General features: G+C 70.0%; 55 protein-coding genes and 1 tRNA gene (2 of these 56 running past the window's edge). 35 read left to right on the forward strand and 21 right to left on the reverse strand.

The genetic code is table 11. The features are described 5' to 3' along the window. The 3 genes from G515_RS0107290 to ettA all read left to right on the forward strand — a co-directional run. A protein-coding gene (locus tag G515_RS0107290; protein WP_051217984.1) for a YfjP family GTPase crosses the window boundary here: on the forward strand, positions 1-985 show its 3' portion. It extends 668 nt beyond the left edge of the window; 985 of the gene's 1653 nt are visible here — the last part of the coding sequence; its start codon lies beyond the left edge, outside the window; the stop codon is at positions 983-985. Positions 986-1327: 342 nt separating this feature from the next. After that, positions 1328-1780 (forward strand): single-stranded DNA-binding protein, encoded by a 453-nt coding sequence (locus G515_RS20035; protein ID WP_051217985.1) that lies wholly within the window; start codon positions 1328-1330, stop codon positions 1778-1780. Positions 1781-1854: 74 nt separating this feature from the next. Further along, entirely contained in the window at positions 1855-3537 is a 1683-nt protein-coding gene (gene ettA / locus G515_RS0107300; protein WP_028659626.1) for an energy-dependent translational throttle protein EttA, read from the forward strand. 108 nt (positions 3538-3645) lie between these two features. Here the strand turns inward: ettA and G515_RS0107305 are convergent, their stop codons facing one another. Together G515_RS0107305 and G515_RS0107310 are read right to left on the reverse strand one after the other, a co-directional pair. Then, the gene (locus G515_RS0107305; RefSeq protein WP_028659627.1) at positions 3646-4143 is read right to left on the reverse strand and encodes a MarR family winged helix-turn-helix transcriptional regulator; all 498 of its coding nucleotides are present in this window, start codon (positions 4141-4143) and stop codon (positions 3646-3648) included. 25 nt (positions 4144-4168) lie between these two features. Further along, positions 4169-5383, reverse strand: a complete 1215-nt coding sequence (locus tag G515_RS0107310) for an acetyl-CoA C-acetyltransferase (RefSeq protein WP_028659628.1) — start codon at positions 5381-5383, stop codon at positions 4169-4171. A 197-nt stretch (positions 5384-5580) separates the two neighbouring features. Here G515_RS0107310 and G515_RS0107315 point away from each other — a divergent pair, with 197 nt between their 5' ends. Continuing rightward, a complete protein-coding gene (locus G515_RS0107315) occupies positions 5581-6447 on the forward strand; it encodes an acyl-CoA thioesterase (protein ID WP_028659629.1) in 867 nt (288 codons plus the stop codon). Between the two features lie 33 nt (positions 6448-6480). On the opposite strand, the gene G515_RS0107320 is transcribed toward G515_RS0107315, so the two are convergent. Together G515_RS0107320 and G515_RS0107325 are read right to left on the reverse strand one after the other, a co-directional pair. Then, on the reverse strand, positions 6481-7038 hold the full coding sequence (locus tag G515_RS0107320; protein ID WP_028659630.1) for an RNA polymerase sigma factor: 558 nt from the start codon (positions 7036-7038) through the stop codon (positions 6481-6483). Between the two features lie 976 nt (positions 7039-8014). Next, the gene (locus G515_RS0107325; RefSeq protein WP_028659631.1) at positions 8015-8386 is read right to left on the reverse strand and encodes a globin; all 372 of its coding nucleotides are present in this window, start codon (positions 8384-8386) and stop codon (positions 8015-8017) included. Positions 8387-8477: 91 nt separating this feature from the next. Between G515_RS0107325 and G515_RS0107330 the strand changes: the two genes are divergently transcribed. Continuing rightward, complete coding sequence (locus G515_RS0107330; protein WP_028659632.1) at positions 8478-8903, forward strand: OsmC family protein; 426 nt, start codon at positions 8478-8480, stop codon at positions 8901-8903. 145 nt (positions 8904-9048) lie between these two features. On the opposite strand, the gene G515_RS20040 is transcribed toward G515_RS0107330, so the two are convergent. Next, positions 9049-10143 carry a mechanosensitive ion channel family protein gene (locus G515_RS20040; RefSeq protein WP_084653262.1) on the reverse strand — a complete coding sequence of 365 codons (1095 nt, stop codon included), beginning with the start codon at positions 10141-10143 and terminating at the stop codon, positions 9049-9051. Between the two features lie 112 nt (positions 10144-10255). Here G515_RS20040 and G515_RS0107340 point away from each other — a divergent pair, with 112 nt between their 5' ends. The 5 genes from G515_RS0107340 to G515_RS0107360 all read left to right on the forward strand — a co-directional run bounded on the left by G515_RS0107340 (position 10256) and on the right by G515_RS0107360 (position 12659). Further along, entirely contained in the window at positions 10256-10600 is a 345-nt protein-coding gene (locus tag G515_RS0107340) for a hypothetical protein (protein WP_028659633.1), read from the forward strand. A 5-nt stretch (positions 10601-10605) separates the two neighbouring features. Next, positions 10606-10980 (forward strand): DUF5130 family protein, encoded by a 375-nt coding sequence (locus G515_RS0107345; RefSeq protein WP_028659634.1) that lies wholly within the window; start codon positions 10606-10608, stop codon positions 10978-10980. Positions 10981-11051: 71 nt separating this feature from the next. Next, a tRNA-Ala gene (locus G515_RS0107350) sits at positions 11052-11124 on the forward strand. A 221-nt stretch (positions 11125-11345) separates the two neighbouring features. Beyond that, complete coding sequence (locus G515_RS22570; RefSeq protein ID WP_051217986.1) at positions 11346-12290, forward strand: LLM class flavin-dependent oxidoreductase; 945 nt, start codon at positions 11346-11348, stop codon at positions 12288-12290. Between the two features lie 9 nt (positions 12291-12299). Next, positions 12300-12659, forward strand: a complete 360-nt coding sequence (locus G515_RS0107360) for a hypothetical protein (protein WP_157571039.1) — start codon at positions 12300-12302, stop codon at positions 12657-12659. Positions 12660-12692: 33 nt separating this feature from the next. On the opposite strand, the gene G515_RS0107365 is transcribed toward G515_RS0107360, so the two are convergent. Further along, positions 12693-13292 carry a class I SAM-dependent methyltransferase gene (locus G515_RS0107365; protein WP_028659636.1) on the reverse strand — a complete coding sequence of 200 codons (600 nt, stop codon included), beginning with the start codon at positions 13290-13292 and terminating at the stop codon, positions 12693-12695. A 103-nt stretch (positions 13293-13395) separates the two neighbouring features. Further along, on the reverse strand, positions 13396-15954 hold the full coding sequence (gene pepN / locus G515_RS0107370) for an aminopeptidase N (RefSeq protein ID WP_028659637.1): 2559 nt from the start codon (positions 15952-15954) through the stop codon (positions 13396-13398). 134 nt (positions 15955-16088) lie between these two features. Between pepN and G515_RS0107375 the strand changes: the two genes are divergently transcribed. The 5 genes from G515_RS0107375 to G515_RS20055 all read left to right on the forward strand — a co-directional run bounded on the left by G515_RS0107375 (position 16089) and on the right by G515_RS20055 (position 22412). Then, complete coding sequence (locus G515_RS0107375) at positions 16089-17774, forward strand: CHAP domain-containing protein (protein ID WP_169570473.1); 1686 nt, start codon at positions 16089-16091, stop codon at positions 17772-17774. Between the two features lie 77 nt (positions 17775-17851). Further along, positions 17852-18466: a DsbA family protein gene (locus G515_RS0107380; protein WP_028659639.1), complete on the forward strand. Its 615-nt coding sequence runs from the start codon at positions 17852-17854 to the stop codon at positions 18464-18466. 79 nt (positions 18467-18545) lie between these two features. Then, positions 18546-19784 carry a peptidoglycan recognition protein family protein gene (locus G515_RS22575; protein ID WP_051217987.1) on the forward strand — a complete coding sequence of 413 codons (1239 nt, stop codon included), beginning with the start codon at positions 18546-18548 and terminating at the stop codon, positions 19782-19784. Between the two features lie 81 nt (positions 19785-19865). Beyond that, complete coding sequence (gene metG / locus G515_RS0107390) at positions 19866-21668, forward strand: methionine--tRNA ligase (RefSeq protein ID WP_028659640.1); 1803 nt, start codon at positions 19866-19868, stop codon at positions 21666-21668. A gap of 60 nt (positions 21669-21728) precedes the next feature. After that, entirely contained in the window at positions 21729-22412 is a 684-nt protein-coding gene (locus tag G515_RS20055; RefSeq protein WP_051217988.1) for a Clp protease N-terminal domain-containing protein, read from the forward strand. Between the two features lie 66 nt (positions 22413-22478). Here the strand turns inward: G515_RS20055 and G515_RS0107400 are convergent, their stop codons facing one another. From G515_RS0107400 to G515_RS0107415, 4 genes are all read right to left on the reverse strand, one after another. Further along, entirely contained in the window at positions 22479-24161 is a 1683-nt protein-coding gene (locus G515_RS0107400; protein ID WP_028659641.1) for a DUF885 domain-containing protein, read from the reverse strand. A gap of 35 nt (positions 24162-24196) precedes the next feature. Beyond that, on the reverse strand, positions 24197-24622 hold the full coding sequence (locus G515_RS0107405; protein ID WP_028659642.1) for a VOC family protein: 426 nt from the start codon (positions 24620-24622) through the stop codon (positions 24197-24199). A 206-nt stretch (positions 24623-24828) separates the two neighbouring features. Further along, positions 24829-25071 carry an acyl-CoA carboxylase subunit epsilon gene (locus G515_RS0107410; protein ID WP_051217989.1) on the reverse strand — a complete coding sequence of 81 codons (243 nt, stop codon included), beginning with the start codon at positions 25069-25071 and terminating at the stop codon, positions 24829-24831. Next, positions 25068-26681, reverse strand: a complete 1614-nt coding sequence (locus G515_RS0107415) for an acyl-CoA carboxylase subunit beta (protein ID WP_028659644.1) — start codon at positions 26679-26681, stop codon at positions 25068-25070. Before G515_RS0107415 ends, G515_RS0107410 begins: the two co-directional genes overlap by 4 nt. An 89-nt stretch (positions 26682-26770) precedes the next feature. On the opposite strand from G515_RS0107415, the gene G515_RS0107420 reads away from it, so the two are divergent. The 7 genes from G515_RS0107420 (at position 26771) to G515_RS20065 (ending at position 32751) form a co-directional block, all read left to right on the forward strand. Next, entirely contained in the window at positions 26771-27568 is a 798-nt protein-coding gene (locus G515_RS0107420; RefSeq protein ID WP_245565284.1) for a biotin--[acetyl-CoA-carboxylase] ligase, read from the forward strand. Positions 27569-27658: 90 nt separating this feature from the next. Continuing rightward, positions 27659-28156, forward strand: a complete 498-nt coding sequence (locus G515_RS0107425) for a PH domain-containing protein (RefSeq protein ID WP_028659646.1) — start codon at positions 27659-27661, stop codon at positions 28154-28156. Between the two features lie 43 nt (positions 28157-28199). Next, the gene (locus G515_RS0107430) at positions 28200-29132 is read left to right on the forward strand and encodes an adenylate/guanylate cyclase domain-containing protein (protein ID WP_028659647.1); all 933 of its coding nucleotides are present in this window, start codon (positions 28200-28202) and stop codon (positions 29130-29132) included. 111 nt (positions 29133-29243) lie between these two features. Next, positions 29244-29555, forward strand: a complete 312-nt coding sequence (locus G515_RS20060) for a winged helix-turn-helix domain-containing protein (RefSeq protein WP_036554869.1) — start codon at positions 29244-29246, stop codon at positions 29553-29555. 69 nt (positions 29556-29624) lie between these two features. Continuing rightward, the gene (locus tag G515_RS0107440; protein ID WP_084653270.1) at positions 29625-30839 is read left to right on the forward strand and encodes a 5-(carboxyamino)imidazole ribonucleotide synthase; all 1215 of its coding nucleotides are present in this window, start codon (positions 29625-29627) and stop codon (positions 30837-30839) included. A 136-nt stretch (positions 30840-30975) separates the two neighbouring features. After that, positions 30976-31473 carry a 5-(carboxyamino)imidazole ribonucleotide mutase gene (gene purE / locus G515_RS0107445; RefSeq protein WP_028659649.1) on the forward strand — a complete coding sequence of 166 codons (498 nt, stop codon included), beginning with the start codon at positions 30976-30978 and terminating at the stop codon, positions 31471-31473. A gap of 54 nt (positions 31474-31527) precedes the next feature. Further along, entirely contained in the window at positions 31528-32751 is a 1224-nt protein-coding gene (locus G515_RS20065) for a heparan-alpha-glucosaminide N-acetyltransferase domain-containing protein (protein WP_051217990.1), read from the forward strand. On the opposite strand, the gene G515_RS20070 is transcribed toward G515_RS20065, so the two are convergent. Then, positions 32684-33265 carry an Lrp/AsnC family transcriptional regulator gene (locus G515_RS20070; RefSeq protein ID WP_084653272.1) on the reverse strand — a complete coding sequence of 194 codons (582 nt, stop codon included), beginning with the start codon at positions 33263-33265 and terminating at the stop codon, positions 32684-32686. The genes G515_RS20065 and G515_RS20070 overlap by 68 nt on opposite strands. Before the next feature lie 200 nt (positions 33266-33465). On the opposite strand from G515_RS20070, the gene hppD reads away from it, so the two are divergent. Further along, positions 33466-34671, forward strand: coding sequence for a 4-hydroxyphenylpyruvate dioxygenase (hppD, locus tag G515_RS0107460; protein WP_028659650.1), 1206 nt, complete (start codon positions 33466-33468; stop codon positions 34669-34671). A 169-nt stretch (positions 34672-34840) separates the two neighbouring features. Here the strand turns inward: hppD and G515_RS0107465 are convergent, their stop codons facing one another. The 5 genes from G515_RS0107465 to G515_RS0107485 form a co-directional block, all read right to left on the reverse strand. Then, positions 34841-35281 (reverse strand): CoA-binding protein, encoded by a 441-nt coding sequence (locus G515_RS0107465; protein ID WP_028659651.1) that lies wholly within the window; start codon positions 35279-35281, stop codon positions 34841-34843. Between the two features lie 209 nt (positions 35282-35490). Beyond that, entirely contained in the window at positions 35491-37092 is a 1602-nt protein-coding gene (locus G515_RS0107470; protein ID WP_036554752.1) for a CocE/NonD family hydrolase, read from the reverse strand. Then, complete coding sequence (locus G515_RS0107475; RefSeq protein ID WP_028659653.1) at positions 37092-37436, reverse strand: AtuA-related protein; 345 nt, start codon at positions 37434-37436, stop codon at positions 37092-37094. The genes G515_RS0107470 and G515_RS0107475 overlap by 1 nt, the downstream gene beginning before the upstream one ends. Next, positions 37433-38794, reverse strand: coding sequence for an acyclic terpene utilization AtuA family protein (locus G515_RS0107480; RefSeq protein WP_028659654.1), 1362 nt, complete (start codon positions 38792-38794; stop codon positions 37433-37435). The genes G515_RS0107475 and G515_RS0107480 overlap by 4 nt, the downstream gene beginning before the upstream one ends. Further along, entirely contained in the window at positions 38791-40197 is a 1407-nt protein-coding gene (locus G515_RS0107485; RefSeq protein ID WP_281168291.1) for a CitMHS family transporter, read from the reverse strand. The genes G515_RS0107480 and G515_RS0107485 overlap by 4 nt, the downstream gene beginning before the upstream one ends. A gap of 53 nt (positions 40198-40250) precedes the next feature. Between G515_RS0107485 and G515_RS0107490 the strand changes: the two genes are divergently transcribed. Then, positions 40251-41231 carry a LysR family transcriptional regulator gene (locus tag G515_RS0107490; protein ID WP_281168292.1) on the forward strand — a complete coding sequence of 327 codons (981 nt, stop codon included), beginning with the start codon at positions 40251-40253 and terminating at the stop codon, positions 41229-41231. Here the strand turns inward: G515_RS0107490 and G515_RS0107495 are convergent. Continuing rightward, positions 41197-41877 carry a TetR/AcrR family transcriptional regulator gene (locus G515_RS0107495; protein WP_028659657.1) on the reverse strand — a complete coding sequence of 227 codons (681 nt, stop codon included), beginning with the start codon at positions 41875-41877 and terminating at the stop codon, positions 41197-41199. The two genes, G515_RS0107490 and G515_RS0107495, sit on opposite strands and share 35 nt — an antisense overlap. A gap of 111 nt (positions 41878-41988) precedes the next feature. On the opposite strand from G515_RS0107495, the gene G515_RS0107500 reads away from it, so the two are divergent. From G515_RS0107500 to G515_RS0107510, 3 genes are all read left to right on the forward strand, one after another. Next, positions 41989-43158, forward strand: a complete 1170-nt coding sequence (locus G515_RS0107500) for an acyl-CoA dehydrogenase family protein (RefSeq protein WP_028659658.1) — start codon at positions 41989-41991, stop codon at positions 43156-43158. A 76-nt stretch (positions 43159-43234) separates the two neighbouring features. After that, positions 43235-43801, forward strand: coding sequence for a DinB family protein (locus G515_RS0107505; RefSeq protein ID WP_028659659.1), 567 nt, complete (start codon positions 43235-43237; stop codon positions 43799-43801). A 60-nt stretch (positions 43802-43861) separates the two neighbouring features. Then, positions 43862-44617: a dienelactone hydrolase family protein gene (locus G515_RS0107510; protein WP_036554754.1), complete on the forward strand. Its 756-nt coding sequence runs from the start codon at positions 43862-43864 to the stop codon at positions 44615-44617. A gap of 64 nt (positions 44618-44681) precedes the next feature. On the opposite strand, the gene G515_RS0107515 is transcribed toward G515_RS0107510, so the two are convergent. Beyond that, positions 44682-45566: a crotonase/enoyl-CoA hydratase family protein gene (locus G515_RS0107515; protein ID WP_028659661.1), complete on the reverse strand. Its 885-nt coding sequence runs from the start codon at positions 45564-45566 to the stop codon at positions 44682-44684. Then, complete coding sequence (locus tag G515_RS0107520) at positions 45563-46882, reverse strand: LCP family protein (protein ID WP_028659662.1); 1320 nt, start codon at positions 46880-46882, stop codon at positions 45563-45565. Before G515_RS0107520 ends, G515_RS0107515 begins: the two co-directional genes overlap by 4 nt. A gap of 129 nt (positions 46883-47011) precedes the next feature. On the opposite strand from G515_RS0107520, the gene G515_RS0107525 reads away from it, so the two are divergent. Beyond that, on the forward strand, positions 47012-47536 hold the full coding sequence (locus G515_RS0107525) for an acyl-CoA thioesterase (RefSeq protein ID WP_028659663.1): 525 nt from the start codon (positions 47012-47014) through the stop codon (positions 47534-47536). Between the two features lie 152 nt (positions 47537-47688). Then, positions 47689-49209, forward strand: coding sequence for an LCP family protein (locus G515_RS0107530; protein ID WP_245565285.1), 1521 nt, complete (start codon positions 47689-47691; stop codon positions 49207-49209). Positions 49210-49336: 127 nt separating this feature from the next. On the opposite strand, the gene G515_RS0107535 is transcribed toward G515_RS0107530, so the two are convergent. Then, on the reverse strand, positions 49337-50308 hold the full coding sequence (locus tag G515_RS0107535) for an Lrp/AsnC family transcriptional regulator (RefSeq protein WP_028659665.1): 972 nt from the start codon (positions 50306-50308) through the stop codon (positions 49337-49339). A gap of 126 nt (positions 50309-50434) precedes the next feature. Between G515_RS0107535 and G515_RS0107540 the strand changes: the two genes are divergently transcribed. From G515_RS0107540 to G515_RS20075, 6 genes are all read left to right on the forward strand, one after another. Then, positions 50435-51658, forward strand: a complete 1224-nt coding sequence (locus G515_RS0107540) for a metal-dependent hydrolase family protein (protein ID WP_028659666.1) — start codon at positions 50435-50437, stop codon at positions 51656-51658. Then, positions 51655-53073, forward strand: a complete 1419-nt coding sequence (locus G515_RS0107545) for a sodium:solute symporter family protein (RefSeq protein ID WP_036554758.1) — start codon at positions 51655-51657, stop codon at positions 53071-53073. The genes G515_RS0107540 and G515_RS0107545 overlap by 4 nt, the downstream gene beginning before the upstream one ends. 194 nt (positions 53074-53267) lie before the next feature. Next, positions 53268-54239, forward strand: a complete 972-nt coding sequence (locus tag G515_RS0107550; protein ID WP_028659668.1) for a glycosyltransferase — start codon at positions 53268-53270, stop codon at positions 54237-54239. Continuing rightward, a complete protein-coding gene (locus G515_RS0107555) occupies positions 54236-55150 on the forward strand; it encodes a glycosyltransferase family 2 protein (protein WP_028659669.1) in 915 nt (304 codons plus the stop codon). The genes G515_RS0107550 and G515_RS0107555 overlap by 4 nt, the downstream gene beginning before the upstream one ends. Positions 55151-55156: 6 nt before the next feature. Next, positions 55157-56359, forward strand: a complete 1203-nt coding sequence (gene glf / locus G515_RS0107560) for a UDP-galactopyranose mutase (RefSeq protein WP_028659670.1) — start codon at positions 55157-55159, stop codon at positions 56357-56359. Beyond that, on the forward strand, positions 56356-57671 hold the 5' portion of the coding sequence (locus G515_RS20075; RefSeq protein WP_245565286.1) for a glycosyltransferase. It continues 742 nt past the right edge of the window; the window shows 1316 of its 2058 coding nt (coding positions 1-1316); its start codon is at positions 56356-56358; its stop codon lies beyond the right edge, outside the window. The genes glf and G515_RS20075 overlap by 4 nt, the downstream gene beginning before the upstream one ends.

Genomic DNA, 57671 nt, shown 5'->3' on the forward strand with positions numbered 1-57671 from the left:
GCGGTTGCTCGACCAGGACGGCCTCGCCCAGGTGCCCGTGATCGCGGTGAGCGCGCGGGAGAAGTGGGGGATCGCCGAGCTGAAGCAGGAGATCGCCCGCCGGGTCGAGAAGAAGAAGGCCACCCGGGCCCGGCTCGAAGCCGACGTCAAGGCCGCCGCGGCCAGGATCAGCGAGGCATCGGGCACGGGCTCGAACGGTCGACTGGCCCCCGAGCGGATCGAGGCGATGGACGACGCGATCGCCGAGGCGGCCGGCGTGCCGACCGTGGTCGACGCGGTCGAGCGTGCCACCCGCGTCCGTGCCCACCGGGCCACCGGCTGGCCGTTGGTCTCCTGGGTGTCCCGGTTCCGGCCGGACCCCCTCAAACGTCTCCACCTCGACCTGGGTGCCGCCGGCAAGGAACTGGCCGGCACGCCCCGCACGTCCGTGCCCGAGGCGACCGCCGTCCAGCGGGCCCGGGTCGACACCGAGGTCCGCGCGCTGGCCGAGGACGCCGGCGCCGGACTCGGCGCCCCCTGGCAGGAGTCCATCCGTCGCGCCTCCGTCACCCGGATCGACGATCTCGGCGACCGGCTCGACGCCGCCCTCGGCTCCACAGACCTCGGCGTCGAGCGGCTGCCCATGTGGGCCCACCTGGTGCGGGTGCTGCAGTGGCTGCTGATCCTGGTCGCCGTCGGCGGACTGGTCTGGTCGGTGGCCGCCCTCCTCTCGGGCAGCCTGGGCGACGGCGACCGCACGCCGCAGATCGGCGGCATCGCCGTACCCCTGATCCTGCTGGGCGGCGGCGTGCTGCTGGGCATCGTGCTGGCCCTGGGATGTCGATTGTTGGTGGCCGGCACCGCCCGCTCCCGTGCGGCTCGCGCGGATGCGCGGCTGCGGGCCAGGGTGCACGACGTCTCCCAGGAGCTGGTGATCACGCCCGTGCAGGAGGAGCTCGCGGCCTACGCCGAGGTTCGGCGAGGCCTCGACGCGGCGCTGGCCTGACCGCTGGCCGGGCACGACCGCTCGCTGGGTCGGACTGTTGGCGCCCTGAGCGCTGGCTGGGCCCCACCGCTCGTCGGGCCGGCTGTCGGCGCGGCCTGAGCGCTGGCTGGGTCCGACCGGGCTGAAGGGTCGACCGCGTCCGACCGGCTGAACGGCCGACAGGGTCCGGCTCGGGCAGCGCCCCACGCGGGCCGGTCGGCACCCACAATGGCTCCGTCGATCACCCCTGTCCCCAGCACGCTGCGTCCCGGGAGCGCTCGGTGCCGAGAGCACGGAAGCTTGACCTCGACAGCGATGGTGCAGCGCCGCCGGGTAGCCCGCGCGGAGCGGAGGGGAGAGCTGATGAACGAGACGATCGTGACGGTGCGAGGGTACGTCGGAGCCGAGGTGTCCCTGCGGGCCGCGGGTGAGGTCGACGTGGCCAGTTTCCGGGTGGCCGCTACGCCGCGCCGCTACAGCCGGCGCACGGAGAGCTGGTCCGATGCGCCGACCCAGTGGTTCACGGTGAGCGCGTGGCGGGGGCTCGCGGGCAACGTGGCGACCTCGCTGCACACCGGCGATGCGGTGATCGTGCAGGGCCGGCTGTCCCTGCACAGCTGGACCGACAGCGAGGGCGTCGAGCAGACCAGCTACGAGATCGACGCCGACCTGGTGGGGCACGACCTCAGCAAAGGCACAGCGGTGTTCACCAAACCGGTGCGCGAGCCCCGAGCCGCCCCTGAGGAGGAGGCCGTCCAGCCCGCCGATCCGGTCTCGGACTGGCGGGTGCCCGGGGGTGACAGCACGGCTGCGTGAGCGCGACCATGCCAGGCCGTCCCGGGGAGGCCGCCGACGCGTTCACCTTGGGTGATGTGCCCTAGCCTTGGGGCATGGCGGAATACATCCTCAGCCTGCGCAACGTGCGCAAGGCGCATGGTGACAAGGTCGTTCTCGACAATGTCACGCTCTCCTTCCTGCACGGCGCCAAGATCGGTGTGGTCGGCCCCAACGGCATGGGCAAGTCCTCGCTGCTCAAGCTGATGGCGGGTCTCGACCAGCCCAACAACGGCGACGTGATCCGTGACCCCGACGGCACGGTCGGCATGCTCCAGCAGGAGCCGCCGCTCTCCGAGGGCAGGACGGTGCTGGAGAACGTCGAGGAGGCCGTTGCCGAGATCAAGGGCAAGCTCGACCGCTACAACGCGATCTCCGAGCAGATGGCAGACCCCGACGCCGACTTCGACACCCTCCTCGCCGAGATGGGCGACCTGCAGACCGACCTGGACCACGCCAACGCGTGGGATCTGGACTCCCGGCTCGAGCAGGCGATGGATGCGCTGCGCTGCCCGCCGCCCGAGTCACTGGTCGACAACCTCTCCGGTGGAGAGCGCCGCCGGGTCGCCCTGTGCAAGCTGCTGCTCCAGCAGCCCGACCTGCTCCTGCTCGACGAGCCCACCAACCACCTCGACGCCGAGTCCGTGCAGTGGCTGGAGGGCCACCTGAAGGCCTACCCGGGCGCCGTCCTCGCCGTCACCCACGACCGGTACTTCCTCGACAACGTCGCGGAGTGGATCGCCGAGGTCGACCGTGGCCAGATCCACGGCTACGAGGGCAATTACTCCACCTACCTGGAGACCAAGAAGGAGCGCCTCAAGATCGAGGGGCAGAAGGACGCCAAGCGGGCCAGGATGCTGGAGAAGGAGCTGGAGTGGGTCCGCTCCAACGCCAAGGCCCGGCAGACCAAGAGCAAGTCCCGTCTGGCCCGCTATGAGGAGATGGCGGCGGAGGCCGAGCGCACCCGCAAGATCGACACCGCGGAGATCAACATCCCGGCCGGTCCTCGGCTGGGGGACGTCGTCTTGGAGGCCAAGGGGCTGGTCAAGGGCTTCGAGGGCCGCACCCTGTGGAACGACATCAGCTTCAGTCTGCCCCGCGCCGGCATCGTCGGCGTGGTCGGCCCCAACGGCGTGGGCAAGACGACCCTCTACCGGATGATCATGGGGTCCGAGCAGCCCGATTCGGGTGAACTCAACGTCGGGCAGACCGTCAAGATCTCCTACGTCGACCAGAGCCGTGGCGGCATCGACCCCCAGAAGAACGTCTGGGAGGTCGTCTCCGACGGACTCGACTTCATCAAGGTCGCCAACTTCGAGATGAACTCGCGGGCCTACGTCGCCTCGTTCGGGTTCAAGGGGCCCGATCAGCAGAAGAAGTCCGGGGTGCTCTCCGGCGGTGAGCGCAACCGGCTCAACCTCGCCCTCACCCTCAAGATGGGCGGCAACATGCTGCTGCTCGACGAGCCCACCAACGACCTGGACGTGGAGACGCTCTCCTCGCTGGAGGACGCACTGCTCGACTTCCCCGGCTGCGCCGTGGTGACCTCGCACGACCGCTGGTTCCTGGACCGGGTGGCCACCCACATCCTGGCCTGGGAGGGCACCGAGGAGAGCGAGGGCGAGTGGTTCTGGTTCGAGGGCAACTTCGCCTCCTATGAGGAGAACAAGATCGAGCGTCTCGGTGTGGAGGCCGCCCGGCCGCACCGGGTCACGCACCGCCGCCTGACTCGCGACTGACCAGCGACTGAGCAGAGCCACCGCTCGGCCGGCCGACGACGAAGCCCCCACCCGGATCATCCGCGGTGGGGGCTTCGTGTCCCTCGGCTGAGGTGACGGTCGGAGAACTCAGGGGGCCGGCGCGGGCTGACGGATCTCCATGTGCGGGTGGAGGGCGATGAGGTTGTCGGCCACCACGTTCATCACCCGCCCGAGGGCCTCGTAGTCCTCGGTGCCGACCAGGTCGACCAGGTAGGACCGCACGCTCTCCACATGCGAGGGGGCCGCCTGCCGGAGCATGCGCATGCCTTCCTCGGTGATCTGAGCGACCACTCCGCGTCCGTCCTCGGCTGTCTGGGTGCGACGGACCCAACCGGACTTCTCCATCCGAGTGATCGTGTGGGTGACACGGCTACGGCTGTGGGCCAGCGAGTCCGCCAGGTGAGCCATCCGCATCTGGCCGTCGCGCTCGGAGAGCCGCACCAGCACCTCGTACTCGCCCAGCGAGATGTCGAAGTCGCGGCGCAGGTCATCGTCGAGACGGTCCAGCAGGAGTGTCATACCGATCAGCAGCGCCCGCCAGGAGCGCTGCTGATCGGCTTCGAGCCAGCGTGTCGAGTCGTTCACGCTCTCAGTTTAGGGCTGACAGCGGTCAGATCCGCTCAAGGATCAGCGCCATGCCCTGACCGCCACCGACGCACATCGTGATCAGGCCGGTGCTCTTGTCGTGCCAGTCCAGTGAGTTGAGCATGGTGTTCTGGAGTCGGGCGCCGGTCATGCCGAACGGGTGCCCGACCGCGATCGCGCCACCGTTCACGTTGAGCCGGTCGAGGTCGATCCCGAGTTCCTGGTACGACGGGATCACCTGGGCGGCGAACGCCTCGTTGATCTCGACCAGGTCGATGTCGTTGATGCTCATGCCGGCGTGCCGGAGCGCCTGCTTGGTGGCTTCGACCGGGCCCAGGCCCATGATCTCGGGGGAGAGGCCGCTCACCCCCGTGGACACGATCCGCGCCAACGGGGTGACCCCGAGTTCGGCGGCCTTGGTGTCGGACATGATCACCACGGCAGCGGCGCCGTCGTTGAGCGCGCAGCAGTTGCCGGCGGTGATCCGGCCGTCCTCGCGGAAGACCGGCTTGAGTCCGCTGATGGCCTCCAGGGTGACGCCCGAGCGAGGACCGTCGTCGGCGGAGACGACGGTGCCGTCGGACAGCGTGACCGGGGTGATCTCGCGGGCCCAGAAGCCGTCCGCGATCGCCTTCTCGGCGAGGTTCTGGCTGCGGACGCCGAACTCGTCCATCTCCTGCCGGGAGATGCCCTTGAGCTGGGCGACGTTCTCGGCGGTCTCACCCATCGCGATGTAGACGTCGGGGAGCAGGCCGTCCTTGCGCGGGTCGTGCCACGGGGTGTTCGCCGCAGAGGATGCCTTCGTACGTTCCTTCGCGTCGGCGAAGAGCGGGTTCTGGGTGTCGGGCAGGTGGTCGGAGGTGCCCTTGGCGAAGCGGGAGACGGTCTCGACGCCGGCGGAGATGAACACGTCGCCCTCGCCCGCCTTGATCGCGTGGAAGGCCATCCGGGTCGTCTGCACCGAGGAGGAACAGTAACGAGTGACGGTCGCGCCCGGCACGGTGTCCCAGCCGTTCAGCACGCTGACCACGCGTCCCATGTTGCTGCCGGACTCGCCACCGGGCAGCCCGCAGCCGAGGAGCAGGTCGTCGACGGCGTCCGGTTCCAGGCCAGGCACCTTCTCAACGGCCGTCCTGGTGATGAAGGCGGCGAGGTCGTCGGGACGGAAGTCCTTGAGCGACCCCTTGTTCGCGCGGCCGATGGGGGTGCGTGCCGCGGAAACGATGACTGCCTCGGGCATGGGTTCTCTCCGTACGAGTCAGGGATTGGGACCTTGGTCACCCTAGGCCATCCCGGGTCATCCGGACCGGGCTGAAAGGTGACCTGCCCCACACGTTCGAGGGGGTGCGGAGCCCGGACTGGTTGGCCGGCACAACCGGCGGGTGCGCTACGCCACGACATGCTCCGTCGTACGCCGGGATCTGGCACCATCAGCCCGTGCGCCACCTCTACCAGTGCCCGATGCGTTGGGCCGACATGGATCAGCTGGGTCACGTCAACAACGTGGTCTACGTGGACTACCTGCAGGAGGCGCGGGTGGACATGCTGCGTGTCCACGCCCGTGGTCCCCAGACCGACGGGCTCGCCGAGGGCACGGTGGTCGCCGAGCACCAGGTCACCTATGTCGCCCCAGCCACCTTCGGCTTCCGGCCGATCAGCATCGAGACCTGGGTGACCGAGATCCACGCGGCGTCCTTCACGATGGCCTACGAGGTCTTCCACGAGGACGCCGACGGGCTGCGGACCGTCTACCTACGGGCGACGAGCGTTCTGGCGCCGTACATCTTCAGCACCGAGCTGCCGCGCCGCCTCACCCACGGGGAGAGGGAGTCGCTGGCGGTCTACCTGGAGCCAACGCCCCGGCCGCGGGTGCAGATCGGGGAGACGCGACGTAGCGAGGCGGGTCACTATCCGCTGCGTGTCCGCTTCTCCGACGTCGACGCCTACGGCCACGTCAACAACGTCAAGTACTTCGAATACTTCCAGGAGGCCAGGATCAAGGCGCTCGCGATCGCGGCCGGCGGCGCCGACGTCCCGCGGCCGGCGATGGTGGTGGCGCAGACCGATGTCGTCTATCGGCGTCCGATCCTGTTCCGCGCCGACGCCTACGACACCTGGACCTGGGTCCATCGGGTGGGCACCAGGTCACTGGAACTGCACGCCGAGATCCGTGACCCGCAGGTCGAGGGCCGCGCCGGAGCACTTGCCCGAGGGCGCTTCGTGATGGTGCTCTTCGACCCGACGACCGGGCGGAGCATCGAGCCCACCCCCGAGACCCGCGCCTTCCTCGAGCGGCTCGGCTGATCCTGGTCGTCCGACCGGGCAGCGGGGCGAGGGTCAGGTCAGCTGGGGGAGCGGTTCTGGGGTGGTGGCGCGAAGACGCTTGAGGGCTCGGTGACGTGTGACCCGCACGGAGACCGTGCTGGTGCCGAGGGCCGCAGCGGTCGCGGCTACGTCGAGCCCGACGACCTCCAGGCACGAGATCACGTCGCGCTCGCGCGACGGCAGGGAAGCGAGCGTGGCGCGCACCCAGTCCTGACCGGACACGACCGAGTCGGGGCCGGGCACGCTGCCGCCCAGTTCCACCAGATCCGCGTGCTCGCTCGGCGAGGTCCGCCGACGTCCACTCTTGCGTCGGGAGTTGGCCGCGAGGTGGCGGGCGATCCCGAAGAGCCAGCCGGCGAAGTCGGAGGAGGTGCCGTGGAAGGTGCGCAGTTTCGAGGCGGCGGTCAGCCAGGCCTCCGAGGCGAGATCCTCGGCGCTCTCGATGCTGTCGGTGGAGCCGCGGGTCTCCAGCCAGACGAGAAGACGCCCGGCGTGGGCTCGATAGAGCGCTCGCCAGGCATCCGGGTCGCCGTTCTTCGCGTCGGCGATGAGGTCATCGTCAGTGGCCACGGTCCCTCACTGAATCATGGGACCCAGCGGAGGGATAGTCCGACCCTCGTCGATCGGTGTCGCGCCATCGCCATTCCCAGGCATGCCGCGAGCCGGGATCTCGATCCCGGCTCTGTTCGTCCGATCCGTCGGAGTGGTTGTCCCCTCGGTGGTCATCGTGGTCCGAATCCTGATCGGGCCAGTTCCAGTTCCAGCCCGAGCCCCAGTGATCCTGGTCTCGGGCACCCTCGTCGCTGTGGCGATCACCGCTCGATCGCGGGGGATCGGGTTTCTGCCCCGGAAGTTCGATGGTCGAGTTCCCCCGCGAGCCGGTGGACCCGTGGCGGGATTCACCGGACTTGCTGGACTTGCCTGACTTGCCGGGGTCGGTGGCTGCCTCCGGTCCGCCCCCCTTGGTCGCGGGTGGGTCCGGTGGCGTCGCAGGCGCTTCCTGGTGCTGTGAGGGCGCGTCCTGCCCCGGCCGCTCGGCGTCGTCGGTGTGGGGATCCGACGACGCCTCGGGTGCGGCCGGGGCTGAACGCGAGATGCCGGCGCCGGGGTCTACCGTCGTGGGGTCGGTAGACTCCGGCGCCCGCTGGATGGCGCCGCGAGGGGATGAGGCGTCGCCATCCGGACTCGAGGGCGGGAGGGACGGGCCCATGGAGGGGCCACCCGCGGGTTCAAGTGGGGACTCGATCCCAGGTGTGGCTCCGAGGAGCCACGAGACCGAGGCGACCGCGGCAACAGCCGTGGCCGCGAGTAGAACCCGGATTCCCGCCGTACGAGCCGGTCGAGGGGCGGAGCTGAGCTCCACCAACTGAGCGAGCAGCACCGGATCGGGCTCCAGCGCCGGGATATGGGCGCGGAGCTCGGTGAGGGGCGGCTGACTCGTCATCGCTCAATCGGGTCGGGATGCGCGGTGCGCACCGGTGAACAGGCTTTCCATCCTCTACCTGTCGCGGGCTGGCGGGAGCGTTACGTCGGGATCGAAGTTTTTTCAGACCGGCGTGTTCACCATGAACTGGGCCGCGTGGGTGACGTACTCCCAGAACCGCTGATCCTGCTCAGGAGTGAGATCCGCGGCGTCGAGACCGGCCCGGAAGTGGTGCAGCCAGTGGTCGGCTGCGTCCGGGGTCACCGGGAACGGCGAGTGCCGCATCCGCAGACGTGGGTGGCCGCGGGTCTCGGAGTAGGTCGTCGGACCGCCCCAGTACTGGCACAGGAACAGGAAGAAACGCTCCTCGGCAGGGCCGAGATCCTCCTCGGGGTACATCGGCCGGAGGAGTTCGTCCCCCGCGACGCCCTCGTAGAACCTCGCGACGATGGTGCGGATCGTGTCGGCGCCGCCGATCTCGTCGTAGAAGGTCACCCGCCCATTGTGCCGAGCACCCGGTTGCCCGACATATTCGCCGTGGAAGACTCTGGGTGTCTGCTCACCGATCATCGAGGGAGAAACATCCATGCCCACCATCCGCAACGCCACGACCGTCTGGGAGGGCACCCTGTTCGAGGGTGCCGGCAAGGTGACCCTGGACTCCTCAGGTCTGGGCACCTACGACGTCTCCTGGCCCTCGCGGGCTGAGGAGGCCAACGGCAAGACCAGCCCCGAGGAGCTCATCGCGGCCGCGCACTCCTCCTGCTTCTCGATGGCCTTCTCCAACGCGCTGGCCAAGAACGACACCCCGGCGACCAGCCTGACCACCACCGCGGCGGTCGAGCTCACCCCCGGCACCGGGATCACCGGCATCAAGCTCACCGTTCGCGGCACCGTGCCCGGCATCGACAACGCGACCTTCGTCGAGCTGGCTGAGGGCGCCAAGGCCGGCTGCCCCGTCTCCCAGGCGCTCGCCGGCACCACCATCACCCTGGATGCCGCCCTGAGCTGAGCCTCGTCGCCGGTGCGTGCCACGGACCTGGGGCACCAGGTCCGTCGTCCCGCCGGTGGGGTACGACGAGGGGCCGCAGCCCTGCCGGCTGCGGCCCCTCGTCGTACCCGCTCTCAGTCGTACCCGCTCTCAGTCGTTCCTGCTCTCAGTCGTTCCCATCGGGGGAGTCGCCGTCGTGGAGCGGCGCCCGGCCGCGGTCGATCCCGCCGCTGCCGTGCCGCGTGGCCTGGCCGGCCATCGCCCGGTCGGACTCGGAGGGCAGGCCGTACTTGGTGTCCGGCTCCTCGCGATGCCACACCACCCGCTGGGGGAGCGGGATCTCGATCCCCTCGTAGTCGAAGCGGGTCTTGATCCGCTGGCGCAGCTCGCGGGCGATCTCCCACTGCTCGAGCGGGGCCGTCTTGACCAACAGGCGCACTGTCACGAAGTCGGGTCCGAGCACCTCGACGCCGGTCACCGTGGGCTCCTCGACGACGATGCCCCGGTACTCCTCGTCGCTCCACAGGTCGTGCGAGATCTCCTGGAGCAACTGCTTTACGCGGGCGAGATCCGAGTGGTAGCCGACGTTGATGTCGACCACGGCGCAGGACCAGTTCTGGCTCATGTTGCCCACCCGGCGGATCTCGCCGTTCGGGACGTACCAGACCGTGCCGTCCAGGGCTCGTAGCCGGGTCACGCGGAGCGTGACCGCCTCCACCGTTCCGATCGCCTCGCCGAGGTCGATGACGTCGCCCACGCCGTACTGGTCCTCGAAGACCATGAACATGCCCGACACGTAGTCCTTGACCAGCGACTGGGCACCGAAGCCGACGGCCAGACCCACGATTCCGGCACTGGCGATGATCGGCGCGATGTTGATCCCGATCGCGGACAGGATCATCGTCCCGAAGATCGCGGCGATGATGACGGTGATGACGCTCTTGAGGACGTTCCCCATCGTCTTGGCGCGTTGGATCCGGCGGCCCTGATAGGCGGGGTCCTCCTCCGCACCGCGCAGCCGGCCGAATCCCTTCGCGCCCTTGTCGGAGGAGTTCCTGGGGGCGGTGGCCTGCTTGACCACCCGGTCGACGACCTTGAACAGGAGCCACCGGACCACGACCGCGGAGACGATCAGGATCAGCACGGTGAGCGGCTTGCCGAGCAGGATCTCCGCGAGTTGGCCGACGGTCTGGTTGCCGGTCCAGTCCTGCACCGTGCTGCAGATACTGTCCGGCGTACAGGGTTCGAGCTGCTCCAACATGGCGCCCAGTATCCCCACCGAGCAAGCCAGAGCCGAGTCCTCGACGGCCCGCGGTGGCCGGGAGGGGCGGCCGGCGGTGAGTTCTGCGAGGCGAACCGATATCCTGCCTCGCGTGAGCACGCCGCACTCCTTCCTCCGCCGCGCCGTCGTCGCCCTTGGATCGGGCCTCGTTCTGGTCGCGGCCCTCGCCGCCCCCGCCTCCGCCGATGTGCCGGAGGGCTGGAGCAACCCGGACGAGATGAGCTGGCTGGCGCTGCTCGGGATCGTGCTGGGCCTGCCCATCCTCATCGCTCTGGTGATCAGCGCGATCGTGATGGTGCCCTCGCTGCTGCGCGGTGAGGGCTTCAGGGTCGACACCGAGTCGGTCACCTGGGTCGGTGGCCCCAGCAGCGGCACCGCGGAGTTGGCCGAGGGCGGCAAGCACGCCGACTCCGGCGGCGCGAGCGCGCGTTTCTGATTCCTGTGCCCATCGCCGATCGCCGTTCCGGTGCCCTGACCTCGCCGGAGCGTTTTCGCCTCGAGGAGGCCGTCCGCAAGGCCGAGCTCACCTCCAGGGTCGAGTTCAGTGTCTTCCTCGGGGCCGCGGACGGTCCGCCCCGCGCGTACGCCGTTCGCCTGCATGAGACCTTGAAGACCCCCTCGCGCACCGTCCTGGTCTTCGTCGACCCGGTGGCCGGTGCCCTCGAGGTGGTGACCGGCGGCGACGTACGCCGCACGCTGACCGACCAGGAGGTCGGTCTCGCGGTCCAGGAGATGCTCGGCTCCTTCGCCGAGCAGGACCTGGTAGGTGGTCTGATCCGCGGGATCGGCCTGCTCGCCGAGCACGCCCGCTCCTGACTCCACCCCGGTGTGCGGGTGGCTGGAGCGGTCTGGAATACTTCGACACGTCGGTGCGCAAGCGCCGTCCCGGGGCTGTGGCGCAGCTGGTAGCGCATCTGCATGGCATGCAGAGGGTCAGGGGTTCGAGTCCCCTCAGCTCCACCGGATCGAAGCAGAGAGCCGGACCTACGGGTCCGGCTCTCTGCGTTTCCTCGGCACGACGGCCCGGAGCCTCGGCGGAGGCCGTCCACTCGCCGGCGGAACGGGTCGCTGGACTGACGTGAGTCCTCGAGGCCCGGGTCGACGACCTCAGCCAGGTGCGCGGGAAGCAGGGGCGGTTTCGGGTGGCCTCGGGTGGCCTCGGGCGGCGTAGGGTGCGGAGGATGAGGTTCGGGGCGCACCTGCCGCTGCTCGATCTCGACCCGGCCGCGGCGCGGCCGCTGAGCCACTACCTCGAAGCGGCCCGCGCGGCCGGCTTCGACTCGGTCTCGGCCAACGACCATCTGCTCTTCCGCAGGCCGTGGCTCGACGGGATCGTGGCGTTGGCCAGTCTGGCCGAGCGGAGTGCAGACCTCACCCTGGCCACCACCGTGGCGCTGCCGGTCATCCGCGGGCCGATCGCGCTGGCCAAGGCGGCCGCGGCTCTGGCTGACCTGTCCGGAGGACGGTTCGTGCTCGGGGTCGGGGCCGGATCCTCACCCGAGGATCACGCCGCCGTCGGACTGCGGTTCGAGGAGCGCTGGCAGCGATTCGACGAGGCGGTCGTGGTGCTGCGCGCGCTGTTGGCCGGGGGCCCGGCGCCGGTCGCTCCGCGCTTCTACGAGTTGCCGGAGGGGTTCGCGCCTCGGCCGGACCGGCCGGTCGCGGTGTGGATCGGCTCGTGGGGCTCGGCTGCCGGACTGCGCCGGGTCGCTCGGCTGGGGGACGGGTGGTTGGCCTCGGCGTACAACACCACCCCGCAGCGCCTTGCGGCCGGGCGCGCCGAGCTGCGGACGGCGCTCCGGGCCGAGGGCCGGTCCGACGACTCGGTTCCGGTCGCCCTCGCCACGACATGGACCTACCTCACCGAGAGCCGTGGTACGGCGCAGACGATGCTGGCCGGGCTGGCGGCGATGCTGAACCGCGACCCGGTCGCCCTGGCCGAGCAGGTCCTGGTGGGACCTGCGGGGGAGTGCGCAGAGAAGCTCGCGAGGTACGCCGAGGCGGGCGTCGGGACCGTGTACGTCTGGCCGGTCGAGGACGCCGTCGCGCAGGTGCGGCGGTTCGGCGCCGAGGTGATCCCGCGGCTGTCGGGTGAGCTGGCGGAGCCCTGGGGCGGCGTTCACTAGGCTGTGGTGATGGCTGACCTGGATGCGGTCGAGGCCGAGATCTGGCGGCTGCTCGACCGATACCGCGACGAACTGGAAGAGGCGACGATCTACGGCATGCCGTCGCTGCGGTGGCCCGGGTCCGGGGCCCACGACTACTTCGCGGCCGTGCAACGGAGCGCGCGGAAGGTGAGCGTGTACGCCATCGGGGTGGACACCTGGCCGGAGACGCTCGACGGGTCCTCGGCGGCGTTCAGGAAGCGACGCACCGGCAAGGCGACGTTCTCCTTCCCCACCATGGACGAGGACACCGCTGCCGAACTGGAGGCCTTCCTGGCCCGGCTCTACCGTCCCTATCGGGAGCACCACGCCGGACGCTCCGCGCTCTAGGGGACCGTCGAGGAGTCCGCGACGCGGTGCGAGTCAGCGCAGCAGGGCGACCAGGAAACCGCTCTCCGGGGTCCAGCCGACCAGGTCCCAGGTGGAGAGCCTGAGGTCGACGCTCCAGCCGGTCGCCTCCGCGTCCGCGAAGAACTCATCGAACGGGTAGCCGCGCTCCGCACCGAACCCGATCGCGGCCCGGCCCTCGGGCCGCAGGACGGCGCGCAGGCTGGTGAGGACGGCCCGGCGGGTGCTGGGAGCGACGAAGGTCATCACGTTGCCCGCACACACCAGCGCGTCGAAGGGCTCGGTCACACCGGCCGCGGGCAGGTCGAGCTCGGCGAGGTCCTGGACCAGCCAGGTCGGCCCGGGATGGTCCTGTTCGGCCGCCTCGATCAGGGCCGGGTCGACGTCCACGCCCACCACAGTGTGGCCGCGGTCGGCCAGCGCAGCGCCCACCCGGCCCGGACCGCAGCCGGCGTCGAGCACCCGGGATCCTCGCGGCACCATCGCGTCCACCAAGCGGGCCTCGCCGTCGAGATCCTGGCCCTGCTCAGCGAGGTCGCGGAACCGCTGGATGTACCACGCCGAGTGGCCCGGTTGTGCTTCCACCTGACGCATCCACAGACTCTTCTCGGCCATGACCGCATTGTGCCGGACCGATGCTCGACGCCGCGCACGGGACGACGCCCCCGTGCGAGCATGCTCGCACGGGGGCGTCGTGGCGCCGCGTCCTACGGGGTGCTCAGCGCTCCTCGGCGTCCTTGGCCTGCGCCGCCAGGGCGCGGGCCACCTCGGCACGGCCCTCGCGCACGTAGCGCTTGGCGGCCGGCTCGGCGGGCGAGGACTCCAGCCAGGCGTCCACAGTCTCCAGCAGTGCGGGGGAGGCGAGCGGCTTCGGGAAGATGTACTCCAGGACCACCGAGGCCCGGTGGGTGCCGAGGTGCTCCCAGAGCGTGTCGGCGGCCAGGAGGTACTTCTCGACGTACGGCGCCAGCACCTCGTCCTGGCCGTGCCGCATGAACGAGAACACGATCGAGCGGGCGGTCTCGTTGGGCGTGCCGGTCTCGACCACCGCGGCCTGCCAGGCCGCCGCCTTGGCCTCGGCGCTCGGCTGGGCGGCGCGTGCCGCGGCCGCGTGCTCCTGGCCGGAGATGGTGTTGTCGCGTTCGAGCTCGGCGGCGATCTCCGCCTCACCGTAGGCGCCGGCGGCGGCCAGACCGGTGATCAGGATCCACCGGAGATCCTGGTCGACCTCGAGCCCCTCGAAGACCAGGGTGCCCTCGAGCAGCCCCAACAGGTCGGCCACGGCGGACTCGCTGCGGCCCGCGGCCGCGTAGCTGCGGACGAAGGTGAGCTGGTGGTCGCTGCCCGGTTCAGCCTGCTCGAGCAGGTCGCGCAGGCCACTGGCCCAACGCTGCTGGAGCTCGGCCCGGCGGGCGGGGGCGGAGAAGGAATTGACCGCCTGGGCGGCGTACGCCGGGATCCGGCTGACACCCCAGGCGTCGGTCTCGGCACCGATGTTGGCCAGCACCAGGCTGACGAAGTCGGTGGCGGTCATCTCGGCGTCGCGGGTCATGTCCCAGGCGGCTCCCCACACCAGGGCGCGGGCGAGGGAGTCCTCGAGCCGCGAGAGGCCGCCCACCGCGGTCGCGAGCGACCGCTCGTCGAGCCGGATCTTGGCGTAGGCGAGGTCGCCGTCGTTGAGCAGCAGCAGGTCGGGCTGGGTCTGGCCGATCAGCTCGGCCACATCGGTGCGCTCACCCCGGACGTCGACCTCGACGTAGGTACGGCGCACGAGGGCGCCGTGCGCGTTCTTGTCGTACAGGCCGATCCCCAGCCGGTGCCGGCGGAGGGTCGGCCAGTCGGGGTGGGCGCTCTGGCGCACCGCGAAGGATCCGTAGCCACCGTCGTCGGTGAGGGTGAACTCCGGCGCGAGGGTGTTCACGCCGGCGGTCTGGAGCCACTCACCGGCCCAGCTGTCCAGCTCGCGGCCCGAGGCCGTCTCGAGGTGGCGGAGCAGGTCGCGGAACTCGGAGTTGCCGAACTCGAACTCCTTGAAGTACGCGCGGAGCCCGTTGAGGAAGGGCTCGAGGCCGACCCAGGCCACCAACTGCTTGAGCACCGAGGCGCCCTTGGCGTAGGTGATCATGTCGAAGTTGACCTCGACCGCCTGGAGGTCGTGGTTGTCGGCGGCGATCGGGTGGGTGGTGGGCAGCTGGTCCTGGCGGTAGCCGGTCTGCTTGCGCGCGTTGGCGAAGCCGGTCCAGGCGTCGGTGAAGTCGGTGACCTCGGCCTCGGCCCAGTAGCAGGCCCATTCGGCGAAGGACTCGTTGAGCCACAGGTCGTCCCACCACCGCATGGTGACCAGGTCGCCGAACCACATGTGCGCCATCTCGTGCAGGATCACCGAGGTGCGGAACTCGTAGAAGGACCGCGGCTGGCGGCTGCGCGGGAGGTACTCGTCGCGCAGGGTCACGCAGCCGGCGTTCTCCATCGCCCCCATGTTGTACTCGGGCACGTAGAGCTGGTCGTACTTCCCGAACGGGTAGGGGTAGTCGAACTTCTCCTCGAACCAGGCGAAGCCCTGCTTGGTCGTCTCCACGATGTTGTCGCGGTCCAGGTAGGGCACCAGCGACTGGCGGCAGTAGTGCCCCAGCGGGATGGTGCCGAACTTGCCCTCGTAGACGTCCTGCACCTCGTGGTACTCGCCGGCCACGATCGCGGTGATGTAGGTGGACATCGGCTTGGTCGGGGCGAAGCGCCAGACCGCCGAGGCGCTGTCGGTCGGGTGCGCCTCGGGGGCAGGCGTGGGGGAGTTGGAGACCACGGCCCAGTCCGCGGGCGCGGTCACGGTGAAGGCGAAGGTGCTCTTCAGGTCGGGCTGCTCGAAGGTGGTGAACACCCGCCGGGCGTCGGGCACCTCGAACTGGGTGTAGGCGTAGACGCGGTCATCGACCGGGTCGACGAAGCGGTGCAGGCCCTCGCCGGTGTGGCTGTAGGCGCAGTCGGCCTCGACCACCAGCACGTTGTCGGCCTCGAGGTCGGCGAGCGCCACCCGCGAATCGGCGTAGACCTCTGCCGGGTCCAGGGAACGGCCGTTGAGCGTGATCGCGTGGACCGTCGCGCCGACCAGGTCGGCGAAGGTCCCCGCCCCGGGCGTGGTGCACGTGAAGCGCAGGGTCGTGGTGGACCCGAAGACCTCCTCGCCCTTGGTGAGATCCAGGTCGACGGCGTAGGAGGTGACGTCCAGCAGGGCGGCTCGGGTGCGCGCTTCGTCGCGCGTCAGATTGGTGCCTGGCATGGTGCGCAGTCTCTCATTGCGGACCGAGCGACGGCGGACGGGTGCGGGGATTCACGCTCAATCCGAGAATTACAAAAATGTAGTTCCCCGACCGGCGTGTCACTCTTGACAACTTTCTGCATATGGTTCACCACGTGCATCTCCAGTCACATGGTTCACAACCATCACGCCGGTACGCCGGGCGAGCGGCGGGTCTCGCTCTCCTGGCGCTCCTCCTGCCCCTGTGCGCCACCCCCGCCGTGGCCGAGCCGACCGTGCCGGACGGTGCCCGGTCCTGGGGCTCGTTCTCACCGGCCACCAGGCTCACCGGCTCCACGCTGCTGTGCAGCGGGTACTCGGCGTGCAGCTCGGCGGGGTACTCCGACGCGGGGTACGGCGCGGCCAGCGGCCGGATGTACTGGCAGATGTACTCGGGCGTGAACTGCACCAACTACGCGGCGTACCGCTTGATCCGCAACGGCATGTCGAGCAGCCGTCCGTGGAGCGGTTCGGGGATGGCCTACAACTGGGGCCGGGCGATGGGCCAGCGCACCGATGCCACCCCGACCGTCGGCTCGATCGCGTGGTGGGAGTCGAACCGTCCCGGCATCGGCAGTGGCGGCCACGTCGCCTACGTCGAGAAGGTGACGGCCACCGAGATCGTCGTCTCGGAGTCGAACTGGGGACGCTCCTTCGACTGGCGTCGGATCAGCAGGACCAGCAACACCTGGCCCTCCGGCTTCATCCATTTCAAGGACGTCGCCCAGAAGCCGTTGGTGAACACGGCCCGGCCGGCGTTGAACGGCACGGCCAAGATCGGTCACTTCCTCACCGCCAGCGCGGGTCGGTGGAACCAGCCAGGCGTCAAGCTCAGCTATCGGTGGTACGACAACGGGGTCCCGTTCAAGGTCACCACCGCGAAGTTCCGGCCGATGCGGGCGCGACTGGGTCGTCGGCTCTCGGTCAAGGTCACCGCGAGCAAGTCCGGGTTCTCCTCGGCGAGCGTGATGACACCGGCGACCCAGCCGATCGCGCCGGGTGACCTGGCCAACCGCCGAGCCCCTCGGATCAGCGGTTCGATGGCGGTCGGCCAGACCCTGACCCTGGATCCCGGCAGCTACACCCCGGGAGCCGAGGCCAAGGCGGTGCAGTGGTACGCCGACGGACGGCCGGTGGCCGGCGCGACCGGGGCCAGTTTCGTGGTGAACCAGGCGCACGCCGGCGCGACCGTCACCGCCGCCGTCACGGCCCGACGCCGAGGCTTCAACGATCTCGCGGTGCGCTCGGCCCCGGTCGGGCCCGCCGGCGACCCGGCGGTCGGCGTACGCGGGGGCGGCACCGTCTCGGGTGCCGCGGTCGTCGGTCAGACCCTGACCGCGACCCCGGTCGTCACGACCCCGGCCGACGCGACCGCCGTCTACTCCTGGTTGCGCAACGGCCAGCCGGTCGCCCAGGGCCGCAGCTACCGAGTGCGTAAGACCGACGTGGGTGCGAGCCTCGCCCTGCGCGTCATCGTGCAGAGCGCGGGCCACCGGTCCACAGAGGTACGACGGGAGGCAGGGGTCGTCCGCAGCAAGCCCTGGTTCCGGGTGCGTGCCGTGGGGAGGAAGCACGGCGCCGTGGTCCGCATCTGGGTCGCCTCACCAGGTGTCCTCCCGACGCCCGGGTCGGTATCGGCTCAGGTCGGTGGGCGCACGCTGACCGCGCGACTCGTGGATGGCAAGGCCGTCCTGCGCTTCGCGGGACTGCGGCCGGGCGCCCAGCGCGTCGTCGTGAATCACCCCGGTGGGGGCGTCCTGCTGCCCGCGTCGACAAGCACCACCGTGCGGGTGGCCTCCTGAGGAGGAATCCGGCGGTAGCGGGGCGCGGTCGAGACGACCGCGCCCCGTTTTTCGCGCCGGATGCTTGACTGTCCTCCATGACTGGCACTACGAGCGACAACGTCGACTTCTGGTTCGACCCGGCCTGCCCCTTCGCCTGGATCACCTCTCGCTGGATCCTCGAGGTGGAGAAGGTGCGCGACCTCTCGGTGACCTGGCACATCATGAGCCTGGCCTACCTCAACGAGGACAAGGACATCCCCGAGGACTACCGCAGGCTGCTCTCCACCGCCTGGGGACCCGTGCGGGTCCTCGCGGCCGCGGAGGCGAAGCACGGCAAGGACGCGCTGCTGCCGCTCTACACCGCGCTCGGCTCCCGGCGGCACATCGAGGGCCAGGAGTTTACCCGTGAACTGATCGAGGGCGCGCTGGCCGAGGCGGGGCTGGAGACCGACCTGGCCGACGCGATGGATGAGCATTCCTACGACGAGGCGATCAAGACCTCCCACCACCTCGGCATGGACCAGGTCGGCAACGAGGTCGGCACCCCGACCATCGCCTACCGCGGCAGCGCGTTCTTCGGACCCGTGATCACCAAGGCGCCCAAGGGTGAGGAAGCGGGTCGGCTGTGGGACGGGTTCTCGATGGTCATGGAGTATCCGCACGTCTTCGAGCTCAAGCGCGCCCGCACCGACGAGCTCAACTTCAGCTGAGTCCGTCTCGAGGCGGGCGACGCGCCGAAGCACGCCCGGTCCGGTCGTGAGCCGGGCGACTGTCCGATCATCTGTCACCATGCAGACGTCGCGCTTCCCCCGCCTGCCCCGTGCCCATGCCCGTCACACCGCGGGGGTGGCGACGATCGCCCTCGCCGTAGGTCTGATGATGGCTCCGCCGGCCCAGGCCGAGCCTCGGAGCGGGACGCCGACGGCGCCGGGCCGCAGCATCGACGGGCCGCTCCTCCGGCTGGCCCCCACCGGTGGCGTCTCCTCGCTGGACGTCGATCTCGACGGACGGCTGGAGAGGAGCGCTGCGAAGACCTGGCGCACCGGGGTGCTCCGCACCTCCGGGTTCACCATGCTCGGGCTGACCTGGGCCGAACCATCCAAGACCTCCCACCGGGAGCCGGTCGTCCGTGCTCGGGTCCGTACGGCGGAGGGATGGCGGCGCTGGCAGGTGCTGCCGCAGCAGCACGACCTGCCCCAGGCCGACGAGGCGGCCGGGAAGGCGGGCACCCAGCCGGTCTGGGTCGGCCGCGCCCGTGCCGTCCAACTCGAGATCCGGCGTACTCTCCCGGCCGGGCCGACCCTGGCGCTGATCGAGCCCGACGCCGCCGGCCGGCAGGCGACCGGGAAGGCCGTGATCCGGCCGCGGCCGGCGCCCGCACCGGCCGAGCGTCGGCTGGGCGCCGCCGCCCGCCCGAAGTCGGCGCCGGTCCCGAAGATGTTCACCCGTACGCAGTGGGGCGCCAATCCCCGCTGGCTCAACGGGACACCGCGCTACGCCCGGACCGTCCGCCAGATCCACATCCACCACACCGCGAGCAGCCTGTCCTACTCACGAGCCGACGTCCCCGGCATCCTGCGCGGCTTCTACCGGTACCACACCCACAGCCTGGGCTGGTACGACATCGGCTACAACTTCCTGGTCGACCGCTTCGGACGCGCCTGGGTGGGGCGCTCGGGGGGGCCGTTCCGCGTCGTCCGCGGTGCGCACACCCTGGGCTTCAACCATGCCTCGGTCGGGGTGGCGGTGATCGGTTCCTTCGACCGGCGGCCACCCGGGCCCGCGGTGATCCGGATGCTGGGTCGCATCGCCGCGTGGAAGCTCGACCGATACCACCGCAAGCCGCGGGCCCGCACGCTCCGGATCTCCGAGGGCAGCGATCTCTTCCCGGCCGGCCGGAAGGTCTGGCTCAAGGTGATCGACGGCCACCGCGACACCAACCAGACCGCCTGCCCCGGGCTGGCGCTCTACAACAAGCTGCCCCAGATCCGACGGATCGCCGCCCGCCGGTCGGCGTACTTCAGCTGAGTCCTGGCTGACCCGGTCCTCGGTCCCGCGGCCGAGCACCGATGAGGATCGCCCCGGAGCCCGACACTAGGATCAGGGACCATGAGCAAGGTCCTCTCCGCAGTCGCTTGGCCCTACGCCAACGGGCCGCGTCACATCGGCCATGTCGCCGGTTTCGGCGTACCCTCCGACATCTTCAGTCGCTACATGCGGATGGCCGGCCACGACGTGCTGATGGTCTCCGGCACCGACGAGCACGGCACGCCGATCCTCATCGCCGCCGACGAGGCGGGCGTGACGCCGCAGGAACTGGTCGACAAGTTCCACCGGATGATCGCGGAGGACCTCTGCTCCCTGGGCCTGACCTACGACCTCTACACGCGTACGACGACCCGCAACCACCACGCCGTGGTCCAGGAGCTCTTCCGGGGCGTGTATGAGAACGGCTACTTCGTCGAGCAGACCGCCTACGGCGCGATCAGCCCCTCGACCGGGCGCACCCTGCCCGACCGCTACATCGAGGGCACCTGCCCGATCTGCGGGGCCGCCGGAGCCCGCGGCGACCAGTGCGACAACTGCGGCAACCAGCTCGACCCGCACGACCTGATCGACCCCGTGTCCAAGATCAACGGAGAGACGCCGGAGTTCATCGAGACCCAGCACTTCTTCCTCGACCTGCCAGCGCTCGCCGAGGCGCTGGGCGCGTGGCTCGACGAGCGCGAGCAGACCGGCCTGTGGCGGCCCAACGTCATCCGGTTCAGCCAGAACATCCTCAAGGAGATCCGGCCCCGGGCGATGACCCGGGACATCGACTGGGGGATCGCGGTGCCGCTGGAGGGGTGGCGCGAAAACCCCACCAAGAAGCTCTACGTGTGGTTCGACGCGGTGATCGGCTACCTGTCGGCCTCGATCGAGTGGGCACGTCGCTCCGGTGACCCGGAGGCCTGGCGACAGTGGTGGAACCCCGCGCCGAGCGGCGCGGACGAGCCCGTGTCCTACTACTTCATGGGCAAGGACAACATCACCTTCCACTCCCAGATCTGGCCGGCCGAACTGCTCGCCTACTCCGGCAAGGGCAGCAACGGCGGCAAGCCTGGGCACTACGGCGAGCTCAACCTGCCGACCGAGGTCGTCTCCAGCGAGTTCCTCACCATGGAGGGGAAGAAGTTCTCCTCCTCCAAGAAGGTCGTCATCTACGTGCGCGACCTGCTGAGCCGCTACCAGGCGGACGCGTTCCGCTACTTCGTGGCCGTCGCCGGTCCCGAGACCCAGGACAGCGACTTCACCTGGTCGGAGTTCGTGCGCCGTACCAACGACGAGCTGGTGGCGGGCTGGGGAAACCTGGTCAACCGCACCGCCAACCTGATCGCGAAGAACTTCGGTCAGATCCCGGCCGCGGCCGAGCTGACCGACGCGGACCGAGCCGTGCTCGACCTCGTCGATGCCAGCTTCGGCACCGTCGGCGACCTGATCGAGCGCCACCGGCAGAAGCAGGCGATCGGCGAGGCGATGCGGGCGGTCGGCGAGGTCAACCGCTACCTCGCCGAGACCGAGCCATGGAAGATCAAGGACGACCCGGCCAGGCTCGGCACGGTCCTGCACGTCGCCGCCCAGTGCGTGGCGGACCTCAATCTCGTGCTCTCTCCGTTCCTCCCGTTCTCGGCCAACGCGGTCGACCGGGTCTTCGGGGGCAGTGGGGAGATCGCGCCGCTGCCGCGCATCGAGGAGGTCGAGGATCTCGACGGCGGCGCCGGCTACCCGATCATCACCGGTGACTACACCGGGGCTCCGGCCTGGCGTCGTACTCCCATCGCGGTCGGCACCCCGGTCAGCAAGCCGACGCCGGTCTTCACCAAGCTCGACCTCGAGGTCGTCGACGAGGAGCTCACTCGGTTGGGGCAGTGAGCAGAACGGCTTGTCAACCCTGGGTTGACGGGCGAATTGCGTCAACCTAGGGTTGACGGCATGACTTCCGTGCCGTCTGTGACCATCTCGCTCGAGGACCTCGTGGCCGGTATCGGCCGCGCGCATGACGATGTGCTCGACCAGCTCGCCGACGCGGCCATCCTCGGTAGCCACCTCACCGCCGTCGCGGACGACCTGATCGGTCACTTCGTTGCCCAGGCACGTGCCTCGGGGGCCTCCTGGAACGACATCGGCGCCAGCCTCGGGGTGACGCGTCAGGCCGCCCAGAAGAGGTTCGCGGTCCGCGCCCGGGACGAGGCGGCCCGGGAGAAGGAGCCGCTGGACCCGAGCCAGGGCTTCAGTCGTTTCACCCCGGCCGCGCAGCAGGCGCTGATGGCGGCCCATGCGTACGCCGTCGAGGGGCGCGCCGCGTGGGTCACGCCGGCGCACCTGCTCCTCGGGGTGATGGCCGACGAGGCGCTGACAGTCCGGTTGGGTGCATTGGACGTGGACGCGGCGGCGTTCCGCGACGCCGCCGAGGAGCGGCTCCCCGCCGCGGTGGAGACCCCGCCGGTGCCGGTGCCCTACGACGAGGAGACGCAGATGCTGCTGCTGGCCGGCTTCGAGCAGGCCCAGCGGCGCGCGGCCGAGGACGTCGACACCGTGCACCTGCTGCTGGCGCTGGCCGAGCGGTGGCCCGCGGAGGGGCTGTTCGCCGGTCTGCCGCTCACCCGTCTCCACTGAGCTGCGGCCGAGTGACCCGCCGGGCGTGGCTGCCGTCGGGATCACCGTGCCGCGGGTGGCGCGTCCTCAGATCCTGTCCAGAGCCGCACGGAGCGGGTCGAGACCGAGCGACCCAAGATCGAGAGCGGACCGGTGGAACGACCTGAGGTCGAACGCCTCGCCGTGGCGCGAACGGGCGCTCTCCCGGGCCTCCAGCCAGATCCGCTCGCCGACCTTGTACGACGGCGCCTGACCGGGCCAACCGAGGTAGCGCTTGACCTCGAAGTCGAGGAAGGCGGGGTCCATCAGACAGTGCTCGCCCAGGAACTCCCGGCCCAGGTCGGGCGTCCAGCGCTCGCCCGGATGGAACCCGAACGGGTTGTCGGCGGGGATCTCCAGCTCCAGGTGCATGCCGATGTCGACGATCACCCGCGCGGCGCGGAAGCTCTGCCCGTCGAGCATGCCGAGCCGGTCGGCCGGGTCGTCGAGGTGGCCCAGCTCCTCCATCAGCCGCTCGGCATACAACGCCCAGCCCTCGCCGTGGCCGCTGACCCAGCAGAACAACCGCTGCCACCGGTTGAGCAGGGCGCTGTTGTGGGTGGCCTGGCCGATCTGCAGGTGATGCCCGGGCACACCCTCGTGGAAGACCGTCGTCACCTCCCGCCACGGCGAGAACCCGGTGACCGACGCCGGCACCGACCACCACATCCGACCCGGCCGGGTGAAGTCCTCGCTGGGCCCGGTGTAGTAGATCCCGCCGTCGTCGGTGGGCGCGATCCGGCACTCGATCCGCCGGATCGGTTCGGGGATGTCGAAGTGCGTCTCGGCGAGCTCGGCAAGGGTGCGGTCGGCGAGCTCCTGCATCCAGTCGCGGAAGGCCTCCGTGCCGGTGATCCTGGTCGACGGATCGGCGTCGAGGTGGGCGACCGCCTCGCGCACCCCGGCGCCGGGCAGGATGCTGTCGGCGGTGCGGGCCATCTCCTTCGCGATGCGGTGCAGCTCCGACCAACCCCAGGCGTAGGTCTCCTCGAGATCGACGGTGGCGCCGAGGAAGCGGCGCGACTCGAGGGCGTACTGCTCCCTGCCGACCGCCTCGTTGTCGCGCCCCCGGGGCGCCAGGGTGCGCTCGAGCATCCGGCCGAACTCGGCCAGCGCGGCGTTGGCCCCGGCGGCGTGAGCGGTCAGGTCGGTGCGCAGCTCCAGCGACAGGTCGTCGGGCGCCTGGGCGGCGAGTTCGGTGAAGAACGCCCCGGTGCTGCCCTCCTGCGCGGTCCAGTGCCGGATCTGGCCGGCCACCGCGGCGTACTGGCGGGCCGCGACGAGGTGGCCCTGGTCGGCCTCCCGGATGAGGGTCGAGGCGTAGCCCGCCAGGGCCGTGGGGACGCCGGCGAGGCGTCGGGAGATCGCGCTCCAGGCCTGTTCACCCTCGGTGGGCATCAGATCGAAGACCTCACGGAGCTCGTGCACCCCGCTGGCGATCACCGAGAACTGGGACCTGGACAGCCCGGCATCGAGCAGTTCGACATCGAGCCCGGTGCGTTCGAGGAACGCGTCCCGCGCGATGGTCTCCCGTTCGTCGACCGGAGTCAGCGCCGTGACGTCGGCCAGGGCCCGCCGGGTGAGTTCCTCACGGGCCGCGAAGCCGTCGGGGGACAGGTCGGGCAGGTCATGGTCGTGGCCGGCGATACCGACCTGGGTCGCGGTGATCGGATCGAGGGCGGCGTACTCCTCGACGAATCGGTCGGTGCGGTCATCGACGGCTCGGGTCACCCGACGAACCTACTGCCCGGCCCCCACGGCGCCGCTCACTCGGTGCCGATGTCGAACATCCAGCTGACGCCGAACCGGTCCGTGAATGCGCCGTAGTGGTCACCCCAGGGCGCGAGCTCCAGGGGCATCTCGACCTGGCCGCCCTCGGAGAGGGCGGCGAACGCGGCCCTCAGCCGGTCGTGATCCGCCGGGCCGCCGGTGTGCGCGATCGTCACCCCGGGGGTCGGCGCGACGTAGGTCATCCCGGCGGGGGTGTCGGAGGCCATCAGCACCAGCCCGTCCTCGGTCGTGACCTGACCGTGCATCACCAGGTCGGCCTGATCGGGCTCGACCGGCATCTCATCGCTCGCGAACTCGCCGAAGGTGCTGATCTCGAGCTGACCGCCGAGTGCCGCGGCGTAGAACTCCAGAGCCGCGCGGGCGTCACCGTCGAAGCTTAGGTAGGGGTTGAGCGTCGCCATCCGTGTCTCCCCGGAGAAGTCGGGCCCCGTGGCCCGTTCGGCTCTCACCCTAGTGATTCCGGCGTGGTCCTGACAGGCCCCTCGGCCCGCTGGCAGGACCCTCCGGACCAGTGGACATGTCCGCCGGAGTCAGGCGCCACGTCCGCCGAGCTCGTCGAGGCGAGGCAGGACGAGTTCGGCGGACGAAGGGTGGGCCGGGTGGTGGGTCAGCCGGGGAGGCCGCTGGCCCGCCAGGCGCCGGGACCGGGGTGCAGCGGGACGCGCACCCGGTGACCCGGGGAGGCCCACAGGGAGCGCCGCTTGGGCGCCTCCGGGGCGGCCGGGCCCAGCGCGGAGAAGACCGCGACGAGCGCCGCGACCTCCTCCGGCGTGGCGTCGGGGTTGACCACGCGCAGCACGGGCGTGCTGGCCTCGGGACCTGCCTGGGAGCCGGTGTCGGAGCCGGTCACAGCGGGATGTTCCCGTGCTTCTTGGCCGGCAGGGTCTGCCGCTTGGTGGCCAGCAGGCGCAGCGAGCGGACGATCTCCAGCCGGGTCTCGTGGGGGTGGATGACCGCGTCGATGTAGCCCCGCTCGGCGGCGATGTAGGGGTTGGCCAGGGTGGTCTCGTACTCGTCGATGAGTTCCGCGCGGCGGGCCTCGACGTCGCCGCCGGCCTTCTCGACGGACTTGAGCTCACGGCGGTGGATGATGTTGGCCGCGCCCTGCGAGCCCATCACCGCGATCTGGCCGGAGGGCCAGGAGACGTTGATGTCGGCGCCGAGGTGCTTGGACCCCATCACGTCGTAGGCACCGCCGTAGGCCTTGCGGGTGATCACGGTGACCAGCGGAACGGTGGCCTCGGCGTAGGCGTAGATCAGCTTGGCGCCGCGGCGGATGATGCCGTTCCACTCCTGGTCGGTGCCGGGCAGGAAGCCGGGCACGTCGACGAAGGTGAGCACGGGGATGTTGAAGGCGTCGCAGGTGCGCACGAACCGGGCCGCCTTCTCCGAGGCGTCGATGTCCAGGCACCCGGCGAACTGCATCGGCTGGTTGGCGACCACGCCGACCGAGCGACCCTCGACCCGGCCGTAGCCGACGATGATGTTCGGCGCGAACATCGACTGGACCTCGAGGAACTCCTCGTCGTCGAGGACCGCCGAGATCACGTCGTGCATGTCGTAGGGCTGGTTGGGGCTGTCGGGCACCAGGGTGTCCAGCGAGCGGTCGAGGTCGGTGATCTCGAGCTCGGCCGGGTCGTCGAAGACCGGGGCCTCGTCCAGGTTGTTCTGCGGCAGGTAGGACAGGAGGGCCTTGACGTAGTCGATGGCGTCCTGCTCGTCGGAGGCCATGTAGTGCGCGTTGCCCGAGCGGGTGTTGTGGGTGCGCGCGCCGCCGAGCTCCTCCATGGTCACGTCTTCACCGGTGACGGTCTTGATCACGTCCGGGCCGGTGATGAACATGCCGGAGGTCTTGTCGACCATCACGGTGAAGTCGGTGACGGCGGGGGAGTAGACGTGCCCGCCGGCGCAGTTGCCCATGATCATGCTGATCTGCGGGATGACCCCGGAGGCGTGCACGTTGCGGCGGAAGATCTCGCCGTACAGCCCCAGGGAGACGACGCCCTCCTGGATGCGGGCACCGGCGCCCTCGTTGATCCCGATGATCGGGCTCCCGGTCTTGATCGCGAGATCCATGACCTTGGTGATCTTCTCGCCGTAGACCTCGCCCAGGGAGCCACCGAAAACGGTGAAGTCCTGGGAGAAGACGCACACCTGACGGCCCTCGACCGTGCCGTAGCCGGTGATGACGCCGTCGCCGTAGGGGCGGTTCTTCTCCAGACCGAAGTTGGTCGACCGGTGGCGGGCGAGCTCGTCGAGTTCGACGAAGGAACCTTCGTCGAAGAGCATCTCGATCCGCTCTCGGGCGGTGTACCGCCCCTTGGCATGCTGCTTCTCGACTGCCTTGGCCGATCCGGCGTGGATCGCCTCGTCGAGTCGGTGCTCGAGGTCGGCGAGCTTGCCGGCTGTGGTGTGGATGTCGATCTGCTCGCCGACGTTCTCGGTGTGCTGGGCGCTCAACGGGTCTCCCTTGCTGGCCTGCGTGGAATGCGTGGGCCAATCTAATGCCCGTGACCGACGATGCGATGAGACGCCCACCACATTCACCCTTGGATCGCGCTCGATTGGGTGCCCACGGCGCCGACGGCGTGCGTTTCGAGGTCTCCGAGGCGACGCCCTCCACCAACGCGATCGCCTCCGAGCGGGCGCGCGACGGGGCGGCCGAGGGGTTGGTGGTGGTGACCGAGCACCAGACCGCCGGGCGGGGGCGGCGGGACCGCTCCTGGGAGACTCCGGCCGGCGCCGCGCTCACCTTCTCGGTGGTGCTGCGGCCGAACCTGCCGGCCGGGATGTGGCCGTGGCTGCCGCTCGTGACCGGGTACGCCGTCACGAAGACCCTGATCGGGGCCGGCTACCCCGCCGGCGTGAAGTGGCCCAACGATGTCCTGATCACCTCCGAGGAGACCGGTGAGGACCGGAAGGTCGCCGGGATCCTGGTCGAGCGCGTGGAGGCCGGCGACGGGCCGGCCGCGGTGGTCGGCATCGGACTCAACACCGGGTTGAGCGCCGCGGAACTGCCGGTGGCCACCGCGACCTCGCTGCTGATCGAGTCCGGCGTCGAACCCGATCGCACCGACCTGCTGCTCACCCTGGTGGCGACCCTGCTCGAGACGTACCAGACCTGGCAGCTCGGGGGCCCGCCCGGACACGAGCGGCTGGCCGCGTCGTACGCCGCCACCTGCGTGACCCTCGGACGGGCCGTGCGGGTCGAGCTGCCCGGCGACAGGACCCTGGTCGGCACCGCGACCGGCATCGACACCGGAGGCCGGCTGGTGGTCGCCGGCCCGGATGGTCCGACCCCGGTCGGAGCCGGCGACGTGGTGCACGTCCGCCCGGTCGCCGGCTGACCGGGCCCCGGGATGCACGTGTGGAGACGGTGTCCGTAGCCAGCGCCGGGCTGGGTGTGGGGGACTGGGAGCAGGTGACATGATTCACCTGTGGCCATCTCGCAGAAACTGCTCAACGACGGGGAGAGCGTCGTGCTCAGCATGCGCGCACATCCCAAGGTCCTCTTCGGCCCCGCCGTGGTGCTGGTGCTGCTGGTCATCGCCGCGGGCGTGATCGAGTGGTTCGTCGACGTCCGCCTTGTCAGCATCATCATCTGGGCGGGAGTCGTGGTCGCGGCCGTCTGGTGGGTGCTCGGCCCGGTGGTCGAGTGGTTCTCCTCGGTCTACGCGATCACCGATCGCCGGCTGATCACCCGCCGCGGGATCATCACCCGCAAGGGCCACGACATGCCGTTGGCCCGGATGAGCGATGTCGCCTACGAGTTCGGGCTGATCGACCGGATGTTCGGATGCGGCACGCTGATCATCAGCGATGCGAGCACGTACGGTCAGATCAAGTTGCACGACATCCCCGACGTCGAGCAGACCCAGCGGCGGCTCAACGACCTGATCCACGACACGCACCGGTCCGGGGGCGAAGGTGTCTGAGGGCCGACCCCAGGACGACACCGGGCGCAGCGACGGTGGCGGCGTGCCCGCACAGAACATCACCGCCGAGGAGGTCGCCGATCGCGTGGGCATCCCGGTCGAGACCGCGCGCCGGCTGTGGCGGGCCCTCGGCTTCCCCGAGGCCGACGACCAGGCGGTCTTCACCGAGGAGGACATCGCCGCCCTCGGCACCGTCACCAAGGTGATCGACGAGGGCGTGGTCGACACCGATCTCGCGGTCGCGCTGGCCAGAGCGCTGGGGCAGAACATGGCCCGGCTCTCCGACTGGGAGGTCTCCACCCTGCTGCACAAGGTCGAGGAGATGGACACCGGCGAGGTCCCTCCGGCGCGGGTGCTGTCCACCGCGATGGGGATCGCCGAGGACTTCCAGAAGGCATTCGAGGAGCTGATGCTCTACGCCTGGCGCCGGCATCTGGCCGCCGCCGTGGCGCGGGCCGAGGCCGCCCAGGCCGCCGAGCACGATCTGCTCACCACCCAGGCATCGGTCGGCTTCGCCGACATCGTCAGCTTCACCGCCCTGTCCAATCAGTTGACCCAGGACCGCATCGGCGACCTGGTCGAGGTCTTCGAGTCCCGCTGTGCGGACGTCGTGGCGATGCAGCGAGGTCGGATCATCAAGAGCCTGGGCGACTCGGTGCTCTTCGTGAACCCCGATCCGGTCGCGGCCTACGACACCGCCGAGGGGATCATCAACGTCATCGGGCGCGACTCCCGGATGCCGGATGTCCGGGTCGGGCTGGCCACCGGCTCGATCATCACCCGGATGGGCGACGTCTTCGGCCCCCCGGTCAACATGGCGGCCCGGCTCACCGCGGTGGCCCGGCGCAACCGGATCATCATCGACCACGCCACGGCCGAGCTGCTGCCGGCCGACGAGTTCGAGACCCGGCGCCTGCCGGCCCGCCCGGTGCGTGGATTCGGCCTGGTCGAGCCGGTCGCCGTACGCCGGAACTGACCGGTCGCGGAGTGCCCCGAAGCTGTGACCGCTAACATGTCACGATGAGGACACTGGCCAGATCGGGCATTCCTTTGCCTTTGCTCGGCGGGCGGTTTTACCGTGACGGGCGTGATTGAAGTACAGGAGATCCGGATCGATCCGGACACCCGTCGGGCCTGGCGTGGCGAGGAGGAGATCACCCTCTCCCGCAAGGAGTTCGACCTGGTCCACAAGCTCATCTCGCGGGCCGGCGAGGTCGTCTCCCGGGAGGAGCTGATGCGCGATGTGTGGCACGCCAACTTCTGGACTTCGTCGAAGACCATCGACGTGCACCTGGGGTGGGTCCGCCGCAAGCTCGGCGACGACAGCCGCCACCCGCACCTGATCACCACGATCCGGGGCAAGGGGCTGCGGTTCGAGAGGGGCGACGTCGCGGTCTGAGGCGACCGGCAGCGCACCAGCCGGAGAACCGATGTCTCCCGGCGGACGCCGGGTGCATACGCTTGGCCCGTGCCCAACGCTGGATCGACGAACGCAGCCAACACCGCACCCCTCAGCGGCACCGCCCCGCTGGTGGCGGTCATCGGAGGGGGCCAGCTGGCCCGGATGATGGCGCAGCCGGCGATCGGCCTAGGTCTGCCGCTGCGCCTGCTCGCCGAGGCCGAGGGAGTCTCCGCCGCCCAGGTGATCCCCGATCAGCTGGTCGGGGACTACCGGGACCTCGACACCCTCCGCACCGTCACCCAGGGGGCCACCGTGGTCACCTTCGACCACGAGCACGTGCCGACCGAGCACCTCCACGCCCTGGAGGACGACGGGCTGGCCGTCCGCCCCGGACCCGAGGCGCTGGTCTACGCGCAGGACAAGGGTCGGATGCGGCAGCGGCTCACCGAACTGGGCATCCCGTGCCCCCGGCACGCTCTGGTCGCCACCGCCGAGGAGGTCGCCGAGTTCGGCTTCCCGGCGGTCCTCAAGACCACCCGGGGCGGGTACGACGGCAAGGGGGTGTGGGTGGTGCGCTCGGTGGAGGAGTGCGCCGATGCCTTCGCGGCCGCCTCGGCCACCGGCGTCCAGGTGCTCGCCGAGGAGCTGGTCGACTTCCGTCGTGAGCTGTCCGCGATCGTGGCCCGTTCGCCCAGCGGCCAGGCGGCGGCGTACCCCGTCGTCCAGACCACGCAGTTGGACGGCATCTGTCACGAGGTGATCGCGCCCGCACCGGAGCTCTCCGAGGAGTTGGCCGGTCGGGCGCAGCAGATCGCCCTCACCGTCGCGGGCGAGCTCGGCGTCACGGGCATCCTGGCGGTCGAACTGTTCGAGACCACCGACGAGGCCGGGCGGCCGCAGGTGCTGGTCAACGAGCTCGCGATGCGCCCGCACAACACCGGGCACTGGAGCCAGGACGGTGCGGTGACCTCGCAGTTCGAGAACCACCTGCGGGCCGTCCTGGACCTCCCGCTCGGTTCGCCGTCCCCGCGGCAGCCCTGGACGGTGATGGTCAACATCCTCGGCAGCCCCGACCCCGAGGTCGGTCACCTCTACGACGGCTACCCGCACGCGCTGGCCCGCGACCCGCAGTTGCGCGTCCACCTCTACGGCAAGGACCTGCGGCCCGGCCGGAAGGTCGGGCACGTCAACGCCTACGGTGACGACCTCGAGGACTGCCTGGAGCGGGCCCGCCACGCGGCTGCCTGGTTCCGTGGCGACCTGGGCAACGACAGCGACTGAGCGGATCGGCCGCCGGGCTCGGAGGCCCCGGCTGGGGCAGATCTGGGTCACATCTGGGGTAGGCGGGCGCGTGGAGGTGGACCCGCCCCGCCCGGGTAGCGGTGGGAGCCGGACCGCGGATCGCTACGCTGCGTCCATGAGCGCACGCGTGGGCATCGTGATGGGGTCCGACTCCGACTGGCCGACCATGAAGGCCGCCGCGGAGGCGCTGGCCGAGTTCGGGATCGAGTATGAGGCCGACGTCGTCTCCGCCCACCGGATGCCGGCCGAGATGATCGAATACGGCGAAGCCGCGCACGGGCGCGGGCTGGGCGTGCTGATCGCCGGGGCGGGCGGTGCCGCGCACCTGCCCGGCATGCTCGCGTCGGTGACGCCGCTCCCGGTGATCGGGGTGCCCGTGCCGCTGAAGTACCTCGACGGCATGGACTCGCTGCTCTCGATCGTGCAGATGCCGGCCGGTGTGCCCGTGGCCACCGTCGGTATCGGCAACGCCCGCAACGCCGGCCTGCTGGCCGCCCGTATCCTCGCCGCCACGGACCCCGAGCTGCAGCAGCAGATGCTCGACTTCCAGGAGTCGCTGCGCCGAGCCGCCCACGCCAAGGGCGAGGTGGTGCGCCGGGAGGCGCACGCCTGAGAACTGCCCGGCCGGCGTCCCCGGCCGAGGAGCATCGAGACGAGAGGGATCGCCGTGGTGCGGATCGGAGGGCGACTGGTCGGCCTCGACGTCGCCAGGTGTCTCGCCCTCCTCGGGATGATGGGCACCCACGTGCTCGACGCGCGTACGCCGACCGGTGGGCTCACGCTGGTGCATCTGGTCGCCGGCGGCCGGGCCTCCGCGCTGTTCGCGGTGCTCGCCGGGGTGAGCCTGGCGCTCATGACGGGTCGCGCCACGCCTGTGCTGCGGGGGGCGGATCGTCGTACCTGGGCGGTGTACGCCGCCGGCCTGGGGATCCGCGCGCTGCTGATCGCGATGATCGGCCTGGTCCTGGGCGCGCTCGACACGGGGATCGCGGTCATCCTGACCTACTACGGGGTGCTGTTCTGCTGCGGTATCCCGTTCCTCGCGCTGCGGGCTCGCACGCTGGCGATCGTCGCGGCCGCGTGGGTCGTGGCCGGCCCGGTGCTCTCCCAGGTGCTGCGGCCCGAGCTGCCGGAGAGGGGCGTGGAGAGCCCCTCCGTTCTCCAGTTGACCGACCCGCTGCAGATGCTCTCCGAACTCTTCGTCACCGGCTACTACCCGGTGATCGCCTGGATGCCCTATCTCCTGATCGGGATCGCGCTGGGCCGCCTGGAGCTGCGCAGCCCCCAGGTGAGCGCGATGATCGCGATCCTCGGCGCGGCGGTCGCGACCTCGGCGCTGGTGCTCTCCACCTGGCTCACCGGTCGGGCGGGCGTGGCAGGGACGCTGGCCGACGAGCTCGGTCTCCCGGCGGGCACGGACGTGTTCCGAGCGATCGAGTCCGGGATGTACGGCAACACCCCCACCGGCGGGTCGTGGGACTGGCTGCTCGTGGTGGCGCCGCACTCCTCCACGCCGTTCGATGTGGCGCAGACCCTGGGCAGTGCGCTGCTCGTGATCGGGCTGTGCCTGCTGGTCGCGGGCGCACTCCCGCCGACCGGCGTGGTGGCGACGGCGGTCTTCTTCGGTGCCGGCCGGATGACCCTGACCCTCTACACCCTGCACGTCGTGATGCGCATACCCCAGGTACCGCCCGCGGACACGCCCGGTTCCTTCGGGTGGCACGTGCTCGTCGTGTTCGGGATCGGCGCGGTCTGGGTGGCGCTCGGTTGGCGCGGACCACTGGAACGTCTGGTGGGCTGGCCCTTCGAGCAGCTCCGGCGGCTCACCCGGCCGAACCCGCCGAACCCGTCGGCTCCGTCGGTTCCCGGGAGCCCGACCCCGGCCGGGTGAGCGCTCGATAGGCGGGGGCCCGCGGCGTACCGGCCCGGCCGGCGTCGGTGGTGCGGAGCAGGTCGAGCACCCGGGGTTCGATCAGCACCGAGAGCGCGACCACGCTGGTGGAGCGTACGACGGCCGCCGACTGGTCGATCCGCACCAGCACGTCCTGGAGTTGGGTGTGCGAGGCGGTGGCGACCCGGCAGAGCACGTCGGCCGACCCCGTGGTCACGTGCGCCTCGAGCACCTGCGGGATGGCGGCGAGATCGCGGCGGACCTGATCAAGGGCGCCCTGGGAGATCTCCAGGGTCACGAACGCCTGGACCGAGAACCCCGCCGCGGCGGCATCCACGGTCGGCGCCCAGTCGCGGATCACGCCGGACTCACGCAGCCGGCGCAGCCGGCTCTGCACCGTCGCCCGGGCGACGCGGGTCACCCGGGAGAGCTCGAGGTCACCGATGCGCGGCTGCTCGTACAGGGCCTCGAGAAGGGCGAGGTCGAGTTGGTCCAAAGGGGTGTCGGCGTCCATTCGTCCACCCTAGGGTCAGCGGCGGCATAGATCGGCAGATTGCGTACTTGACTCGACTGTCTGATGAACGAACTGAGCGGAATGCCGACCACTAGCTGGACAGGTTGTCGACCGCGCTGAGGCTCACTTGAATGTGGGGAGCGGGCTGCGGTGCCCGCCCGAGTCACGCCGCCCGACGGCCCGACGACGAAGGAACCGACATGTCCCTCGCAGACACACTGACCGACGAGGAGCGTCTCGCCGAGCTCGACCTGGACACGCTCAAGCAGCTGGTCGGGTTGGTGGAGTACGACGCCGCCGAGGATCCGTTCCCGGTGACCGGGTGGGATGCGGCGGTGTGGGCGGTCGGCAACGCACCGCAGACCGCGCACTACTTCCAGTCCGCCTACGGCATGGAGCTGGTCGCCTACTCCGGTCCGGAGACCGGCAACCGAGACCACCACGCCTACGTGCTCCACAGCGGGGCGGTCCGCTTCGTGATCAAGGGCGGCGTCGACCCGTCCAGCCCGTTGATCGCGCACCACGCACGACACGGCGACGGGATCCTCGATGTCGCTCTCGAGGTGCCCGATGTGGACGCCTGTATCAAGCACGCGCGATCGGTCGGCGCCGTCGTACTGGAGGAGCCGCACGACCTCATCGATGAGCACGGCACGGTGCGGATCGCCGCGATCGCGACGTACGGCGAGACCCGGCACACGCTGGTGGACCGAAGCCGCTACCACGGCCCGTATCTGCCTGGGTACGTCGCCCGCACCTCGACGTTCCGGCCCCGACCGGGCCGTCCGAAGCGACTCTTCCAGGCGCTGGACCACATCGTCGGCAACGTCGAACTCGGCCGGATGGATGAGTGGGTGGCCTTCTACCAGCGGGTGATGGGGTTCACGAACATGGCCGAGTTCATCGGCGACGACATCGCCACCGACTATTCAGCGCTGATGTCGAAGGTCGTCGCCAACGGCAACCACCGGGTCAAGTTCCCGCTCAACGAGCCGGCCGTGGCGAAGAAGAAGTCGCAGATCGACGAGTACCTCGAGTTCTACCAGGGGCCCGGCGCCCAGCACCTGGCGCTGGCGACCTCCGACATCCTCGCCACCGTGGACGCGCTCCGGGACGAGGGGGTCGAGTTCCTGGCCACCCCGGACTCCTACTACGAGGATCCGGAACTGCGGGCCCGGATCGGCACCGTCCGCGTGCCGGTCGAGGAGCTGCAGAAGCGCGGCATCCTCGTGGACCGCGACGAGGACGGCTACCTGCTGCAGATCTTCACCAAGCCGATCGGCGACCGGCCGACGGTCTTCTTCGAGCTGATCGAGCGGCACGGCTCGCTCGGCTTCGGCAAGGGCAACTTCAAGGCGCTCTTCGAGGCGATCGAGCGCGAGCAGGAGGCTCGCGGCAACTTCTGAGCTGCCGCGATTGTGGGGGGCGCCCCGACCGTTCAGGCTCCCGGAGCCGGACGGTCGGGGCGTCGTGTCCGGAGCGAGGGTCGCTCCGCTCGTCCGCCCGTTGTTCGAAGCCGTGAGAGGTCGGGACCGCTACGGGGTCGACCGGTTCGGCGTTCTGATCCTGGGCCGATCAGCCGGCGTCGGCCGCAGCGCGCAGATGCCACTGCTGCGAGGGGCACACGTCCATCACCATCGGTACGCCGGCCGCGGTGGTCCGCGCGTAGGCGGCCTCGTCGATCACGCCCATCTGGAACCACACCGCGCCCGCTCCGGCCGCCACTGCCTGGTCCGCAATCTCGCCGGCCGCCTCGGAACGCCGGAACACGTCCACGACGTCGACCTCGAAGGGGATGTCGGCGAGGGTGGCGTAGGCCTTCTCGCCGAGCACCTCCAGCCCGCCGTCGGCGGCCTTGGGGTGCACCGGCACGATCCGCTTGCCGTGCTCCTGGAGTTCCTTGGCGATGTGGAAGGCGGTGCGATACGGGTCGCCGGAGAGGCCCACCACCGCCCACACCTCGGTCTCATCGAGCAGTCGGTCGATCCTGGCCTGGTCCTTCCACGGTGCGCTCATGTGCGGTCAACCCCGAGGGTCGCTCGAGGATTCCCTGCCGGTGCAGGTCCCCCCTCCGGTCGGACCGCCGCCGGACCGCCGCCGGAGCGCCGCCGGACCGCCGCCGGACCGCCGCCGGACCCGCTGGCCCCTCGTGACCGCCTCCGCGGAGAAGGGGGCTGCCGGACCGCCGCCGACCCCTCCTGACCGCCGCCGCGGAGAAAGGCGGATCAGCGGAGGGCGCCCCGCCCCGCAAGGACCGGGACCATCAGCGACGATCCACCGGCGCCGAGGCTGATGCCGACCTCACCGGCCGGTGCGGTGGAGTCGATCTCGGGGTAGTCGTCGCTGGAGACCCGCAGCACGAGCCGGTGGCCGGCCTTGAGTCGGTAGTGGGCCGGCCAGATGTGGACGTCGAGGTCATAGGCGCGTCCCGGACGGACGGGTGTGACCTCCGCATGCGAGTTCCGGTGGCTGGCCTTGAGCCAGCCCTCGGTGACCCGGGTGCGCGAACCATCCGGCGCCTCGTCGTACAGGACGGTCGCCAGGTGCCCCTCGGTGGCCGTGAACCGAGCACGCAGTCGGGCCTCCGGCGAACCGGCGATGACCACATCCCTCGCCACGGGTGCGCTCGCGAAGGTCAGCTTCTCGCCGTCCTCCGGCGCTGAGGTGTCGGTGTTGACCGTGTAGGTCGCGACGCCGGGCTTGCCGCCGCCGCGCCGCAGGCGGCCTTCCGCGCCCAATGCCAGGTCGACGCGGCGGGTGCCTGATGGCGGCCACTGATCGTACTGTTGCCAGCCGGTGCCGGCGCCGGCGCCGGGGCCGGGGCCGGGGCCGGGAGTCTCGTACGACGTGACCTTGGCGCGGGGGAGAGGAGCGTCATCGCCCCGCAGCCAGTGGTCCCACCAGGCGAGGTAACCGCCGCGCCCGATGTCACCGTGTTGCCCCTCCGGGTATCCGTGTGTCCAGGGCCCGGAGACCAGCCACACGTTCCTCGGCCGAGCCTGTTGGTTGCCGATCATGCCGTCGCGGTAGCGGTCGTACCAGCCGTTGATCTCCAGCGTCGGGACGGTCAGCTTGTGCCATCTGGACTTGACGCTGCGGCCGGCCCAGAAGCGGTCGTAGGTCGGGTGGGCCGGGTAGGTCTCCAGCGTCTCGGGCGCCGTCGCCTCCTGCCAGCTGCGGATCTGGGCGTTCGGGATGCCACCGCGGTAGATCGTGTTCTCATACCAGTCCGAGAGTCCCATGATCGGGATGGTGGCGCGCAGGCTCGGTGGCTGGTTGACCGAGACCAGGAGCGTGCTGTGAGCGCCGTAGCTGAGGCCCATCTGACCGATCTCGCCGGTGGAGGAGGGACGATCGGCCAGCCACTCGATCACGTCGTAGTTGTCCCGCTGCTCCTGGGGGCTGAATGGGTCCAGGTGGCCGGGTGACTCCCCAGAGCCCCGCGCCTGACATACCAGCGCCTCATAGCCTCGTTCGACGAAGTAGCCGGCGCCCTCCCCGAAGGCGGCGGCGTTGTCGGCGTACGCGGTGTACTCGTAGACGATCCCCGGGAACCTGCCCGGTGCGGGGGTGGCCTCGTCCGTACCCGGTCGATAGAGCTGGCAGGCGAGCCGGCTGCCGTCGCGTACCGGGACCCGCAGGTCCTGGCGAACGCTGGTGTAGGTGGCGGGGCGGTCGTAGCCGAAGAACGGGTCGTCCGGAGTCGTGCGTGGGTCGGGTGCGACCGACGACGCGGCGGAGTCGAGTCCCGCGCCCTGGGCCGAGGAGGGGGTGGTGAGCGTCGCGGTGGTCGCCAGTGCGACCGCCGCCCCGAGAACGCGCAGCATCAGTGGTCTCCTTCATGGGTCGGATCCTCGAGGGGCAGGGTGAGCAGGTGATAGGACAGCGACTTGCCGTGCCCGTCCAGGCCGGCGTAGCCGGTCACGCCGCCGCCGAGGACCTCGGGGATGCGGAAGACCAGGGCGCCCAGGCCCGGCAGCACCGTGCGGGTCACCTCGCTGTGGATGCCGAAGTGCCGGGCCACCCGGCCGGGGAGGAGGTCGCGCTGGAGCAGGACGAAGTCGTCGGGGGTCCGTGCGATGACGGCGAGGATGAGGGTGTCGCCCTTGTCCCCGGCCCGGACATCGGCCACGTCGTCGACACGAATCTTCGGTGGGCTGGCGGAGGTCATCGGTTCTCCTGCACGGTCGCGGTGGGCTGGACCAGGTCGCGCGGGATGAGGCACGAGCGGACCTGGACCGTCTCGGTGGAGCTCTTCCGAGCGCCGCCACCGCCCGCCGGACCGTTGGTGTAGAGCGACTCGACCTCCCACCCGACGAGCTGCGCGAGTTCGGCGCCCGAGGTGTGAGCGGCGACCCGGAGGCGGACCTCGGGGACGGAATCGGGCGCGGGGGCCAGCCCCCGGAACGCCGCGCCGGTCCCGATCAGCTCGACGGTGATCGCGTCCTCATTCAGCCCGTGCACGTCGCGGAGTCGCTCGCGCACGATGTCGCCGGCCAGTCGCGCCCGGTCGAGAGCCCGGGGGCCCGCGTAGCTGATCTGCCCCTCGCCGAGCCAGCCGCCCCGGAACCCCAGCGTCACCTTGAGCTGGTCGGGTCGCGGGCCCCCGGTGGCACCCTCGACCCGGACGGAGTCCTCACCGAGAGCGGTGAAGCGGACCCTCGAGAAGTCGGCGGTGACGTCGGGAGTGAGGTACGCCGCCGGGTCGTCGACCTCGTAGAGCAGTTGCTCGGTGCAGGTCTGACGGTCGAGCCGCCCGCCGGTGCCGCTCAGTTTGCCGAGCACCGCGCCGCCGTCCGCAGCGACCTCGGCGAAGGGGAAGCCGAGCCGCGCCAACCCTGGCACGGGCTTGGTCACGGGGTCCGCGAAGTAGCCGCCGGTGAGTTGGCCGGCGCATTCGAGCAGGTGGCCCAGCACCGTGCCGGTGCCGAGGGTGGGCCAGTCGTCATCCCGCCACCCGAACTCGTGGCTCAGTGGGCCCAGATACAGCGAGGGATCCGCGACCCGGCCGGTGACCAGCACCTGCGGCTCCTCCTCCAGTGCGAGGCGGACCGCGTCGGAGCCCAGGTAGGCGTTGGCCGACAGCAGCTCCTCCGAGGACTCGGACAGGGGGACGCCGGTCTCCCAGACGACCGGGTCGAGGCGGCGTACCGCAGCCAGGACGTCGTCGCCGGTGAGAGCAGCCACGCGCAGCGGCAGGCCGAGGTCGCGGGCGACTCCCAGCACCACGTCGGCGGCGGCTTCGGGGTTGGCGGCGCCGGAGTTGGTGATGATCCGAGTGCGCCCCAGATCGGCCGCAGGAAGCACCGCGCGCATCCTGGTGCCGAGCAGCGGGTCGTACCCCGCGCGTGCGTCATGGAGGCGGCGGAGCTGTCCGGCGGCGACGGTGCGCTCGCCGAGGCATTCGAAGACGAGATAGTCGAGGTCTCCGCGACGGGCCAGATCGACGGCCGGGTCGAGGCGGTCTCCGGCGAAGCCGGCGCCGGCGCCGAGCCGGAGCGGGCCCGACCGGGGTGCGCGCGCGCTCATCCGGCCCACACCGGGATGACGCCGGTCACGAAGGCCACCGCCAGCATCACCAGCGACACCAGCCAGGCCCAGCCGAGGAGGGCGCGGATGTGCTTGCCGATCTCCACGCCGCCGAGTCCGACGAGCAGGTAGAACGAACCGGTCAGCGGGCTGATCGGGAAGCCGAGGGTCTCCTCGCCGATGATCGCCGCCTGGGAGATGTCGGCTGCGGATACTCCGGCGACCTCGCCGATGCCGATGAGGACCGGCAGGACCCCGAAGTAGAACGGGTCGGGTCCGAACACCAGGCTCATCGGCACGGCGAGTACGCCGACGATGAGTGGTAGCGCGGGGGCCGCGCCGCCGGGGAGGACGTCGGTGGCCGACTTCGCCATCGCCTCGATCATGCCGCTGCCCTCGAGGATCCCCAGGAAGACACCGGCGGCCAGCAGGGTGGTGGCCATCAGCATCGCGCCCTTGGCATGGGCCTCGATCCGGTCGGTCTGAGCGTGCAGACCGGGGTAGTTCACCATCAACGCGATGACGACCGCGATCAGGAAGATGAGCTCCGGGGTCGTGACCGCGCTGATCAGGGCAGCGATGGCGAGCAGGGTCAGCAGGACGTTGAACCAGAACAGTCGCGGTCGGCGGAGTGCCCGGTCCTCCTCGCTGAGACTCAGCGTGGGGTCGGGGGAGGTGGCCGTCGCGGTGTCCGAGTGGCCGACCGGGGACCCGCCGAGCGCCGCCGTCCCACCGGAGGACACGGTCACCGTCTCGGTCGATGAGGCCAGTCGGCGGGTCTCCCTGCGGCCGAGGAACCAGGCGATGGCCAGGCAGGTCAGCATTCCGACGACCTGGGCGGGGATGAGCGGGACCCAGAGCTCGTTGGCGGGAACGCCGGAGGTGGTGGCCGCGCGCGCGGTGGGACCGCCCCACGGCAGGATGTTCATCACTCCCGCACCGAGGCCGACGCAGGTCGTCAGAGTCAGACGACTCATCCCCAGACGGTCGTAGAGAGGCAGCATCGCGGGGATGGTGATCAGGAAGGTGGTCGCGCCGGCGCCGTCGAGGTGGGCGGCCATCGCCAACATGGTGGTGGCCAGGCAGACGGTCACGGGTGCGTTGCCGGCGAAGGCGACGATGCGCCGGATGATCGGGTCGAACATCCCGGCATCCCGCATGACCCCGAAGTACACGATCGCGAAGACGAACATGGCCACGGTGCCGACCACCCCGCCCAGCCCGCCGGCGACGTACTCGCCGATCTCGGTGGGGGAGAGGCCGGCCAGGAGCGCGGTCACGACTGGCACACCGGCGAGGGCGACGACGGCCGCGACCCGATTGGCGAGGAGGAGGGCGAGGATGACCGCGATGGTCACGAAGCCCATGAGCGACAACATGCGTTCGAGTGTGAGGGCGGTCACTTAGCGGCGTCCAACACCAGTTAGGGATAGATTGATGCGCTGTGACGATAGATGTGGGAATCAGGCACCTCCGGGTCGTCGTGGCAGTCGCTGATGCCGGTGGCTACACACCGGCGGCTCGGAGCCTCCACCTGGCCCAGTCGTCGTTGAGCCGCACGGTGCAGGAGGTCGAGCATCGTCTCGGGGTCCGGGTCTTCGAGCGGACGACGCGGCGGGTTCGACTGACTCGCGACGGCGAGGAGCTGGTCGCCGTGGCTCGCCGGGTCCTCGACGAGTTCGACGCCGCGCTGCGACACGTCGAGGGTTACCTGCAGGGAAGTCGAGGCGCGGTCTCGATCGCGGCGCTGCCCTCCCTGGCGGCCGTCCTGCTGCCGGAGGTGCTGGCGACCTTCCGGGGCGAGCGTCCGGATGTGAGCGTTCAGGTCCGTGACGGGCTCTCCCAAGAGGTGCTGGCCCTGGTGTCCAGTGGTGCCGTCGATCTCGCCGTGACCGTGACCGCGACAGTGCCCGACGGCCTCGCGGTCCAGCACATCGCGGTCGACCGCTTCTCCTGTCTCGTGCCCGATCAACATCGCTTCGTGGCTCAGGACGAGGTTCACTGGCACGAGTTGGCGGGTGAGGACTTCGTCGCCTTCGATGCGAGTTCGAGCATCAGGGCCTACGTCGATCGGACGCTGAGGGATCTCGGGGTCGAACTCGGAGCGGTCACGGAGGCGCGGAACGTGGGTGCCGTCGCCGGGCTGGCCTCAGCGGGACTCGGGGTCACGGTGGCGCCGGGGCTGGTGGTGCCGATGATGTCCTTCGCCCCGCTGCACATCCGACCTCTGGTCTCACCCGTCGTCGAGCGGGACATCTGCGTCATCCATGATCCGCGACGCCCCCTGAGCCGGGCGGCACTCGCTCTCCAGGAATTGCTCCTGGGTGCCGGCGGGCTCGCGCTGCGCCCGCCTCGCGATGTCAGGTGGGTGGAGCGCGCGGCCCGGCCCGGAACCGGTCGGGTCACTCCCCGAGGAGTCGCTCCAGGTCGGGGATGAGGTCCTCGAGTTCGCGGGTGGTGCGGAGGACGACGACCTCACGGGCCTCACCGTGGCGCGTGGACGGGGGTGAGGGTGTGCCGCCTCGCCACAGTCGCCCGGTGAGATCGAGCACCGCGTCCTCCAGGGCGGTCTCGGGATCTTTCGCAGCGCCCTGGAGCCAGCCGCGCAGCACGTGGTTGTGGGCGGTGACCACCGCATTGGCCAGGACCTCGGCGAGCAGGTCGTCGGGGTGGCCGAGCGTGTCGGTCCAGGCGCGGATGTGACGCTGGAAGAGGCGCTGGTAGCGGCGCTGGCCGGCGATCTCGGCATCGCGGAGCGAGCGAACCGTGCGGGTGAGTCGATACCTCTCGCGAGCCAGGTCGCCCTCGTCGAGGTAGTGCCGCAGCACGATCCGGGCGGCCTCGTGCAGGGCGATCGCCGCCGTCATGGGGCCCGCAGCGACGAGGCGCCCGTCGACGGCGCCGAGGATCGCGTCGTGGTCGGGGAAGACCACCGACTCCTTGGTGGGGAAGTGGCGGAAGAACGTCGTACGACCGACGCCGGCATGGCTTGCGATCTGGTCCACGGTGGTCTGTTCGAAACCCTGGCCCGCGAACAGGTCGAAGGCCGCTCGGACCAGTCGGTCGCGCGCACTGGCTGCCATGCGCTCCTCCTCGGGTAGGGGGTTGCGTCGGGATCGTTGGCTTGATCATCACCTACGGTACTCAGTACCATCAAGTTAGGATTGAGTACCGCCGATGGAAGAAGGACGACGATGACCGACTACCCGCTGTACGCGCTCTCCGAGGAGCACCAGGCGATCCGCGAGGCCGTGCGCGAGATCTGCGATGCCAAGGTGGCGCCGTACGCCGCGGAGGTCGACGAGGAGGCGCGCTACCCGCGGGAGGCCGCCAAGGCACTGCTCGACGGTGACTTCCACGCGCCGCATGTCGCCGAGGAGTACGGCGGCGCGGGGGCCGACGCGCTGGCCACCTGCCTGGTCATCGAGGAGATCGCTCGGGCGGACGTGTCGGCCTCGCTGATCCCGGCGGTCAACAAGCTCGGCTCGCTGCCGCTGATCATCGGCGGCAGCGAGGAGCTGAAGCGGAAGTACCTCACCAAGTTGGCCGCCGGTGAGGGCGGCTTCTCCTACTGCCTCTCCGAGCCCGACGCCGGCTCGGACGCTGCCAACCAGAAGACCCGGGCCGTGCGCGACGGCGACTTCTACGTCCTCAACGGCGTGAAGCGGTGGATCACCAATGCGGGTGAGTCGGAGTTCTACACCGTGCTCGCAAGCACGGACCCGGAGAAGCGCTCGCGCGGCATCTCGGCGTTCATCGTGGAGAAGTCGGACGAGGGCGTCTCCTTCGGCGCCCCGGAGAAGAAGCTCGGCATCAAGGGCAGCCCCACCCGCGAGGTCTACTTCGACAACGTCCGCATCCCCGCCGACCGTCTGATCGGTGAGGAGGGACGGGGCTTCGAGTACGCCATGGCGACCCTCGACCACACCCGCGTCACCATCGCCGCTCAGGCCGTCGGCGTCGCCCAGGGCGCCCTCGACTACGCGATCGGCTACGTCAAGGAGCGCCAGCAGTTCGGCAAGGCGATCGCCGAGTTCCAGGGACTGCAGTTCATGCTCGCCGACATGGGGATGAAGGTGGAGGCCGCCCGCCAGCTGACCTACGCCGCCGCCGGGCGCTCCGAGCGCGGCGACGCCGACCTCACCTTCTTCGGCGCCTCGGCCAAGTGCTTCGCCTCCGACGTCGCGATGGAGGTCACGACCAACGCGGTCCAGCTCCTCGGCGGCTACGGCTTCACCCGCGACTACCCGGTCGAGCGGATGATGCGCGATGCCAAGATCACCCAGATCTACGAGGGCACCAACCAGGTGCAGCGCATCGTGATGGCGCGCCAGTTGCTGGCCGGGGTGCAGTCCGAGCTCTGATCGACCCGGGCCGATCCGCTCGCCGCCGTTGGTGACGCGGACCCGCCTTGTCCTCTCGAGGTTGCAGACTGGTCGCATGACCGACCTGGCGTGGAACCCTCAGCTCGTCGATCAGCTCGTCTGGCACTGGAACCACCAGGTGCGGGCACGGTTGGAGGGCCTCACCGACGAGGAGTACTTCTGGGAGCCCGCAGCGGATTCCTGGAGCGTGCGGCCCCGCGGCACCGGCGTGGCACCGGTGCAGGCTGGGGCGGGGTCGATGACGATCGACTTCGCCTTCCCGCAGCCGGAGCCGGCGCCGTTCACGACCATCGCCTGGCGGCTCGGCCACGTGATCGTGGGCGTCCTCGCGATGCGCAGCGCCTCCCACTTCGGGCGGGAGCCGACCGACTACGACTCCTTCGAGTACGCCGGGACCGCCGCGGGTGCCCTCGTCCAGCTCGACGAGGAGTACGCGCGCTGGGTCGCCGGGGTGACCGCCCTGGGGGAGGAGGGATTGGCGCGGCCGTGTGGCCCCGCGGAGGGCCACTACGCGGAGGCGCCGATGGCGACCCTGGTGCTCCACATCCATCGTGAGCTGATCCACCACCTGGCCGAGGTCTGCCTGTTGCGCGACCTTCACGTCCACCTGCCGAGGCCGTAGGTGCCCGACAACCCCGTCCGCCTCGGCACCGCGGCAGGGTGCCGGAGTAGGTTGCCCGGCATGGCTGAACTCATCGAGATCACGACCGCCGACGGCACCGCCGAGGCCTACCTCTCCCGGCCCGCGGGCGAGGGGGCCCGTCCGGGCGTGCTGTTCTTCATGGATGCGATCGGGCTGCGGCCGCGGATCGCCGAGATGGCCGACACGATCGCGTCGTGGGGCTACGTCGTGCTCGCCCCCAATCTGTTCTACCGCGACGGGTCCATGGCCGACCTGGCCCCGGCCGGTGACCTGCGTGAGGCCGGCAACCGCGAGGCGTTCTTCGCCGGCGGGGTCCGGCAGCGGATCGCGCACCACACCGCGGAACGCGCCGCAGCGGACGCGGAGGCCTACCTCGCCACGCTCGACGAGTACGCCGACCGGGGTGGCATCGGGGCGACCGGCTACTGCATGGGCGCCCGCCACGCGACCCGGCTCGCCGGTCAGTTCCCCGGCCGGGTCAGGTCGGTAGGCAGCTGGCACGGCGGTGGGCTGGTCACCGAGGACGCCGACAGCCCCCACCTGGCCATCGCGGGAGCCTCGGCCGAGTTCGCCTACGGCCACGCCGACGAGGATCCGTCGATGCCGCCCGCGGCGGTGGCCGCGCTCGGGGAGGCCCTGGCCGCGACCGGCCGCCCGTTCGTCAACGAGGTCTTCCCCCACGCGCCGCACGGCTACACGATGAGCGACACGTCCTCCTGGCAGGAGGCGGCCACCGAGCTGCACTTCGCACATCTGCGGGCGCTGTTCGAGCGCACCCTGAGCAGCGCATCCTGAGCGCCGCCGGCTGCGTGCTCGGCCGGAGTGATTCGGCCGAGCACGCAGCCGGCGTTCGGGCAGCTCAGGCGGGGAAGACCCGCGGAAGCTCGGCGGCCCGTCCGGTGAACACGGCCGGGCGCTTCTCCAGGAACGCGGCGACGCCTTCCTTGCCGTCCCCGACCGAGGTGTGCCACATCGCCAGGGAGTCGGTGAGGTGCGCGTCGAGCGGCGAGGAGGCGGCCACGTTGCGCTGCAGCATCTGCCGGGCGAGGCCGAGGGCGACCGGGGAGTGGCCGACCACGAACCGTCGGGCGAGCTCGTAGGCCGCGGGGAGGAGGTCCTCGGGTTCGTGCAGGCTCCTGACCAGCCGGCCCTCGTGGGCCTGCTCTGCGGTGAGGATGTCGGCCGTGTAGACCCACTCCAGCGCCTGCTGGAGACCGACCAGACGGGGCAGGAAGAAGCTCGAGCACGCCTCGGGGACGACGCCGAGACGGCCGAATACGAACCCGATCCGGGCCTTGGTCGAGGCCATCCGGATATCCATCGCCAGGGTCATGGTGGCGCCGATGCCGACGGCCGCCCCGTTGATCGCGGCGATGACCGGCTTGGGCAGCGCGTGGATCGCGAGGGTCACCTTGCCGCCGGTGTCGCGCACGCCGTCGGCGTACTCGGGGTGCTGGTCGGGGTCGGCGAGGTGGGCGCGCAGTTCCTCCGGTGTGGGGGAGAGCGACTCGTCGAGACCGAAGACGTTCCCCTCCGATCCGAGGTCCATCCCGGCGCAGAAGGCTCGGCCCGCTCCGGTCACGACGATCGCCTTGATCTCCTCGGCGTAGGCCCGCTCGGAGAAGAAGTCGAGCAGTTCGCCGGCCATCACCAGGTCGAAGGCGTTCAGCGAGTCGGGGCGGTCGAGGGTCAGGGTGGCGATGCCGTCCTCGTCGACGGACACGCTCAGGGTCTGGTAGGTCATCCGGTCACACTCTTCGGAAGGCCCGTGGGCGTGCACAGCCCAGCGGGGATGTCGTCGGTCTGGTCATTGATGATGTAGTCGAACATCTCGGCCGACCGCTCCTCGTCCCACTGCACGGACAGGTCCGAGATCGGTACACCGCAGGTCATGCCGCTGCTGCCGATCCGCGACATGGCCAGCGCCCACCGGCCGGCATCGATCGGGCCCATGCCCTTGCCGACCGCGAACGCGTCCGGCATCGCGTGCGCGAGGTTCCAGTAGCGGAACGGGTTGAGGAACGTGGACACGCTCAGCACCTCGTCGCCGATCGCGCCGACGACCTCGCGCTGGTGCTGGGCGCGGGTGATGTCGCCGTACTGTGGGTCGGTCTTGCGGGAGCGGGCGTAGCCGAGGGCGGTGGTGCCATCGACCTCCTGGCAGCCCTCCTCGATGTCCAGCCCGGCGTCCTTGTCCTTCATGTCGAAGGTCGGACACACGGTGATGCCGCCGACCGCGTCGACCAGACCGACGACCCCGCCCATGCCGATCTCGACGTAGTCGTCGACCCGGATGCCGGTGTTCTGCTCGATCGTCTCGGTGAGCAGCTCCGGCCCGCCCCAGGCGAAGGCGGCGTTGATCTTGCTGGTGCCGTGCCCGGGAACATCGACCTGGCTGTCCCGCGGGATCGACATCAACAGGCTCTTCCCGCTGCCCACGTGCAGCAGCATGATCGTGTCGGTGCGGCTGCCACCGGCGTCGCCGGTGCTGAGTTCCTTGCGCTGCTCCTCGCTGAGCCCGGCGCGGGAGTCGGTGCCGACCATCAGGTAGGTGCGCCCCGGCTGGGACTCGGGTCGCTCGCCCTCCGGCTCGTAGTCGACCTTGGACACGTCGGACCAGGCCATGATCGGCACCACGACCAGGAAGACCAGCCAGGCCACCAGCAGCACCACGATGACGCGGCGGATCGTCTTCCACGAGGGACGCCGGCGCCCGCCGCCACCGCCCTTGGACGGCGTGGGGGTGGGGGCGATCGGCGGCGGGGTCTCGTCGCGGGAGGAGGAGGCCGGCGCCGGCCGGGACTGCTGTGCCGCGGGTTGCGCGGCACGGTCGCCCGACTGCTGGCCCGACTGTGGGCTCGGCTGCCGGCCCGGCTGTTGCCCGGCGGATCCGGGCCGCTGCTGGGTCGGCATCATCCGGGTCTCATCGGGCCGCGGACGGCGGATCGGGCGGGTCTGGTCGCCGGTCCCGCCCTGATCGTCGCCCTGCCCCCTACCGGGGTAGAGCCAGTCGTAGTCCGGGTCGTCGGGGGTGTCGCCGCTGCGGGGCCGCTCAGCCATGGCACGAAAGTAGCCGCCGAGCCCGCACAGCGCCGAGTCGGCGCATCCATCCCGACTCGTGCCTCCGGACGGATGCCCGGGGGATGAACAGGGGATGGGGCGGGTCGGGGGAGTCGCTACGGTGCAGGCGTGAGTGAGCCTGTCGAGTCCGGTGGGGCGGTCCGGACGCCTGCGTATTCCCGCGTCTCGCTGGCGGTGCCGATGCGCCTTCCGGAGGCGAACTTCTCCGGCAACGTGCACGGCGGCGAGGTGATCAAGCAGGCAGACAGCACCGCGGGTGCGGTGGCGCGGCGGCACTGCGGCAACCGAGTGGTCACGGCGTACGTCGACGACATCGTGTTCCTCCAGCCGGTCCGGGTCGGGGACATCCTGCACACCTCCAGCCAGGTCAACTGGGTCGGCCGCAGTTCGATGGAGGTCGGTGTGCGGATCGAGGCGGAGCCGATCGGGGAGCTGACCGGACGCCGGCACGTGGCGACGGCGTACTTCCTGATGGTCGCGGTGAACGAGGAGGGCCGGCCCGTGCCGGTCCCGGAGCTGGTCGTCGAGACGGCGGAGGACCAGCGGCGACAGCGGGAGGCGGAGATCCGACGTACCCACCGCCTCGCCCGCAAGGCGGAGATCGAGGCCGGGCGAGGGCCCACACCCGCCTGATCGAACGGCCCGCGGCGGTGGCCGCGGGTGTGTCGGCCGTTCGCGGTGGGCCTCCTCACGCTCCGGCGGCGGGGCTGCGGCGAGTCGCTCCCTCCTGGGACGGGTGTGACTGGTGATACTTCAGGGGCAGTCCTGATCTTCCCCTCAGGAGAGTGACCTTCCCCATGGCGACCCTGGCTCCGCCTCCTGCCCGATCCCGCACCAACGACCAACCGTCCCCCACAGAGGAGCGTGCCGCTCGGGTCCGTTACCGGCGGGCGATCGCGCTCCTCGTGATGAGTCTGCTGGTGCCCGGCTCAGCCCAGTTGATCGCCGGCAACCGCCGGGTCGGCCGGATCGCGCTGTGGACGTGGGTCGGCCTGATCGCAGCCATGGTGTTCTCGGTGCTGCTCGGGCTGGTGTGGCACGGGTTCGCCTTCTGGCTGGCGACCACTCCGTGGGTGCTGCTGATCATCCGGCTCGGGCTGATCGCCGCGGCGATCGCGTGGGTTGGGCTGATCGTCGACGCCTGGCGGCTCGGCCAGCCGCTCACCCTGCGGCTCAACCACCGTCGCGTCGTCGTGGCGCTCAACGGCGTCCTGGCGTTCAGCGTCGCCGGAGTCCTGCTCTTCGGATCCCACCTCGTGGATGCGCAGCGACAGTTGGTACAGGACCTGTTCGGGGGTAGCCAGGTGGTCGGGGCGCACGACGGCCGGTTCAACATCCTGCTGCTGGGCGGGGACGCCGGCGCCGGGCGCACAGGTCTCCGGCCCGACTCCATGACGGTCGCCTCGATCGACGCGGACTCGGGCAGGACCGTGCTCATCGGGCTGCCCCGCAACATGGCGAACTTCCCCTTCGAGAAGGGCTCGGTCATGGCCGAGGAGTTCCCGGACGGCTTCGATTGCGACGGCTGCTACCTCAACGCCGTCTCCACCTGGGCCGAGGACCACAGCGACCTCTTCCCGAAGTCGGAGCACCCCGGCATCGACGCCACCATCAGCGGCGTCGAGGGCGTGACCGGGCTGAAGATGAACTACTGGGCGATGGTCGATCTGCAGGGCTTCAAGGACCTGGTCGATGCCGTCGGGGGGGTCACGCTCAACGTACGGCAATCGATCCCGATCGGGCTGCCCACCGACGATTTCTACGACCACATCGAGCCCGGCGTGAGGCAGCTGAACGGGTTCGAGACGCTCTGGTTCGCCCGGGCGCGGCACGACTCGAACGACTACTCGCGGATGGCGCGGCAGAAGTGCGTGATGACCGCGATGCTCCAGCAGATCAGTCCCCAGACCGCCATCAAGAACTTCTCCGCGATCGCCCAGGCCAGCGGGTCGATGGTCTCCACCAACGTCCCGGCCAGCGAGGTCAGCAAGTTCATCCCGCTGGCGCTGAAGGCGAAGGACCAGAAGATCTCCTCGGTCTCCCTGGTGCCGCCCCTCATCAACACCGCCGACCCCGACATGTCCGTGGTCCACAACACCGTGACCGAGGCGATCGACAAGGCCGAGGGTCGGGTCGAGGAGAACGACGGCGCCGAGGCGGACAAGGGCGGCGGCGAGGCAGCGTCCGCTGAGGCCAGGAAGAAGCAGGCGGCCAAGCAGAGCAATGAGCTGTCCGGTGGGTCTCTCGGGTCGATCCAGGACGGGTACGTCGCCAACGACACCGACGACGTCGCCGCGGTGTGCTGAGTTGAGCGGCGCGCGGCGTTCCACCGCGACCGCGCCCCATCTCCGCGCGCCGGCGGCCGAGCCGCGGACTCAGGTGTCGTCGTGGCCCGGATCGAGCGAGCCGGCAGCGAAGTGAAGGGCGCTCCTGTCAGCTCTGGGGGCGCGGGCTCCAATACCTGGTCAACACGTCGAGCACGATCGCGACGTCGAAGGTCTGGATCCCGGGGTAGTCGGCGATGTCGTCGCTGAGGAAGTCGGCGAGCCCTTGCTCGTGCTGGAAGAGGCCCTGGTGGATGATGGTCGACGTCCCGGCGACCGTGGAGACATAGCGCGCCGAGGGGTGACCTGCCAGGGCTTGGGCGACCTGCTTGGTCGATTTGGCCGAGGTGGTGATGGAGATGACCGCTTCGAGGGGGAACCCGAGCAGGCGCGGCTCGATCTCGACCCGGGGTTGGACCAGTCCACGGTCGAGGAGGGCCTGGGTGAGTCGGTAGGCGGTGGACGGGCTCCGGCCGAGGTCGCGGGCCACCTCGGCGGCGGTGGCTCGCGCATCCCGGCGCAGTACCTCCGCGATCCGCTGTTCGTCCTCGGTCAGTGACTCGGGTGCATCCGGGATCGGCCCATGCCGATGGGCGACCAAGCTGGCTTCCTGATCGTCGCTGAGCCGAGACACCCGCCAGGACGATCCTGAGGCGTAGCGGTGCAGGCCGACCTCGGAATGTGTCTGCACGATGCCCGGGATCGCGGGTAGGCGACTGGTGAGCAGGTCGGCCATGCCCTCACGGGTGTCGGGCTGGAGGATGCAGTACACGTCGGCTCGACCGGTGGTCGTCGCAACGAACTGGGTCTCGTCCAGGCCGGCGACCGCCGCGGCGACGTCGTTCACCTTTCCGGGCTTGGTCGAGATCCACACGTGGCTCGGGGTGACCCGTCCACTCCACCACGGCACCTGGCCGACGAACTTCAAATCGTGGTCTCGACGCACACGCGTGAGCCTTCGGCCGATCGTCCCCGTGGTCACGCCCAACGTCGCGGCGAGCGTCTGCAAACTCGCTCGGGGAGCGATCTGCAGTGCGGCGATCAGATCGAGCTCGCCGTCGTCGAGTGTGTCCGCATCCATGGTCCACTTCTATCCCATGCCAGATCTTGGATGAAAGTTGCTGTTTCGGATCGGTTGTTGACAGATCTGATTGATAGAGGGCAGCCTCTCTGACCGATAGGCGCTATTTGAAGTTGGGAGAATGGCATGAGCGGTTCGCTGTTGGTTCAAGGTTCCGAGGTACTGGACGTTGCCTCGGGTGAGTATCGAGAGGCCGACGTACTGTGCGTCGACGGACGCGTGGCCGAGGTCGGGAAGGGCCTCTCGGCACCGGAGGATGTCCGTGTCGTGGACGCTCGTGGTCGCCGGGTCCTTCCCGGGCTGATCGACTGTCACGTCCACGTGCTTGCCTTCAGCGGCAATCTCGGCGAGGTGCTGAGTGCTCCCCCCACCTACGTGGCCGCCGGAGCGGTCCGGAACATGGGGGCCATGCTCGACCGTGGATTCACCACCGTTCGGGACACCGGCGGCGCCGACTACGGTCTGGCCCGTGCCTGGGCGCACGGCATGTTCCGCGGTCCGCGCCTCATCTACGGCGGCAAGGCAATGAGCCAGACCGGTGGGCATGGTGACAAGCGGGAGATCGAGCAGAACTTCGTCGACGACCATCCCTGCTGCTCCGGCACCGGCCGAGTGGTCGACGGCGTCGACGCGGTCCGCAAGGCGGTCCGAGAGGAGATGCGTCGCGGAGCCCATCACCTCAAGCTGCATGCCTCCGGCGGAATCTCCTCGCTCGGGGACGAGATCTCCTCGACGCAGTACTCGATGGGCGAGATGCGGGCAGCGGTGGAGGAGGCCGAAGCTGCCGGCCGCTACGTGACCGTCCACGCCTACCCGCCCCGCGCCATCGCCCGCGCCGTCGAAGCCGGGGTGCGGTGCGTGGAGCACGGCAACCTGCTCGACGACGAGACGGTGGCCCTGATGCGTGATCGAGGCACCTTCCTGGTCCCGACGTTGGTCACCTACTCTGCCCTGATGGAGGAAGGGCGCCGGCACGGCCTTCCCCAGGCGAGCTGGGAGAAGATCAGCGAGGTGCTCGACTCCGCCCTCGCCGCGCTCGAGCTCGCGGACCGGGCCGGGCTGAAGATCGCCTACGGTTCGGACCTGCTGGGTGGGATGCAGCGCCGCCAGAACGAGGAGTTCCGGATTCGCGGAGAGGTTCAGAAGCCGATCGACGTCGTCCGCGCGGCGACGCTCAACGCCGCCGAGCTGATCCAGCTCGAAGGTGAGGTCGGGACGCTCGACCCGGGCGCGTGGGGGGACATGATCGTGGTCGACGGTGACCCGCTCGAGGACATCGGGGTGCTGGCCGAACCCAGCAAATTCGCCGCAGTGATCCAGCGTGGGTCCGTGGTCAGAGGTGCGCTATGAGGGACACCGTCATCCTGGCGTCAGTGTGTGCCTACGTCGCGCTGATGGTCGTGATCGGGGTCTGGGCGTCCAAGAAGGTCAAGAACAATCACGACTTCATGCTCGCCGGTCAGCGACTGGGCCGGATGATCCTGATCGGAACCCTGCTGGCGACCTGGACCGGGGCCGGCACGATCATGGGGCGCGCCTCGTTCTCCTACACCTACGGGCCGCTCGCCAGCATCTTCTACAGCATCGGAGCCCCGCTGGGCATCCTGGTGCTCTATCTGTTCCTCGCCAAACGGATCCGTCAGTTCGGCAAGTACACCGTGCCGGAGATCATGGAGAGCCGCTACGGCAAGTCGGTACGTCTGGTCACCGCGATCGCGATCCTCATCGCGTACACGGCGATCATGTCCGAGCAGGTGACCGGGCTCGGCTACATCCTGCACATGACCACCGGATTCCCCGAGGCCGTCGCCAAGATGATCGGCCTGGTCGTGATCATCTTCCTGGCCTTCGCGGGCGGACTCATCTCGGTCGCCTACACCGACGCGGTCAGCGCCCTGCTCATCACGCTCGGTCTGATCGGTGCCGTCATCTTCGTCCTGGTCACGGTCGGCGGGTTCTCCGGGATGGTCGAGCAGTTGCCCGCGGACCACCTCACCTTGACCGGCGGGTTGTCGCCGATCCAGATGATCGGGTTCGTGCTCCCCACCCTCCTGCTCATCCTCGGCGATCAGAACATGTACCAACGGTTCGCCGCCGCCCGGACTCCCGAGGTCGCGCGCCGCTCGACGCTGGGGTTCCTCATCGGTGATGTCGTGTTCTACGCGGCGGTCATCATCCTGGCCTCCTCCGCGGCCATCCTGCTTCCCGGGATCCAGCCCGACACCTCGATCCTGCGTCTCGCCACCGACACCCTCCCGCTCGGGCTCGGGGCGATCATGCTGATGGCGGCGACCGCGTTCATCATCACCACCGGCAACTCCTACCTGCTGTCCTCAGCCGGCAACCTGGTCCACGACATCTACCGCTCGTTCTCGAAGCGCGCGCACGACTCCAAGCGCGAACTCTTTCTCACCCGCGTCGCCGTGGTCGTTCTCGGAATCAGCGCGTTCACGATCGGTGAAGCCTTCCCCGGCGTACTCGAGATCCAGGTCTTCTCCTACACGATGTACGGCGCGACCATCACGCCGTCGCTGATGGCCGCGTTCTTCTGGAAGCGCGCGACCGCCGCCGGATGCATCGCCTCGATGATCGCCGGCATCGTCTCGACCCTGGTGTGGGAGTTCGTGCTCGACAAGCCGAACGAGTGGAACAGCGTGATCGTCGCCCTGCCACTCTCCCTGCTCGCGCTGGTCGTGGTGAGCCTGTCGACAAGGCCCCGTCAGCCGGAGGAGATCCGGGCGTCCCTCGAGGCCGGGCGCGTGTGAGATCCCCTCGGACCGATCGTCTCGACCGCTGCGGCGGGTCCGCCCCAGCGGTCGAGCGAATCCGAGCAGCATGGTGTGCCGAGGAAGCCGCCGCGTGGTGCGCTCGCTCGGGGCCGAGCGACGCGAGCGTGTCGCCGGGGTGCGCGGGCCGAGCGGTTGGGGTCCTGGCCCGGATCGAGGCTTAGGGTTGCCGGGTGCCTGACCGTCCACGCCGCCGGATCACCGCCGTGGTGGTCACCTTCAACCGCCTCGACCTGCTCCGCCGGCTCCTCGAACGGCTCGACGGCGTACCGGAGGTCGACGAGGTGCTCGTCATCGACAACGCCTCCACCGACGGGACGGGCGAGTGGCTGGCCGGGCTCGACGGCTCCGGGCAGGGCGGGTACGGCGACGAACACCGCAGCGTGCCCGTCCTGACCCGCACCCTCACGACCAACACCGGCGGCGCAGGCGGGTTCGCGACAGGCCTCGCCTGGGCGAGGGAGCGGGACGCCGACCTGATCTGGCTGATGGACGACGACGGGGTGCCCGAGCCGGACTGCCTCACCCGACTGCTCGCGCATGCCGCTGAGGGCACCGCCGAGGGGCTCGACTTCTGGGGGCCGGTGGTGCTCGACGAGGACCGGCCCGACCGGCTGGTCTTCCCGATCCGGCTCCCCGGCGGTACCCGCGTGGTGCACGACCTGGACGACGTGGAGGCAGCCGCCCGGGGCGGCACCGTGGACGGGATCGTGATCCCGTTCAACGGAGTGCTGATCACCCGCGAACTGGTCGACCGGATCGGGGTGCCGCGCGCCGAGTTCTTCATCTGGGGCGACGACCACGAGTACCGCCTGCGCGCCGAGCAGGCCGGCGCCCGCATCGCCACCGTCCCCGACGCGCACTTCCTGCACCCGTCGGTGGGCAGCCTGGGCACTCCGATGATGTTCGGCAGCACCACCTACAACCACAGTCCGAGCGACCTCAAGCACTACTGCATGGCCCGCAACAACACGGTCAACCTGCGCGAGTATCGCGGCTGGCCGCACGTCGCGATGTTCGTGGTCAAGACGGTGTGGTTCTACCTCTTCACCCGCCCCGCGCCGGCCCGGATCGGGCTCAGCGCCCGCGGGATCGTGGCCGGGCTTCGCGGCGACTTCACCGGGCATGAGAGGTTCCTGCGGTGAGCGAACCCGTCCGTCCGGAGACCGTCGCCGTCGTCGTGGTGACCTACAACCGTGCCGACCTGCTCGCCGGCATGCTCGCCGGCCTGGCAGCGCTGGAGCGCCCGGCCGACGCGGTGATCGTGGTGGACAACGCCTCCACCGACCACACCGCGCAGGTCCTCGAGACCAGCGAACTGCCCGGACTCCGGGTGATCACCAGTCCGGACAACCTCGGCGGCGCAGGCGGCTTCCACCTGGGCATGCGGGCGGCCCACGAGGGGGGCTTCGACCGGATCTGGCTGATGGACGACGACGTCGTACCCCGCCCGGACTGCCTCACCGTGCTGCTCGCCCAGGACGAGCCGTGCCTGATGGTGGTGCGCGAGGACCCCCACGGCCGGGTGGTGGAGAAGTCGGCGACCCGGTTCGACCTGCGCAACCCGCTCGCCGTACGACCCAAGCGCGGGATGGTGGAGACGTCCTATCCCACCCGGTCGGAGATGCCGCCGCGGGTCGCGGTCGAGAACGTCGCGTTCGAGGGCTTCATGGTCCGGCGCGAGGTGGTCGACCGGATCGGCCTGCCCGACCCGAGCTTCTTCATCTTCTACGACGACGTCGACTACGCCCTGCGCGCCCGGCGGGCCGGTTACACCATCTGGGCGGTGCGGGACGCCGTCCTGGTCAGGCAGCTCGACTTCGACCAGCAGCACGACCTGAGCGGCTGGAAGGGGTTCTACATGTACCGCAACCTGTTCGCCGTCCACCTGCGCTACGGCGAGAACCCGCTGGTCCGGCTCAAGCCGTGGGCGATCGCGCTCGCGGTCAGTGTGTTGAGCCTGCTGCGCGGCCGAACGGGTGAGGCACGCAACGTCGTCTCCGCACTGCGCTCGGCGCGCTCGATGCGGGACGTTCCCGGTCGATCCGTAGACTGACCGATCGTGTCGACCCCTGCTGTGTCCCCTGACCTTCCCGACCTCGTCATCGTCGGATCCGGATTCTTCGGACTGACCGTGGCCGAGCGTTGTGCCGCCGAGCTCGACCTCAAGGTGCTGATCCTCGAGCGTCGCTCCCACCTGGGCGGCAACGCCTACAGCGAACGGGAGCCCGAGACCGGGATCGAGGTGCACAAGTACGGGGCGCACCTGTTCCACACCTCGAACGAGAAGGTGTGGGAGTACGTCAACCGGTTCACCGACTTCACCAACTACTCCCACCGGGTCTTCACCCGCTACCAGGACCAGATCTACTCGATGCCGGTCAACCTGGCCACCATCTGCTCCTACGTGGGCAAGGCGATGACGCCCGACGAGGCCCGCGCCTGGGTGGCCCAGCAGGCCAGCGAGATCGACACGGCCGAGGCGACCAACCTGGAGGAGAAGGGCATCTCCCTGGTGGGGCGGCCGCTGTTCGACGCCTTCTTCCGCGGCTACACCGCCAAGCAGTGGCAGACCGATGTCAAGGAGCTGAGCCCCGACATCATCAGCCGCCTCCCGGTGCGCTACAACTTCGACAACCGGTACTTCAACGACAAGTACGAGGGCCTGCCGGTCGACGGGTACACCGCCTGGCTGGAGCGGATGGCCGAGCACCCCAACATCGAGGTGCGCCTGGAGGCCGACTTCTTCGAGGACGACTGGCAGGCGACGTACAAGGGGAAGGTGCCGATCGTCTACACCGGCCCGGTCGACGAGTACTTCGACAACTCCGAGGGCCGCCTCTCCTGGCGGACCGTCGACCTCGAGGCCGAGGTCAAGCAGGTCGACGACTTCCAGGGCTGCGCGGTGATGAACTACGCCGACGAGGACGTCTCCTGGACCCGGATCCACGAGTTCAAGCACTTCCACCCCGAGCGGACCTACCTGCCGGGCAAGACCGTGATCGTGCACGAGTACAGCCGATTCGCCGAGGACGACGACGAGCCGTACTACCCGATCAACACCGCCGAGGACCGCGAGAAGCTGCGCAAGTACCGCGACCTGGCCAAGCAGGAGCCGATGGTGCTCTTCGGTGGCCGACTCGGCACCTACAAGTACCTCGACATGCACATGGCCATCGCCTCCGCGCTGTCGATGTTCGAGAACAAGCTGCGGCCGCACTTCGCCGAGGGTGCGCCGCTGAAGAGTGGAGGTGTCGACGAGTGACCACCCAGACGACGGCTGCGACGTACGCCGCCGAGGACGCGCCGACCGTGACCCGGCTGCTCCAGCGCCAGATCATGCCGGCCGAGCGCGACACCGACGTGATCCGCCTCTACGTCGACCCGGACCCCGCCGCCCTCGACGCGGACAAGTTCGACATCGGCAGCTCGAGGGCCGCCCAAGAGGCCAACGCGATCGCCAGCCGGATCCAGAACGCCGCCAAGGTGAACGCCAAGATCCACCCCGATCAGATCGAGTCCCGGACCGCGTTCCGCGTGACCGAGGGCGAGAGCGTGTCCTTCGGCAGCTACTTCAACGCCTTCCCGGCCTCCTACTGGCGTCGGCACACCATCGTCGAGCAGGTCCGGCTGACCGTCCGTGTGCAGGGTGAGGGTGCGTCGGTGATCGTCTACCGGTCACTCTCCAACGGCCGCTCGCAGCGGGTGGACTTCGCCACCGTCGAGGCGGGCTCGGGGGAGTACTCCTTCGACCTGCCGCTCAAGCCCTTCGTCGACGGCGGCTGGTACTGGTACGACGTCATCGCCGGCGACCAGGACGCCGTGGTCACCGGTGCCGAGTGGACCGCCGAGGTCCCGGCCGACCGTGCCGAGCACGGCACCGTCACCATCGGCATCACCACGATGAACCGGCAGGACTTCTGCGCCAAGCTGCTCGGTCAGCTGGGCGACTCCGAGCAGCTCGACGAGTTCCTCGACGAGGTGCTCGTCCTGGAGCAGGGCAAGGAGAAGGTCGTCGACTCCGAGTTCTTCCCCGCGGCCCAGGCCGCCCTGGGGGAGAAGCTGCGGGTCGTCGAGCAGGGCAACATCGGCGGCTCGGGCGGGTTCGCCCGGGCGCAGTACGAGGGGCTCAAGGCGGGCCGCTCGACGTACGTCATGATGCTCGACGACGACGTGGAGTGCGAGACCGAGGGCATCGTCCGAGCGATCACCTTCGGTGACCTGTGCCGCACCACGACCATCGTCGGCGGCCACATGTTCAGCATCTACCAGAAGACCCAGCTGCACAGCTTCGGCGAGCGGGTGGCCGAGTACCCCTTCTGGTGGGGGTCCGCGCCCGGCGTGTTCCCGGCCTGGGATCTCGGTGAGCGCAACATCCGCTCGACCCGGTGGCTGCACGCCCGGATCGATGTGGACTACAACGGCTGGTTCATGTGCCTGATCCCCGCCGAGGTCCTGCGCGAGATCGGCCTGTCCCTGCCGCTGTTCATCAAGTGGGACGACTCCGAGTACGGCCTGCGGGCCAAGGCCGCCGGCTTCCCGACCGTCTCGTTCCCGGGCGCCGCGGTCTGGCACGT

The sequence above is a fragment of the Nocardioides insulae DSM 17944 genome, from assembly GCF_000422825.1.
Classification (GTDB): Bacteria; Actinomycetota; Actinomycetes; order Propionibacteriales; family Nocardioidaceae; genus Nocardioides; species Nocardioides insulae.

Coding starts and splice junctions, on each gene's coding strand:
- G515_RS20035 (WP_051217985.1), top strand. CDS start 1,328: ATGAACGAGACGATCGTGACGGTGCGAGGGTACGTCGGAGCCGAGGTG.
- ettA (WP_028659626.1), top strand. CDS start 1,855: ATGGCGGAATACATCCTCAGCCTGCGCAACGTGCGCAAGGCGCATGGT.
- G515_RS0107310 (WP_028659628.1), bottom strand. CDS start 5,383: ATGCCCGAGGCAGTCATCGTTTCCGCGGCACGCACCCCCATCGGCCGC.
- G515_RS0107330 (WP_028659632.1), top strand. CDS start 8,478: ATGCCCACCATCCGCAACGCCACGACCGTCTGGGAGGGCACCCTGTTC.
- G515_RS20040 (WP_084653262.1), bottom strand. CDS start 10,143: ATGTTGGAGCAGCTCGAACCCTGTACGCCGGACAGTATCTGCAGCACG.
- G515_RS22570 (WP_051217986.1), top strand. CDS start 11,346: ATGAGGTTCGGGGCGCACCTGCCGCTGCTCGATCTCGACCCGGCCGCG.
- G515_RS0107360 (WP_157571039.1), top strand. CDS start 12,300: ATGGCTGACCTGGATGCGGTCGAGGCCGAGATCTGGCGGCTGCTCGAC.
- G515_RS0107365 (WP_028659636.1), bottom strand. CDS start 13,292: ATGGCCGAGAAGAGTCTGTGGATGCGTCAGGTGGAAGCACAACCGGGC.
- pepN (WP_028659637.1), bottom strand. CDS start 15,954: ATGCCAGGCACCAATCTGACGCGCGACGAAGCGCGCACCCGAGCCGCC.
- G515_RS0107380 (WP_028659639.1), top strand. CDS start 17,852: ATGACTGGCACTACGAGCGACAACGTCGACTTCTGGTTCGACCCGGCC.
- G515_RS22575 (WP_051217987.1), top strand. CDS start 18,546: ATGCAGACGTCGCGCTTCCCCCGCCTGCCCCGTGCCCATGCCCGTCAC.
- metG (WP_028659640.1), top strand. CDS start 19,866: ATGAGCAAGGTCCTCTCCGCAGTCGCTTGGCCCTACGCCAACGGGCCG.
- G515_RS20055 (WP_051217988.1), top strand. CDS start 21,729: ATGACTTCCGTGCCGTCTGTGACCATCTCGCTCGAGGACCTCGTGGCC.
- G515_RS0107405 (WP_028659642.1), bottom strand. CDS start 24,622: ATGGCGACGCTCAACCCCTACCTAAGCTTCGACGGTGACGCCCGCGCG.
- purE (WP_028659649.1), top strand. CDS start 30,976: ATGAGCGCACGCGTGGGCATCGTGATGGGGTCCGACTCCGACTGGCCG.
- G515_RS20070 (WP_084653272.1), bottom strand. CDS start 33,265: ATGGACGCCGACACCCCTTTGGACCAACTCGACCTCGCCCTTCTCGAG.
- hppD (WP_028659650.1), top strand. CDS start 33,466: ATGTCCCTCGCAGACACACTGACCGACGAGGAGCGTCTCGCCGAGCTC.
- G515_RS0107465 (WP_028659651.1), bottom strand. CDS start 35,281: ATGAGCGCACCGTGGAAGGACCAGGCCAGGATCGACCGACTGCTCGAT.
- G515_RS0107470 (WP_036554752.1), bottom strand. CDS start 37,092: ATGCTGCGCGTTCTCGGGGCGGCGGTCGCACTGGCGACCACCGCGACG.
- G515_RS0107475 (WP_028659653.1), bottom strand. CDS start 37,436: ATGACCTCCGCCAGCCCACCGAAGATTCGTGTCGACGACGTGGCCGAT.
- G515_RS0107480 (WP_028659654.1), bottom strand. CDS start 38,794: ATGAGCGCGCGCGCACCCCGGTCGGGCCCGCTCCGGCTCGGCGCCGGC.
- G515_RS0107495 (WP_028659657.1), bottom strand. CDS start 41,877: ATGGCAGCCAGTGCGCGCGACCGACTGGTCCGAGCGGCCTTCGACCTG.
- G515_RS0107500 (WP_028659658.1), top strand. CDS start 41,989: ATGACCGACTACCCGCTGTACGCGCTCTCCGAGGAGCACCAGGCGATC.
- G515_RS0107505 (WP_028659659.1), top strand. CDS start 43,235: ATGACCGACCTGGCGTGGAACCCTCAGCTCGTCGATCAGCTCGTCTGG.
- G515_RS0107510 (WP_036554754.1), top strand. CDS start 43,862: ATGGCTGAACTCATCGAGATCACGACCGCCGACGGCACCGCCGAGGCC.
- G515_RS0107515 (WP_028659661.1), bottom strand. CDS start 45,566: ATGACCTACCAGACCCTGAGCGTGTCCGTCGACGAGGACGGCATCGCC.
- G515_RS0107520 (WP_028659662.1), bottom strand. CDS start 46,882: ATGGCTGAGCGGCCCCGCAGCGGCGACACCCCCGACGACCCGGACTAC.
- G515_RS0107535 (WP_028659665.1), bottom strand. CDS start 50,308: ATGGATGCGGACACACTCGACGACGGCGAGCTCGATCTGATCGCCGCA.
- G515_RS0107540 (WP_028659666.1), top strand. CDS start 50,435: ATGAGCGGTTCGCTGTTGGTTCAAGGTTCCGAGGTACTGGACGTTGCC.
- G515_RS0107545 (WP_036554758.1), top strand. CDS start 51,655: ATGAGGGACACCGTCATCCTGGCGTCAGTGTGTGCCTACGTCGCGCTG.